The following is a 57,671-nucleotide window of genomic DNA, read 5'->3' as shown; positions in this document are numbered from 1 at the left end:
ACGCCGACAATCCTGCGGCAACCTGGGGCGGACTCCTTGGATTCATGATTGGTAAGAATGGTGTGGAAGATGCATTTGGCCGGGAGTTTAGCAACCGTTTCAACATTCACCGTACCCGCAGGAATTTCCCAAACCAGGGAATCGACACTTTTGAGAATATGGCAAGGAAAGGCGTTTTTATTATTGACCGCGTTGTTCAGGAGCTAATGGGAGGCGGAATTGACCCGGATAAAAACGCGTGGATCATACCAGTAAAAGAAAATCAGGCAGTAGTTCCTAGTCATTAGTGGGATTGCAACGCAAATACCTAAGGAAGTCATATAAATTTCAGATTTTAAGAGTGTGGTGATTCGAATTATCTGAGATAATTTTAGGCAACTCTCAACCAATATTTTTTTAAGTACTAATTTTCAATTATTTGCGAACAACAGCGCATTGATACTATAATTCAGATTATCAGGATTATATGATATGCCTTAAATCTTACATCTAAAAGTCTGAGGATCTATTATCAGGAAAACACTAAAAATAATCGATGATGAAACCCAAAATAACAGTCATTGGCAGTTCAAATACCGATATGATCTGCAGGGTTCCCTCCATCCCACTGCCGGGTGAAACCCTCATGGGAACCGGATTTTCTACCGTACAGGGAGGGAAAGGCGCCAACCAGGCAGTTGCTGCAGCCCGTGCAGGCGGCGATGTAACATTTATTGCCTGCGTGGGGAACGATGCATTTGGACAACAAGCCATTGAGGCTTATCAAAAAGAAGGTATTGACACATCCTGCATACAAAAAATTGACGACACTCCAACAGGTGTGGCATTGATCAATGTGGCCGATTCGGGCGAAAACAGCATTACAGTTGCAGCTGGTGCCAATGCATATTTGATGCCGGAAACCATTGACAAATTCAGGGATATAATTCTTGGCTCAGACATCGTGCTTATGCAACTGGAAATACCAGTTGAAACCGTTTGTCACGTTACCTTAATGGTAAGCGAGGCAAATATTCCCATCATATTGAACCCCGCACCGGCAAGAGAAATAGACAAAACAACATTGAAACTTCTAACCCTGGTAACACCAAACGAGCGCGAGGCAAGCGAGCTTTCGGGCTTATGGCCGGAAGCACGCGATGAAAAAGAAAGTGCACTGGAAATCCAAAAACAGGGAGTTAAATCGGTCGTTGTAACTCTTGGGAGCAGAGGCGCTTATTACCTGGATGACAAAAGCAGCGGGATTGTTGAGAGTGACAAAGTTAAAGCCGTTGATACCACCGCGGCAGGAGATACATTTAACGGGTATCTGGTGGTGGAGATGGCAAAAGGAAAAAGCCTTACCGAAGCTATTGATTTAGCGAATAAAGCAGCAGCAATATCAGTCACCAGAATGGGCGCACAGCCATCGATCCCCTATATAAATGAATTAACTTAAAACAATAGATCCATAAAAAAGAATCCCCATGAAACGAATTGTAATATTACTACTTATTGGATTTTTAACGTCCTCAGCTTTTGGACAAAGTCTTCCTTTATTAAAAATATCTGAAGACAAAAGGCACTTTGTAACGCAGGATAATGAGCCATTTTTCTGGCTTGGCGGTACGGCATGGGAATTAATTCATCGATTAACCAAAGATGAAATTGATTTATATCTTACCGATCGTGCAGAAAAAGGGTTTACGGTCATTCAAACCGTTGTTCTGGCTGAACTGGACGGATTAAATACTCCCAATGCCTATGGCGAAAAGCCATTAATTAATAATAATCCGGAGGAATTAAATCCGGAATATTTTGAGTTGGTGGATTATGTGATTGAAAAGTCGGAAGAACTAGGACTGTATGTAGGTCTTTTACCTACCTGGGGAGATAAGTTCAACAAAGGATGGGGAGTTGGTCCGGTTATTTTCAACGAGCAAAATGCAAAGATATACGGAGAAAAAATTGCAAAAAGGTACCTCAACAATTCCAATGTTATCTGGATATTAGGTGGAGATCGCGCTCCCGAAACCAAAGAACATTCGGACATTATTCGTGCGATGGCCAAAGGCATCCGGAATATTGATTCAAAACATTTGATCACGTACCATCCTCCGGGTGGCAACAACGCTATAGATTATTTTAACGAGGAGTGGCTCGATTTTGACATGTTTCAAAGTGGACATAGCAAAATGGCAAGCGAGTATCAATTTGTCGCAAAAACCTACGAACAGTCGCCTGACAAACCGGTTATTAATGGTGAAGCAAGATATGAAAATATTGAAGACCGGTTTTGGGAAAACAAGGAATACGGCTGGCTGGACGATGCTGACGTAAGAGTCTCTGCCTATTGGAGCATGCTTACAGGTGCCGCAGGATATACTTACGGATGTAACGACATCTGGCAAATGTATGACATTACAAGATCCCCAAACTTACAAGCGCGTACCGATTGGAAAGTATCACTTAGCCTGCCGGGGTCCGAACAAATGGGATTTATGAAGGACATACTTGAAATGTTTGACTGGCAAAGCATGGTGTATGATCCCTCACTGATTGTTAATGAAAATATCAAAGATGAATCACACATTATTGCTACCATTGGAGAAAACAAAGATTTTATTTTAGCATACACCCCTACCGGAAAAACCATTGAGCTTGATGTGTCCCGGTTAGAGGCAAATACTTTTTACAGCTATTGGTTTAATCCACGAAGCGGCACAATGAAGTTGCTGGGAGAAAACAAAATGACTTCTAAAATGGAATTTAAACCCTGGGCTGATGGCTGGGGCAGTGATTTTTTACTGATTGTAACAAAAGAAAAACTTAATATGGATAATACAAAATCCAGATGAAATTGAATACCTGACCTGCAAACACCTGCTGTCAGGATGCGAATGGGAAACTGTTAACAAAAAAAGGCCGACTAACGCCGGCCTTTAGTTCTTCTATTGTAAAGAAGGAATAAAATCAGTCTTACTTTAAAGTAACTCTATCAACATAGTAACCATGCCCCACACAAAGGAACCCATCCTGCGCCTGTATCAGGTCCAGGGCCTCCTGCGTAAGGACAACATCCACAACACCATCTTCGTTCAAAATAACAGCCTCTGTATCCGGAAGCATAGTCCACCATCCGGTTGTAGTTTGCAGTTGACGATCCACATCGGCGGGTTCAATTGAATACTGAATGCTGAGGATTGAGCCTGCAGATATACCCGCAAAGACATCTTTCCCAATCAGGTTGAAGGTTTTGTTGGGGTTGCCGTCTTCAAAAATCCAGGAAACATAATGATGCCCTTCGAACAAAACAGTTTCTGAGGAGAAAGTAACCGTTACTTCGGTTTTAATGCTTCCACTACTGAAGAATTCCAAATCGGCATCATTACTGGTCTTTCCGGTCATACTGTAAGTACCGGCTTCAAAGTCGGGACTGGTAAGTACCAATTCGGTAGCTGTTTGTTCAGTGAAGCTGGTAATCGTTTCTCCACCGATGGTCAGCGAGGCAATCTGATCCATATTGAGTCCGCTGAGTATCCATTCTGAATTAGGGTTGGTGCGACCGGTACCTTCTGTAACAAGAGCAGACTTAGTTACCGTAACGATGTCGGCTCCGTACTCGTTTCCAGCTTCATCGACCAACAGCACCCGGTATTGTCCTGCACTCAAGTCAGCGGGTACAGGGTATTCGATGTAATTGCCCTCTTCCCCTTCAACATAATTAAGGTCGCTGATGGATTTGCCATCAATTGCCATGCTATTCACCAGGCTGAGGTTATCGCCATACAATACGGCGGTCCCTCCTGGCACTATAATGCGTTCATAACCTTGTTCTGTAGCCCACGGATCTCCATCCAGAGGATTAACCCTTACGGTTCCTTCGCGATGGGTAGTTTTGCCGGCATCAGTGGTAACAAGCACCTTAAAATGGTAGGTGCCTGCCTTCAGATTGATGTCGAGTTCGGTTCCCTCATGCACCTGGTTTCCATCAATCATCCAGGAAACGGTACTGTAGGCCGAAGGAGTAACAACCAGCTCCATGGTAAGGTTGGCATCCCTGTTAAGTTCTGCAATTAGTGGTAGTTGACCGTTTTGGCCGTCCGCAAAAATAGGATCAAGTATCCTTGGGTCATCATTTTCGGTAATGGTCTCGAAAGGTTCTTCATCTTCGGTGCAGGAAGTGAAAGACAAACTCAGAGCCATAATGGCCATCAGTATATATTGTAGTTTCTTCATACTATTATTTTTTTCAAAGATTATTTTGTGATATCCCACCATACTGTGTTGTGCCAGCTGTTGGTTCCACCCATTCTACCCAGTGCTTCCTCGTAGTTCTCCTTATTGTATGAAGATTCCAAAACGGGATAACCCAGTCGAACAGGAATTTCAGAACCTCCGGTGAGGAATTGCTCAAAGCCATATTCGGCCGGAGACTGCAGTCTGGGATAACCCGAGCGACGCACGTTGGCCCATCCTTCATTGGGATTGGTGAAATGGAGCATCCAGGCCTGGGTATTGATGGCTTCCTTTTTCTTCTCCATGGTGTAACCGATTCCGTTGTCAGCTATGTAGGTATCAAATTCCTCATCGGTCACCACTTCAGTACCATAGTTGTCGGACAGGAAGTCCATGGAAGCGCGTACACCCTGACGATACAATTCTTCCACTGTACTACCTCCAATATTCCATCCCTTGAGAGCCGCTTCTGCCATTAAAAACTTCACTTCAGCAGAAGTCATTACTACGCCCGGATTGTCGCCTTTAAGGAAGTTATTGGCCAGCTTGGGTTCGGTTTCACGAGCCACAAAAGGATCAATCGACGGATTGCTTTCTGCGAGTTCACTCAGAATATCGCTTTGATATCCGGGAGGCCAGGGTTCCCATGAGTAGGCACCCGGTTCGCGCGCTTCAAAAGCAATGCCTTTGTCCAACATCTCCTGAGTAAGGTCGATGCGGTTATCAGGACTGGTGGCACTCATAAGTCCGTCGTAGTAGCAACGAGCAATTCGGAAAGTCCGGGGATCACCGGTTTCGTACATTTGATTGAAAAAAGTAGCACACAGGTAGCTGGGATTATTGGCAGGATCGTTACCAAAAAGAAGTTGTGATAGAGCGTTACCACGGAAATCGGAGTAAGCTTCTTGCCCAAAACTAAAGGCCACTGCCATGTATTGAATCAACGCATCATCGTCGGCTGATTCCATTATACCTCCATCAGCCTGAAGAGCCTTTTGAAACTCTTCCTGTGCTTTTTCGGGTTCCACATCGGAGATACGCATAGCAAAGCGCAGGCGAAGCGAGTTGGCCAACTTCTTCCATTTAGTCAAATTGCCATCAAAAATGACATCGCCGGTGATCCGGTCTTTTCCGTTTTCGAAAGCATCTACTGCCGCTGCCAGTTCAGTAAAAAAGTCATAGTAGATCTCTTCCTGAGTATCGTAACGAGGATTGAATTTACCTTCAAGATAACCCATCCCGGCTTCGCTGTAAGGAGCATCACCATATATATCTGTAATCAGTGACATCATGTAAACCTTGTAAATACGCATGGCTGAGTTGATATTCACTTTAGAGGAGTCATCGGCAGTTCGTGCCACACCATCCGTAAGATTTTTGATGGCATTGGGATAAAAGCTGGTCCACATGCGACTCATCTCATTGTTATCGACGGTATGCCGGCCACCGTAGTTGGTGGTATTCCAGGATCCCATCAGGTGCTGATTGAATCCATAGAGGTAGTTGCGGTAAATCTCTACCATGCCGAGATCTCCATAGGTCTGCAACTGCGCGGTAGTCAACTGTGCGTTGGGGTCTATGGTGGCGGCTTTGGACGGATCGGTATTGAGATTCTCCAGATATTCATCGCTGCATCCGCCGATGAATAGCGCCGAAACCACCAATAACACTGTGATATAGTATTGTTTGTAGTTCATCTTTTTTATTTTTAGCGTGTTCATTGTGTTTTAGAAATATAAACCCGAACGCGGCTTAGAATTTAACATTGACATTAAAACCATAGCTTCTTCGCGAAGGAAGGGAGCCGTACTCCAGTCCCATCCCGGTGGTATTATTGTAGTTCGAATCCGGATCAATGTTGGGAATATTCTTCCAAACGATGAAGGGATTTCGGGCAACAGCAGAGACGGTAAGCCCTTTAACGGCATTTCCCAATATGGTTTGAGGCACGTTGTAAGCCAGAGAAATCTCACGACATTTCACATAAGAGTTATCGTAGATGAACATAGAGGGAGCATTGCGGCTTACACTCATCCAGTAATCTTCGGGATTGATGTAGATATCGTTGGCCCGGTAAGTTCCGTCGCCATTGTCAATAACACCAGGAGCAATAAAGCCATCGATGGGCGTCCATTGGTCACCCTTGGGAACACCGGCTGCCTGTCTGGCCTCTTCCGACTTGTACCATTCTTCGCGTCCCTCCAGGGTGGCTTTTGCCTTACCCGACTCATGTGCAGCACGTGCGGACATTGAGTAAAGATCGCCACCTACTTTTACATCAAAGAGGGCCCAAAGCGAAAGATTTTTGTATGTAAGGGTGGTTCCCAGACCACCGGTCCAGTCCCATGAGGCATTCCCAAGTACATGGTTGCTTTTGTCGTATTGGGGCAGACCGGTATTCGGATCAATCAGCACTTCGCCATTTTCATTGCGTTCAAAGTCCGGCCCTACAATGGATCCGAAGTTTTCGCCAACCTTGGCAGCCACCTGAACATCCAGCCAGGCTGCTTTTTCCAGCTCAATCATATCCATGTCGTCAACCAGCTTTCTTACAATATTGCTGTTTTTGGCGAAGTTCAAATTCACATCCCACGAAAAGTCTTTCATTTGCACCGGGCGGGTATTGAGGGAGATTTCCACCCCTTTGTTTTCAATTTCACCTGCATTGATCAAACGGTAATTGTATCCCGAAGTCCATGAGGTAGCCATTCCCATAATCTGGTTTTCACTGATTTGAGTGTAATAGGTAAAATCCAGTCCCATACGGTTGTTCAGGAATTTCGTTTCCAATCCTGCTTCAAAAGAGTTGGTAATGGTAGGCTTCAAATCCTTATTGGGAATGGTATTGTTATCGATGTAACCGATGGTGTATCCCGGATAAGTAAGGTTCGACTTGCTGTAAACCAATCCCAACTGATACGGATCGGTATCACTACCCACCTGGGCCCATGACAGACGCAACTTTCCGTAGGGCAGTGTATTGTCCAAATCCAACAGTTCCGAAAACACAAAGCTTCCCGATAGAGAGGGATAAGTATAAACATTGTTGCCGGCAGGAAGTGTTGAGGACTGATCGGTACGCAGGGTGGCATCCAGGTACAACATGTGTCGCCAGCCCAGATTAAGAGCTCCGAAAGCAGAATTAATCTGTTTGCGGTAGCTGTATTGTCTGATACTGGTTTCATTAAAACTCATCAAAGCTACCACATCGCGAATCTGCATATCCTGCGCAGTAACCACAGTGGTTATGTTATCAACATTATAAAGGTTCCCTCCCAGGGTAGCGTTGAAGTCAAATTCGCCCCATCTGTTGTTGTACAGTGCCAAAAACTCAGCATTAAACATGCTGTTGCGATAATTGCTGTTTTGTAAACGACCTGCTTCAAAACCGGGAGTGGTAGGAGCTTTAAAATCGTCAAACTCAAACCAGTTAAGTTCACTACCCACGGTTCCCTTCAGTTTCAGGTGCTCATTCACATTCCACTGCACTTTACCATTAAGGCGGAAAAGATCCTTATGCGACTTATTGTAGTTTTTATAGATATCCCAATACGGATTCACGTTGTAAGGATCCATGCCGTTCCAGTTGGCGTAGTTACCGGCCTCATCTTCATAAGTCATCAACCAATTCTGGTCATACGTTGTAGCCAGGGTCATCAGGTTTTTCCCGATGTTTGATTTGCTGTCGCCCAGGGCCGGCCGGTTCTTCACATCCTCGAAGGTATAGTTGGCACTGAAGTCCAGATCCACCTTACCCAGTGAAGTATGGGCACGAAGATTAAACACGTCGCGGCTCATATAAGTCTCCGGCACAATGTCGTTGTTGCGCATATCAGTAATGGTGAAGCGCACACCTGTATTGCCACTTTGAGCATTGACAATGGCTGAATTGGTGGCGGTATTACCGGTACGGAAAAAATTCGAGGTGTTGTCGGGGATAATAAGGTAAGGGCGTTCAACGCCATCGAAGTAGTTAAGCATGTTACCACCGTCTGCTCTCGGCCCCCAACTTTTGTTGGTGTTGGATACAGCATCGATGCTGTAGGTTCCGGAACTTCCCATTCCGTAAGTCTGCTGAACATCGTCCCACTTAGCCAACTGAGTATCAAAAGTCAGGGTTCCGTTGTATTCAACGCTGAACTTTTCCTCACCACTTGCTTTTTTGGTAGTAATGAGGATCACTCCATGACTGGCGCGACTTCCGTAAAGAGCGGAAGCTGCCGGCCCTTTCAGTACCGACATATTTTCAATGTCGTCGGGATTGATGCTGGAGATGCCATCACCCAGATCGTAACCACCACCGGTTCCTGCACTCCCAAAATTGGTGTTATCCAGGGGCACACCGTCAATGACGTACAGGGGTTGGTTGTTACCGGTCATCTCCGTACTACCACGCAGAATAACTCTGGTTGATCCTGATGGGCCACCGGCTGTCTGACTGACGACCAGACCGGCGACACGACCTGCCATCGAATTGATAACGTTAGTCTCCGGTGCTTTGGTCAGGTCAGCGCCATCTACTTCCTCCAGACCATAACCCAAAGCTTTGCGCTCTCGTTTGATACCCAGAGCCGTAACCACTACGTCATCAAGAAGCTTGGTATCTTCTTCCAGTACGATGTCTATTGACATCTGAGCGTCGGTAATGGCTATTTCCTGAGTTTTATAGCCAACAGCGCTGACAACCAACGTAGAGCCTACGGGAATATTCAGGGTGAAACGGCCGTTGATGTCAGTGGCGGTTCCGTTGGTCGGGTTTTCTTTTTCAATAAGAGTTACGCCAGGCACCGGCCCCACGTTGTCGGTTACCGTTCCGGAAACCTTTCCGTCTTCCTGCAGAAGCAGACGACTTTCCGGCAAGGATGCGCTCAACTGCCAGGTATTCCCCAACAGCAAAAGAATCATTGTTCCAAAGAACAATACACTTTTTAGTTTACTTACTTTCATATGCCTAAATTTTGTTTTTTTATTGCCATATGGAACTCGCTGAGATACTTGTGCTCGTTTATGAGATGTTACTATCATGCTCGTTTCATAGATTTTATTAGCTAAGGATTAATAAACTTTTACCCAATCGATGTACATGTATGCTTTCTCACCATCTTTCAATGCGGTTAGGTCTTTAAGGTCGTGAATATCAGGGAAGGCGCCTCCTACTGCTAAGTTGAACAGTATGAAGGATGGATCCTGAAAGTATTCATGACGTCCGCTCTGTGGACTGATATCAAAGGTTTTGAAATTGACTCCATCAATACTGACGGTGAGGTTGTTTTCTGTCCAGTCAAGATTGTAGGTATGATACTCTCCATCCTGCAAGCTGTGAGAAAATTCGGCGCCGTAATACTCCTGACGGTGCGAATCCATATCGGGCCCATAATGAATGGCGGTATTGTAGTAGGTTTCGGTAGTGCCATTGAGAATACCATTGCGTTCTCCCATTTCCAGAATATCGATCTCACCACAGGCGGGCCACTGTTTGCCGTTGTCTCCCATCATCCAAAAGGCCGGCCATAAACCATTGCCTGTCTTGGGCAATTTGATGCTGGCTTCTATGCTGCCATACTTAAAATTGAACTTACCCTGACTGTTGACGCGTCCCGAGTAGATTTGGTCACCATTGCGCTCGGCTGTCAGAATAAGTACCGACTTTCCATTGTCGGTTCCGACTGAAACGTTCGCAGGGCGGTAAGCCTGTAATTCCTGATTAACCCAGCCGGGCTCGTGCGTCTCTTTTGTCCATACGTTTGCATCAAACGAGTCAAAATCATCCATAAATCGACAATCTTCCTGTCTGTTTTCGGCAGGGGAAACCTCCTCATCCTGCGAGCAGGCAGTTTGGATGAAACTGCTTGTGATAATCAATAATGTCAATAATCTCCTCATGTCTTAATTGTGATAAAATTTGTAATGCTACTTGTTAAAGAATATTCGTTGTGTGTGAAAGGTGTTGACATTCGTCACCTGTTCGCCTCATAATAAATGAGGACAGGACAAATATGCTAACTACTGTTAAAAAGGAGGTTTGATAGCTGACAAACAAGGTTTGACAGCTATCACTTTTGACATAAAAAAAGGAGATTGCGGGCCGAAAAATCGACTCGTTTACTGATATTTGCTGGGCTGCACCCCAAAGTGCTGCTTAAACAGCGAACTGAAATACTTGGAATTTACAAATCCACAATCCATAGCAGTTTCTGTGACATTTTTGCCATTTTTTAACAATTCAGCGGCACTTTGAAGTCGAATAAGACGGATGAATTCCTGCGGACTTTTTCCGGTAAGTGATTTAAGTCGGTTGTAGAAAAGAGTCCGACTCATAGCCATCTCGCGACAAAGAGTGTCGATGGTAAAATCGGTATTGCTGATATTATCGATAACCAGGTGAGTGGCACGATCAACAAAGTTGCGATCGTTTTCAGACAGATCCCCGGCCACATCTTCGGCAGAGTGCGACTCATTTTCAAAGATGGACTGTTCTTTTTCTGAGCGCACCTGCCGCAATGCTTCGCGCATGAAATAAGTTCTCTGTCTTTTTCTGTTTTCAATCAGGCCCTTTACTTTAAGCTTCAATATCTCTGTACTGAAAGGCTTGGGAATATAATCGTCGGCTCCTTTTTTCAGGCCCTCAACAGTAGCATCGTGCGTGGCTTTGGCCGTGAGAAGAACAAAGGGAATGCCTGAAGTGTCGGCATTATCCTTGACCATGCGACACAGTTCATCACCCTGAATCCCCGGCATCATCACATCTGAGAGAATCAAATCGGGATATTCACTATTGAGGCTGTCCAGGGCTTCCTGACCATTGGCAACATCGATCACCCGATATTCTTCGTCGAAAGTCTGACGTAAGTAATACCGAAGCGTTTCATTGTCTTCAACAATGAGCAGAGTATCTCCGGTTTGTACACTTTTTCTTTCCGAATCTACCTTGTTTTCGGCAGATTCCAGAGGCCGGGTTTCGGCGGAAAGGAAGTGATGATTGAAGGCACTACCCGGCTCTGTCATTAATTCGGGTTGCTCATAAGTTCGTGGCAGGATGATGGTAAAAGCTGTACCCCTATGCTCTTCTGACTGAACACTGATTTTCCCACCGAGTATTTTAATGATGCGCTGCACCTGTAGAAGTCCAAATCCTGTCCCCTTTTCTTTTGACATTTGTGCATTCTCGGCCCGGTAAACTTTTTTGAACAGGTATTTTTGGCTCTTTTTAGGGATACCGATACCATTATCCTGAACAGTGATAATGACTTTCCGTTTTGTTGAAGTTAAATCCAAATTGATATCACCTCCGGCGGGTGTATATTTGCATGCATTGGATAGCAGATTATCGAGCAGCATCCCAACAAATTGCCGGTCTCCCCTGATGCCTATCTGTTCATCGGGCAGGTTAAGATTCAGCTGTAATTGCTTGTTTTCACAGTAAGACTGAAAACCAACGACCTCTTCCTCAAGAATACTGTTCAAAGACAGTGGGTACAAACTTGCTTTCTGTCTGGTGATATCCACCTTTTCAAATTCGAGCAATTGGGTAATGAGGGCATGCAATTTCTGCGTGTTGTTGCGAGCCATGTCAAGGTAATACCGTGCTTTATCGCTAAGCCCCGAAACGCGGCCCATATCCTCCAGCGGCCCCATAATGAGAGTAACAGGGGTTCTGATGTCGTGGGCTGTATTGATGAAGAACTTAATTTTATCTTCATCGTGTTTCTTCTGAAGCTTATTGCTGTTGTAGCGAAAAATAAAATAGAGTACCGCCACTGTCAGAGCCAGGTAAACTGCCCAGGCCCACCAGGTGTTCCACCATGGTTCTGCCACCGTCAGCAAAAGAGTTTTTTCTTCAATAATCTCGCCGTTGCTTCGGCGGAGATTGCGAACTTTTAACCGGTAGGTGCCAGGTGCCACATTGGTGTAACGAAGAATTCCGTCGGAAGAAGAATTGCTCCAGGTTTTGTCGTAGCCTTCAAGAATGTGCTGGTAATTGATGTCGCGCTGAAAACGGTAATTGATGGATTCGAAGTGAATGGAGAAGGAGTTGTGCCGGTAGGGCAACTCCACAGCACCCTGCGTTACCATATCGTGTAGGATTGGCTGCCATTTTTCAGTCTTCTCGGAATCAAGGTAATCAATAGTCAGGCCGGTTAAGCGTAGCGGGGCCTCATAATCGGCCTGAGCAATGGCTTCGGGCATTACCAACACCACGCCATCGGTGCTTCCATAGGCGAAACGATCGTCAGAAAGCTTTGAAAAGGCTGATTTATTGTACTCTTTGTCCACATCCCCCAGATAGTTAAGGTTTGATATGTTGCTATCTTCCATCAGCGCAAGTCCCTTGGCGGTACTCATCCACAAGCGGCCCAGCGAATCTAGTTGCAGACTGTAAACATCATCAGAAGGCAAACCATCACTGGTAGTAAAGATCTTTATTTCATCGGTGTTAAGATTGTAAAGATTCAAGCCACCACCTTCAGTCCCCAGCCAAACGGTTTTATCATCATTAAACAACATGGAAATAATATAGGCACTGGCATTTTTATTCTGCAATCCGGGAGAAGAGGCATAACTCTTTATGGTCTCGGTTGCCTTATTTACCAAATAAAATCCATTTACTGTAGCCACTCCCACTTGATTTGGAGCAACGATTTCAATGGAGTGAATCCATTTGATATCAAAGGTTTGCTTGTGTCTCCCCTCATTATCGAGCAGCATCAACCAGCCGTTGTGGCCGCCCACCCATATATCGCCATCCGGATCCTGCCTGATGGAAAAAATGTAATTGGTAGTAAGTTCCTCTTTTTGCTGAGTCAGATGTTGAAGCTGTTTCCCCTGGGTATCCAGAAGGTAAACCCCATCACCATAGGTGCCTGCCCAAACATTCCCGCTTTGGGCACGACAAAGGGAAACCACCACTGCTCCTTTCAGAACATGGTTCCAGGTATTATTGCTTTCATTGAGTATGCTGATGCCATTGTCGGTGGCAAACCACAGATTTCCATTGCTGTCTTCTTCAATACCATTAACATTGTTGTTGGCCAGCGAATGCTCATTGCCCCTCTGGTGTTTCAGTATTCTGGTGGGGTAACTGGCGCGAATGGCCACAGATACCCCGCCGGAATAGCTACCTATCCAAATATTGCCCTGGCTATCGGTGGTAACCGCATAAATGCCGTTCCCACGCAGGTAGATGTCAGTGCTGTCCTCTGTACTCATCAATAAATGAGGCTCTCCTGACTGCAAATCAACGGTGTAAACGCCACCGCCGTCCACTCCCACCAACATTGTTTCATCATCGTAGGCAGTAATAGCTCTTATCGGGTTTAAAAACCCGGCACGCTGATTTTTTAATGAATGCAAAGAAGAGTTTCCCATGTTCAACACCCACAGACCGTCGTTAAAGGTACCTATCCAGAGATCCTGATTGGCACTGTGGTAATAGAGGCTTTGAACATCCTCTCCTTTTACTATCCAATTGGTTTCCTGATTTGGAGTGATCTGTACAACACCCGAAGAAGTACCCGCATAAACAGAAGAAGAATCGGCCACAATATCATTTACATACCTTTCTGCGAAAACATTAGAAACATCGCCATCCTTCTCTTTTTTAAAAAGTCCTCTGCTCAATCCCATCCATAAACACCTTTCTTCGTCTATAAATACCTTGTTTAGGATGATTTCGCCACCGATGGTTTCTCCCAGGGACAACTTCAGTTCAAAGGCGTCATCTTCAGTGGAGTATTGAAAAATTCTACCGGTATGATCATACGCCCAAAGTCCGTTCTGCTCGTCGTACCATAAACGCAACCTACGCCCTGCCATATCCCCTAAGTAAAGGTTCCCGGGCAGGGTATAGCTTTTGACCACCTGACCATTGTAACGGTCTATCCCTATTTTGGTGGCCACCCAAATGGCACTGTTCCGGTCTTCGACAATGGAAAAAACACGCTGACTACTAAGGCCTTCCGAATAACCAATATGTCTGATTTCAAACATATTTTTGGTCAGTTCGGCATTGGAGGCCAAAGCAGTCATCCAAAATGCTGTAATAAAAATGAATTTCAATATTAAGCTCATTTCTCTTGTTCAGTAAGTGAAAGCATTCCATTTCAAAAAAACTTCACAACGGTCGCGCTAGCAAAAGCCTAAAATAACAAAAAACAATCAATTGGTTCATCACAACCCCAGCTCACTAATTAGTGCCCGTCAATAAAGTCGGGAAAGCTTGTAAAAAGTCATGTGTCTGGTCAGAAAGTGCCAATTGCTAGGCTTGCGACCGCGTGCCGCCTAAAGCTTTAGCGCCGTGCCGTCGGCAAGCCTTTGGCGACCGATGGGTGGCGCAAGCCGCCAAAAACGGAGTTTACTAATCGTAAATGAGTATTTTGGCGGCAAGCGTAACGACGCAAGTGGTACTTTATGGATAGACACTAATTACAAAGGAAAAGGCCGCACCCAAACAGATGCAGCCTTTCTGAAAACCACTGAAAGATCATGCTCATTTATCTTTGAGCAAACTCCTGAAGACAAACCACAAGATTCCCGAGAGAATAAAAAGAACGAATCCGTAAAGGGGTGCGATGAATGATACCCTTAGACCAGCAGCAATCATATTTGCAGAGACATCTCCCATTTCACCAATAACATTAAGAGCCTCAAACATCCCCAAAACCTGCCCCAGAATCCCAAGCAAAAACGCAAGACTTCCGGTAAACAAAATTCCTTCGTTCAGCCTGACAAGAGTCCTTCTATCTGCTTTTTTTCTCTTTCTCCAAAAAACAATGCAGAGGGCAATTACCGCCACCCACATCAGGAAAATCAGTGTCATAAAGAGGGCGCCTCCCTCATACCAGTGTCTAAAAATCATAACTAAGCTTTTTTGGTTAATACTGAAGTCAATATTAAGACTTCATTTCAGCCCGTTGAAATTTCTTATGCCAACATATTTTTTCCCTTGCCGGATAACCAGTTTTTCCCTCCGAGCCGTTTTTATGTCGTTGGGTGGGCCAAATGTGTTGTTGGCCTAAAAACAACTCCTGAAATTTGAGGCTAAAGCCCTTTCTTATATCTTTGATGAGTGGGAAAAAGTTTGAATACCTTCACAATACCAGGAATTTACAAACATACTGAATTCAGACAACATATAAGTTTTGCTCAAAAACGGGAAGAAAAACCTTAACAGTCTTCCGAAGCGATAGAAGATGATAAAAAATGAACCAAATACAAGTGGAGACCTCCGCAAAAGAATATTAAAGCAGATACTCTTCTGGACATTTGCAGCTGCGCTTCTGTTTCTCATTTTCAGCAATCGTGAATACGACCTGTACATTCGGCTTGTTTTGGTTGCGCTTGTTTCACTGATCGGTTTCTCTTCTTCGATACTCGTAAATCAGGTGTTGATTCCCCGGTACCTGTTCCGAAAAAAGCAATTCCGGTTTTACTATTTACTGACTTCAGTATTTCTTGTCTCACTCTGGATTATTCTCGTTACTGTCGTTATCATTCTTCTCTTCAGCATGAATTATCTGCCTGAAGCTGTTATTCCCGACCGAAAAGATGTTACCATCTTGCTAACTGGTAATTATCTGATGGTGATCCTGGCCGGAGTTATTCATTTTATACAGGAATCTTACCAACAGCAACTGGAGAAAAAACAACTGGAACAGATTAAGAGGGAAATGGAGCTAAAACTCAGGGAAGCACGTCTGAAGCTAATGCAGGATCAGATTCATCCGCACTTTATATTCAATATGCTCAATAATCTGTACGGACTGGTTTCAGAAGACTCTGTCCTGTCGCGTCGTATTATCCTGAAACTATCGGGATTACTGGAATATATGCTTTATGAGTGCGACGAATCCTTGCTTCCTTTACAAAAAGAACTAACCTTTATTCAAAATTATATTGAATTGGAGCGCATCAGACATGAAGTTTTTGATGTAACGGTTAACTTTCCTGAGAAAACTGAAGATTTAGAAATCGCCCCGTTGGTATTGTTTCCATTTGTTGAAAACGCTTTCAAGCACGGACTCAGTAATACGCTCGGTTCCTTTATTCACATTTCGCTGACAATGGATGATGGGACAATACACTTCTTGGTGAAGAACAGCAACATTCGCATTCATGAGGAACCGGCCATATCCGGGAAACACGGCATCGGCCTTAAAAATATACAGGAAAGATTATTATTGATTTATGGAGATAAATACGATTTACAAATCACTGATGAAGGGGAAACATACCAAATCAGTCTGAAAATTCGAATCACATGAACCGGGAACACAAAACCTGTATCATAATAGATGACGAACCCATTGCCATCCGGATAATAAAAGAGCATCTGTCGGCATTTGAATCCATTGAATGTTCGGAAGGCTTCTCCAATCCTGTAAAAGCCATGGAGTTTCTCAGCAGAAACAAGGTTGATCTCCTTTTTCTGGACATCAATATGCCGGGAATCTCAGGCATCGAATTGCTGAAAACCCTGCATTACAAACCCACAATAATTTTTACCACGGCTTATCGCGAATATGCAGTGGATGCATTTGACCTGGATGCGCTGGACTATCTGGTGAAACCCATCTCTTTCGAAAGATTTGCCAGATCAGTAAATAAATTCCTCAATCTGGTCACTCCGATCTCCGAATCTAACGCCCCCGTGGAAGACACGAGCTACATTATTCTTAAAGCCGACAAGAAAAAATACAAAATTGCATTCAACGACATCGTTTTTATCGAAAGCATGGACAATTACATTCAGGTGCACACCTGCAGCAAGGGAAAGCTGATCTGCTACGAGACACTCTCTGCCATTGAGCAGCAATTGCCAGGAGGCAATTTTCTTCGCATCCACCGCTCTTTCATCATCAATACGCAACACATTGATGCATTTACAGCCTCCTACATCGAGATCGGGGACAGAAAGCTCACCATTGGCAGGAATTACAAGGAAGAGGTTTTGAAGACACTTTCTTAAAAAGCATTACCCTCCATTTGCCAATTGCTCCACATACCTCAAAGCACTCAGGCGATCGTGAAAAATGTTCTCTTCACCAACTCTCTGGTGCAGCTTTAATTTTCGTAGTCGTTTCTCTATAAAATGCTCACCGGTAACCAGATAAACGCTTTTCCCGAAGTCAAGAGCCTCATCTACCATATTTTCAATTGCCAGCAAAACAGTCGTATCGAGATGTGTTACATCCTGAAGATCCAGAATCAGGTGATTGCACGGAGCAATATTATTACGCTCGCGTTGAATAGCCCTGGCCACCCCAAAAATCATCGGTCCACTGAGGTAGAACAAATAAACCTTATCCCGTATTTTATCGAATATCTCTTTTTCATAATCAGACAACGGGGCGGTATCGACGCTATCCGAAATCATGCGCAGATTAAAACTTTGCAGGTGACTGAGTTTTTCGATGGTCAGCATATTGGCTACAAAAATCCCCAGGCCCACCGCAATTACCAGATCCACAAATATGGTTACCAATAAGACCCCGTACATAATAAACAAGGCTCCCTGGCTGATTTTATGGGCCCGCTTGATAAATGACCAGTCCAAAATATCAATTCCTACTTTAAACGCAATGGCAGCCAGCAATGCCAGCGGAATATACTGAATCAAGGGTGCTGCCCCGAAAATAAGGATTACCAGAAATGCCGAACGCATAATTCCGGACCAACGGCTTCGGGCACCGGTACGAATATTGACCACCGTTCCCATTGTAGCTCCGGCTCCCGGCAATGTTCCCAGAAGTCCTGCAGTCAGATTGGCCAGCCCCTGCCCCATTAGTTCACGGTTGCTATTATGCTCTTCACGGGTCAGTGAATCTGCGATAAGGGCAGTTAGAATGGTATCTATACTCCCTAACAAAGACAACAAAAAGGCATTTAGAAAAACAGAGCTCCAATTATGATCCAAAGGCATCAGTGGCAGATTAAAATTGGGCCAGCCAAGATCAAAAGCTCCAATGAGTCGTATGCCGTCACCTCCGGGTATAAGAAAAACCAAAAGGCTAAAAAATATCAGTACCGCAAGTTGGGAGGGGAACCGTCCCTGCCACGATTTGGGATAAAAAAGAAGCACCAGAAGCCCGCTTCCACCAATCATTAATTCCAAATAATTGACGGATCCCAAAAGTTCAGGAAGATTTTTCACCAACCCTACAATGCCCCCTTTCACAGTGTCGTGCCCTAAAAATGCCGGCAACTGCATCACAATAAGAATCAAGGCAATGCCCGACATAAAACCACTAATTACCGAATAGGGCATCAACCGAAAGTAACGCCCTAATTTGAAATACCCCAGTAATATCTGAAAAATCCCTGCAAAAAAAACGATGGTAAAGGAATAAACCATTCCATCCTGCAATCCATATTCAGCAATGTTGGAAGCAAAAACCGCCGTCATAAAGACGGTCATTGGCCCGGTAGGTTCAGAAATCAGTGTTTTACTTCCTCCTGCCAGAATTGCCACAAGACCAATAATCACAGCTCCGTAAAGCCCGGCTTCCGGTCCGGCACCCGAAGCCACTCCGAAAGTCAACGCAATGGGAATGCTGACAATGGCAGCCACGAGACCTCCGTAAATATCCCCCCTCTTGATTCGTCCCGGATAATTTAGCATGAAACAGATTCCTTAAAGTCAAATAATGGAAAAAAACAAAAACCTATCATTGATAACCAAAAATTAAAAAGATTGTTCCAAAAAGAATTCCATACTTTTTAGAACCCTATCAACCTTCAAGTCACATTCTTTGTTAATTTTGTAGCAACACAAGAGTATTAATCATCAATTCTTTACCCTGTGAGCAACGAAAAACAGCAGATTCTGGATCGCAGATACCTCGATATGGCCCGGATATGGGCACAAAACAGTTATTGCAAACGCCGTCAGGTTGGAGCCTTACTGGTGCGTGACAAAATGATAATCAGCGACGGATACAATGGCACCCCTTCGGGATTTGAAAACATCTGTGAGGATGAAAACAATAAAACTAAGCCTTATGTGCTGCATGCTGAAGCCAACGCCATCACAAAAGTTGCCCGGTCGGGAAACAGCAGTGACGGTGCCACTCTTTATGTAACCTCATCACCTTGCCTGGAATGCTCTAAACTTATTATTCAGGCAGGCATTAGCAGAGTTGTTTTCTCAGAAAACTACCGGGTGGAAGATGGTGTAAACCTCCTTCGCCGGGCCAATATTGAAGTGGTGCAGCTGGAATCCCGCAATCAGGAAGAGGACATCTGATTAAGGAACAATTTTTGTAACACTTCCTGAATTGCGGAATTGCCAATAATCTAAGAACAGTCAACAAATGAACGAACAACACAAGAACACAGCACGACAAATATATCTCCCCATGGTTCTGGCAGCAGTGCTGATTGCCGGAATGTTTATCGGACGCATCACCAATCCGTCAGGTAACGGATCATCAGGGCAACGCCTAATGCTGGCTCCCGAATCAGGAAAACTGCAAACCATTATCAACCTTATTGACGAACAATATGTGGACAGTGTGGATGCCTCAAAGCTGGTTGAATCGGTTATTCCGGAAATTCTGGGAGACCTGGATCCGCACAGCGTTTACATCCCCCCCAAAGACCTGAAAGCTGCCAACCAGGAGTTGGAAGGGAATTTTGGCGGCATCGGTGTAGAATTCAGCATGCCGGACGATACCGTAATGGTAGTGAGCGTCGTTTCGGGTGGTCCATCCGAAAAAGTAGGAATCCTCCCGGGTGACCGTATCATCACTGTAAACGATTCAGTTATTGCCGGCGTAGAAATGCCCACCAATGATGTGGTCGGGATGCTCAGGGGCGACATCGGCACCAAAGTTAATGTGGGCATTCAACGTCGTAACAGAAAAGATCTCATTGACTTTGAAATCACACGGGGAAACATCCCCATGTACAGCGTAGATGTAGCCTATATGGTCACCGATTCCATCGGATATGTCAAAATCAACCGCTTTGCCCGCAACACCTACCAGGAGTTACTCTCTGCCCTTGCAAAGCTGAAAGCACACAATTGCAGCGATATAATCGTTGATTTACGTGGTAATTCAGGTGGCTATCTGGATATTGCCATCAGCATGGTCAACGAATTTCTGAGTAAAGACGATATGATTGTTTATACCGAAGGAGTCAACAATCCGAGACAAGATGTATATGCCAATGGTTCAGGATCCTGCAAGGATGTCGGAGTCACCGTACTGATTGATGAATTCAGCGCTTCGGCCAGCGAGATCTTTGCAGGAGCCATGCAGGACAATGACCGCGGACTGGTTGTCGGACGCAGATCTTTTGGTAAAGGGCTGGTACAACAGCAGTTTTCGCTTCCGGCAGGTGGAGCATTACGGCTCACCGTAGCCCGTTACTACACCCCCAGTGGCAGATCTATCCAAAAACCTTACGACAACGGAGTGGAAGACTATTACCACGACATCATTGAACGTTTTGAGCATGGTGAATTTTTCGAAAAAGACAGCATCTCTGTCAATGATTCATTAAAATATAAAACCGTTGGTGGTCGCACTGTTTATGGTGGTGGTGGTATCATGCCTGATGTATTTGTTCCCAGGGATACCACAGAACATTCAGACTATTATTACCGTTTGCGGGAAACGGGAACCATCTATCAGTTTGCACTGGACTATGCCGACCGGAACAGGCAGACCCTTTCTGCTTTTGAAAATGTAAAAACACTTAAACAGCACCTGGATCAACAACCCATCAGTGAACTGCTGATTGAATTCGCCAATTCAAAGAGTGTGAAATACAATCATAGCGATTTTCAGAAATCGAAAAATCTGATTGACCTGGAAACCAAAGCATACATCGCACGGAATATTCTCGACAATGAAGGCTTTTACCCCATTATCAGCAAGGAAGATGAAGTATTACAAAAAGCAATTGAATTGATTAAAACGAACAGTCTGAAAGCTGTTTTATTCGAAAACCAGTCAGAAGAAGTTCACGTGGAGATTGCCGCGGAAAACTGATTGAATCAATCGCAACACCTGAAAAAAGAGAAGAATTATTATGGGAACACTGGCAAGAATACTTCTGATATTTATTATCATCTATTATTTATTTCGACTGATTGGCAGATACCTGTTTCCTTTCCTGCTGAAAAATCAGGTAGAGAAGATGCAGAAGAAACAGGAGCAGGCTCGCAAAGATTTTGAAAACAAACAAAGATCTGAAGAGGGAAAGGTAACCATTGATTACAATTCCCGGAAAGACAAAAATAAAAGGGACAGTGATTCACAGGGTGAATATGTAGATTATGAAGAGATAAAATAAAAAAAGCGCCGGTTTGGCGCTTTTTTTATTAACTATTCAATTACAGTAACCCATCCGTAAGGATCGGACTCGTCGCCATACTGAATGGCCCGCAATTTATTGTAAAGTTTTTTCGAAACAGGACCGGGCTCTCCATCTTTGGAGAAGCTGTAAGACTTGTTGTTATCGATATCATCGATGCGTCCCACCGGGCTGATAACCGCCGCTGTTCCACATTGGCCGACCTCCTCAAAGCTGCCCACCTCATCGAATGGAACCGGACGACGCTCTGTTTTGAGCCCCATATCCTGAGCCAGTTGAACCAGACTTTTGTTGGTGATGGATGGCAGAATGGATTTGGATTCCGGTGTAATATAGGTGTTATTCTTAATGCCAAAAAAATTGGCCGGACCACACTCATCAATGAATTTCTTTTCACGGCTGTCGAGATACAACACTGCAGAATATCCCTTGTCTTTGGCCAACATTCCGGCTTTCAGACTGGCAGCATAATTTCCACCCACTTTAATATTTCCGGTTCCCTGAGGTGCAGCACGGTCATACTCCCGCATCACGGCCACATTGGTCAGTTTAAACCCTTCTTTAAAGTATGGTCCTACCGGGGTTACAAAGACCATGAACAAAAATTCATCAGCAGGCTGTACTCCCACTTTAGGGCCTGAACCTATCAGCAAAGGACGAATGTACAACGCTGCCCCCGACTCATAAGGAGGAACAAAACGTTTGTTTAGAGACACCGCTTTCTTCACTGCTTCCACGAACAGTTCTTCCGGCACCTCAGCCATCATAATGCCCTGAGCAGATGAAATCATCCTTTTGGCATTATCGGCAGCACGAAAAATCCGGACCTTGTCATCTTTCCCGCGAAAAGCTTTCAATCCTTCAAAAGATTCCTGTCCGTAATGCAGCGCAGTAGCCGCCATATGAATGTTAATCTGATTGGAGGAGGAAACTTCCAGTTCTCCCCATTTTCCGTTCCGGTAGTAACATCGAACGTTGTAGTCGGTATCCAGATAACTAAAGGATAAGTTTGGCCAGTCTATGTTCATGACAATATTGGTTTTAAACAATCATTATAATGGGTCTAAAGTTAATGATTTTTCGCTAAAGAGAAATGAATAAAATCAGGTGGTGAATATGTTTTAAGACATCTATTTAGTGTCTGTCCAAAAAGTACCACTTGCTGCGTTACGCTTGCCGCCAAAATACTCATTTACCCAGGTAAACTCCGTTTTTGGCGGCTTGGCAAGCCCCCGAAAAAAAATCGGGGCAGGCTTTGCAACTGGCACTTTCTGATTAGACACATGACTTTTTACAAACTTTTCCGACTTTATAGACGGACACTATTTTGTGCCAGCAAGAAAACTATGGTTTTTCCGAGTGCTTGATTCGAAAAGTTCAAATTCAAGGCTTGGTCTTTCTGAAAATCAAGGCGTTTACTTTCGTAAATAACTGTTTTCAGAAAGGGCGTAACGCAGAAATTGAACTTTTCGGACAAGCACTATTTAAAGAACAACAGCACCGCAGACAGGGCAATCAACACTGTCACAAAAATACGGAATTCCCTTTCGGGAATAAAACGCACCAGATATTTCCCGGTAACAGAGCCCAGCCATACGGCCGGAAGCATCACTAAGTTCAACTGAAGGGTCTCCATCGAAATAGACTCCCAAACGAAAAAGTGCAGGGGTATTTTCAGGATATTCAGACTCAGATAAAAAACCGCACCTGTGGCGATAAAACTCTCTTTGGGCAATCGCATGGAAAGCAGGTAGAGATTAAAAATAGGGCCTGCTGCATTGCCGATCATAGTAGCAAAACCACCTGTCACTCCAAGTATTCTTGCAAACCAGTTTTTCCGGGTAAAGCCATCGGAGCCCCCGGAGTAGTCACGATAAAAAATCAAACCCAAACATAACAAAACAGAAACTCCGATCACATTGCGAAACTGGTTATCGGAAATCACTCCCCCGACCAGCAGTGCGATGCTAATTCCTGCCAATGCATAAGGATACAGTTTTTTGATGTGTTCCCACCTCAGACTTTTGTAATAATAACGAATAGCAAAGAGATCGCCAAAAACCAGAAATGTCACCAACAGGCCCGCCGAAGCCATTCCTCCGTAAAAATGTGCCAGTAATGGAATGGTTACCATCGCAATCCCCTTTAACCCGCTTTTGGAAACACCCACAAGCCATGCACTGAATAGTGTCACCAACCAAATTCCCCAACTTGTATGTAATGGATTAATAATCGATTCTATCATGGTGCAAAGAAACTAAAAAAAGAGCAAAGGGCGTGAAGGGAGAAGCATGGTGCATAGAGCATGGGGAAAAGAGCGTGGTGTGGTCGGACTGAAACGTGTCATCAAAAAGCAACCTGCAACAGATTCTTCGTCTTGCCTCCTCGGCATTATAAATTGTGGGGTGTCATTCTGAGCCTGCGAAGAATCTGTTCCGGACAGAACACATTTTATCAAACTGAACGTTGGTGAAGCATTTCAATAGCAACAATATTTAAAACGCAAAGAAGTAACTAACAGGATCCCTTTTATTTATTGGCTAGACTTTGTCAACTCCCTGATCACCTTCGATGCTGCCAGCATCCCAAAAAGAGCCGGCATATAAGAAATAGTGCCTACCGTAGTTATTTTATTACGTTCGCCTTCGGTAGCTACAATGGCTGTTTTACTGACTGGTTCGGAGCTAAATACAACATCAAAACCTTTCTTAACACCAAATTTGGTTAACCTTTTGCGCACCATACGTGCCAGTTTGCAATGATAGGATTTACTAATATCGACAATCTCAACTTTTTCAGGATTCATTTTCCCTCCTGCTCCCATGGAGGAGATCAATCGGCGCTGATGCTCCATCGCAGCCACAATCAGAAAAACTTTAGGGCTCAGCGAATCGATGGCATCCACCACATAATCAAAAGGATGCTCCATTAACTCATCGAAATCTTCACCGGTGTGAAAATAATTTCTGGAATGAAGAATTACTTCAGGGTTGATTGCTCTTAGCCGCTCCACCATCACATCGGCCTTTGGCACCCCCTGTGTAGCTTCCAGTGCGGGCAATTGTCGGTTTCGGTTTGAAGGCTGCACAACATCCCCGTCAATAATTGTGAGTTCACCAACTCCTGCACGCACCAGCATTTCGGCGCACCAGGAGCCTACACCTCCAAGTCCAGCAACCAGCACATGAGCCCTGTTTAGTTTTATTACATTTTCCTTACCGATAAGCAGTTCGGTACGTTCCAGCCACTCCATGAAAATATTTTTAAAATGTTTTCAAAGATAAGCAATCAGGAAAAAATCGAGACAAAGTAACGGATTCAACCTCTTTTAAGACCAGGAATCAGCTTTACAGCGTTTCTTCGTACATTTTCTCCAAGTTCGTCAACAGAGCCCCCCCTGATATCGGCAGCTTTATCATACAAAGCCACGATGGATTTGTTGGTATGGTCCGTTTCCAGCAGGAAACGATCTTCCGGAACCTGTTGAAATGACTCGGTCGCTTTATTTGAAGGGTAAAGAATTTTGGGTCCGAAAGAGAGATAGAAGCCGGCCTTAATCAGTTGCTCCATCTCTTGAGGATGTCCGTTAAAACCATGTATTACCCATGCCTGGGCAGGATTCATGCTTTTTCGAAGCATTAGCACCTCATTATTCGCTCTTACAGAGTGAATTATAAGGGGCTTCTTCACAGCTTCAGAGATCTCTATTTGCCAGCAAAATAACCGTCTCTGGACATCCATTGGTGGCCCCTTTAACTTATCCAGTCCGGCTTCGCCAATAGCAACCACCCAATTATAGTGAGCGGCTTCTCTGACATGCTCCAATAGTTTTTTCGGATCATTCCCCTGAATATACCAGGGATGTATTCCATACGAAAGAAAAACACCGTCCTTATATTCGCAAACCGGCTCCGGAGCAACACAACTGACAATAGCATCTGTTTCAATAGTCTCTTGGGGCCAGGTATGGGTGTGAAAATCAAGGTATCGCATAGGTCTGGCTTTCAAAGTAAACCAACACGGGCAGAGAAAAGTTTAATAAAGTATAAAACTTAACCTGCCCGTTAAATTCTTTACGGTTTAATAACCTTCACTACAGAACCGCCAACCCTGGCTCTCACATTGCGGTTGTACATGGCCTCGCAACTAACAGGTGGTAAATAATATTCTCCCGGAAAGGCGGCATGAACAACAACCACATACACTTTGGTTTTGCCGGCATTCAAATCAAAATACGACATTACCCGGTCGTCCCGGATATCGCGATAATCAGGAATGTCCTTTTCGTGCACAGCATTACCTTCAAGGCGGGTATTCCGTATTTCCCATCCTGACGGAATCAAACGGGTAAGTGCCAGATTTTCTATATCACCCCCTGTCCCGGGATTGCTGACACGAACTACATACAAGAAATCGGTACCCTGTTCTATATTTCCGGGTTTTATACGATTGCCATCCATGGTCCGAAATGAAGTTTCCATGCGAAGGTTTTCAGAAAAAGAGGTAGAATCAATTCCCTCAGGAGTGCCGGTTACAACCAATGTTACAAACAACTCGTTATCTGTGTCGTTGGTTATTTGCACAACCCCCTTTAGCGTTTCATCTACTTCAATATTTCTCAGAGAAACGGGCTTTTCAGATCCCACCGTCATTTCATTTCCCTGATTAATATTATAGGTATATTGCAGTGGATCTCCCTCCATATGCTGACCTGCAAAATTAACAATACTCATCAATGCCCAAGCTGTGGTTTGCGTACTGTACCAGCTTTCACTACTCAGTCTTTCGGCTGCTTCCTTAACAAGCGGAAAAGCGGTTTCTCTCCTGTCGAGTAATGTCAGTGTATGTATTAATATCGCTTCATCACGAAGTTGGGAACCATAAGTTCGATGCACAAGCTCTGGCGCTCCTGAATCAATACTTCCATCCATCAGTTCACCCGCTACCTCCTGCATTCCGGAAATAGAATAGGCCGATGCCAACAACCAACGGGCCTGCAAAACAAGATTATCCTTTTGTCGCAGACGATTCATGGCACCCACTACCGGTTCTCCTGCAAGCGCTAGGGTAAATAAGCGATATGCCTGAAGCATCTGTTCGGAGGCATAATAGTCCCCGGCAGACTTTGGCAACCACGCATTTGCCCGCTGCTTTTGCCATTTCAACCAGGCAGATTTCACATTTGGTTTTACCATGTATCCCTGCTTTTCTGCTTCCAGAAGAAAATGCCCTGCATAAGAAGATCCCCATTCATTGGAATAAGACTGGCCGGGCCAGTAAGCAAACCCACCTTCGGAAGTTTGATAAGAACTATAACGGGCTAAAACGCTGCCGATATTTTCGCGGGCCCTTGATTTTTGCTCCTCAGTCATCTCCACAATTTTGCTGAGATACAACTGTGGAAAAGCTCCGGAAGTTATCTGCTCAATACAACCATGAGGATACTCCAGCAAATAAGAGAGTCTTGCGGTCAGATCCATCGGAGGTATGGCGCTTACCTCCAGCTGCATGGAATTTGTACCGGACATGCCGGGTAATTCGTATTGCAATGACTCCGACGCTTTACCTTTAAGGCTGGTAAAAACAGTTCTGGTCACCGGGGGATTAGGCACGCGAATCATCAGATTTTTTGTGATTTCATCTTTGCCTCCACTGCTTTGGGCTGCGATGACAAGCTGAGACATTCCGGTTACAGAACCGGTTTTCAGTTCAAAATAAACAGTCTGTTCTCCGGGGCTGGCAAACGTCAGATTCTGAGTAGCTTTACCTGATATTTTATAGTGCTCTGAGCCCTTCAGTGAAACAGTTACATCCCGAACATTTTCATCAGTGACAAATATTGTCACCGGGAGCCAAAGCTTCTCCTGAGGCCCCATTACTCGTGGCAGAGAACTCCACACCATCACAGGTTTTTTCACCTTTACGGTTGTCTCCTCACTGCCGGTAGCTATCCCGTTTGTTCCAATGACCATCACCCTCACGGAGCCGGTATATTCAGGAACGGTAAATTTGTGTTTTTCAGATCCCCGCTTCAGATGGAACGGACCAAAAAAGCGAACCATCGGCTCAAAACGCCGCATTTGATTCTGGCTTCGGTCACCGGAAAGTTCCCCATCACCTCCCACACTGAACAGCTGCTCAATTTTACCCCCAAAAGCACCAATCACCTCATCGTATAAATCCCAGGTTTTAATACCCAATGCCTGCCTTGCATTGAACCTTTGCCAGGGATCAGGAGTCCTGAAACCTGTAAGATCCAACAACCCTTCGTCAACAACAGCAACCACATACTCAAAGGCTTCATTGTTCTTTTCACTCACCTCTATTTCAGCCTCATTGCCCGGAAGCCATGTATCTTTTGTTTTAAGTTGTGGCTCCAGCCTTGTTCCCGGATCCTCAATCATCACCGGAACAATCCCGTAGAGCCGGATAGGCCTGTTATTGCCTGTTTGTGCATGTGGCTGAATCAAAGTCACACTCACATAGATATTTGGACTCATCTCTGAAGTAGCTTTAAAAGAGAACTGAGTCTCTTTGGATTCAGGGGAAATCCACCAGCTTTTCAGGATACGTGTGCCGGTTTCCACAGAAACCAGTGCACGTCCTTCATCTCCGGACGGAAATGAAACAACCACATCCTCACCAACTTTGTAACGTTTTTTATCGGTGGAGAATATGAGCTCTGACGCACTTTCTCCCCCTCTGGATTCCCGGGCCCATCCCGGCCAGTCAACACGAACGGTGGCAGCAGCAGAGTGTCCCGAAGCAGCATTGGCAACCCTTATCAGGTAACGGCCCCACTCCGGCTTATTAATGCGTATATCAAAAGTTGCTTTCCCGTTACCGGAGGTAGTTACCATACCTTTATCAATTCTGTTATTGCTATGAAAAGAGACATACCGTCCCAGATCTTCATCGGATTTCTCCCACCACCAACGCCACTCTATTTTATAAACGCTGTAGGTCAGATTCTGTCCTCCAACCGGCTTTCCATCAGCATCTACCGAAACAACCTCAATGGTATGATCCTCATCGGTAAGCAACAATCCGCGATCATCCCCCGGAGGAGTGCGAATACCGGTATAAACTTCAAAAGGCGACAAAGAAACTCGTTGTGAGGCAATACTAAACGCACCTCCTTCTTCGAAAACACGTGAAGTTAGTTGGGCCGTCAGTTTTCCGGGCGCACGATCAAAAGATGGAAGTCTTTCCCGGAAAGAAGCATTGCCCTCATCATTGAGAATACCCTCAAATATAGTGACTTCAGAAGCATCCAGGCTGCGGGTGACATCATCAAAGTTATACCCTGCATAATCCGGAAAAGTGGTTTTCCGCTCCTTAACCGTCATGCGCACATCTGCCCTTAGATCAGAAGCCGGGGAACCATGCAACCACTCGGAATGAACATCGAAATCAGTAGATTTCCCCGATTGAAGTTCCTCTTCCGGAAAGTTCAGATGTATTTTCAGGCGGTTTGGCCTGATCGTTTCCACCCGTAACGTTTTCTCAAAAAGCACCCCTCCCATGGATATTCGTGCCAGCCACATACCCGTCGGGGCATCCTCGCGAGTGGAAGTTCTGAAAGTATAAAGCAGATTCTCCGGATGGGTACTTACCTGACGATCAATCAATCGTCCGCGCGGGTCGGTCAGCTCAAAAGTCACCGGATGATTGGAGGGCAACGTTCCGGGGCTACTCTCTACAGGCATGAAAGAGACAAAAATAGAATCTCCGGGACGCCACACTCCGCGCTCACCGAAAATGAACCCCCTCAAGCCTTCCTTAACGGTTTCTCCAGATACATCAAAACGATCCAGCGACAGTGCCTCTCCCTCATTCAGTTTAAGATATCCACGCTGTTTACCTTGTTTGGCCACCAGTAAGAATGGCGTCTCTTTAAAAGTGAGTGGCACAAACCCGTCTTTATCACTGATTCCTTCGTCTAATGAAACCATCTGCAAGTTAAACACCTCCACCTCGACACCTTTTAACGGTTGTGCATTGCGCAAATCGGTAACTGTCACCAACATTTCTTCATTGTTGCCGCGCTTGGCCATCAGTCCCAGATTCGAAGCCAGCACATTGGTGGCTACCCATCGCTGACGGGTGTAATAGGAATCAGTACACGGATCATCCCTGTCGTACCAATTGTAATTGGCACTGTAGTTATACGGATAAGTGGAATAGTAATCATTGGGCTCATCCCAGAAATCATCATCCGGATCGGGATCTTTCGTAATGACGGATTCCGATTCATCATCACCGGCACAGGCATATATGGCATCTTCCTTTTCAAAACCCAACTCCACACGGTAAATAGCTCCGGGATCTGGTTGTACAAATTTAGAGAGATCCAGAGAAAAAGTATTCCAACGGTTCAGATCCAGCGTTGGATCGTTATCAATGGCAATGCTTTGCCTGTGCACCAATCTTCCGGCCCGTTTTAGCTGAGATTCTCCTCCGAGTCGGTTAATCTGCAGAAAGTGGCCGATGTTATGCTCATAGATCTTGATAATCCTGACCTTTACTGACTTCAGGCTCACTCCCCTGAACGGCAGATACAAGCCTTCGGAAAAGGGCATTATGGTTCCCTCTCCCAGCAATTCAACCTGAGGAGCTTCAGTGGAAAAGGAGAATGTAAACTCGCCCTGTCGGTTTAACTTTGCTCCCGCAGCATTCCTGATATCAGGCAACACTTTCAATGTCTGATTCCCGGTAACAGATTCCCCGGAATAAAGTTCCACCCGATTATTTTGAATATTCCAGTCAAGATCCACTCCCTGCATCACAAAAAGTCCCGAAACATCCTGTGTCGGGTCCACAGGGTCACTGAAAGTCACCGTAATCACATTTCGTGGAGAAGACTCCATGCGTGCTGAAACAATTTTGAAATCATCCAACGCAGGAATAGCAACCTCCAGCTCCCGATCATCATCAGGTGACAAAGGGCCCTCGGCAACTTGAATCAATAAATCATTTTCTGACCGGCCCCGTGACAATCCTGACACAGACAATTCGTGAATTCTGCCATCAATGTGTGTCCATTCAGGGTGTAACTCCGCTCCTTCGTATGTTACGGTTACATTTTTCTCTACCACTTCGTCATCAGCCACATCAGCCAGGGCCACGCGGGCAGTGACTGTATAAGAATCATACTCGGTCACCGAAACCGGCTGGATATTTTCCAAACTCAACCAGGCATTTTGCTGCACTGTGCGAAAGGTGAAGAAAAAGGATTCGTTTTCTCCTGGCAACAACCTGGGAAGATTTACTTCAACCTTAAACTCCTTTCCGGAAGGCAGCACCTCTTCAGGTTTAAAAATCAGGGTTCGGTTACCGGCCCAAACCGCTGAACCTTCTACTGATGGAGAAATTTTGACAATTCCTTCCTGCACAACGCTGCCGGCCTCGGCCTTAGCCACCGGAGAGGAAAACTCCACCATCACAGGAGAGGTGGAAGAAACCTGACCTGAAGTGAATGCACTGATTTTTGCATGAAATGGGGAATGCGCGGGAGCTTCTTCTTTAACAGAAGATTCGCAACCCAAAAAAAGAACTGAGGCAATCAGTATTGACGCCAGCGAAGTAAAAATTTTCATAGGGACAGAGTTCCTTTTAGGCTGATTTATCCATGAATTAATTGTAATAAGCTGTACAAGCTCCTTCCAAATCATAAATAAGTCAGGCTGGATTAAAAAAATAAAAATAATATCTTATCGTGATAACTATTGACCTGATGAAAAGTCATCGACTACAACCGGCCAGCCCATCAGATCAGAAAGATAAGCCGTAAGTTCAGCCGCATTTTTCTGATGCTGGGCCACGGTAGGGTGCGAATCAATACCAATTCCCAGGTCCCCGGTTTGAGACGACATTTCAAAAAAAGTGACGGAGCCCCTTCCTTTGTCATTGGCCGTCTCCACAATATATTTAAGATAACCTCTCACCTCATCCAGAACATCTCCATTCATCATAGGCCCAAGCAGACAAACGATTTGAGGCTGATGGTATTGGAATTGAATGGTATCCACCAAACGCAGGTAATTATCCACATATAAGGCTGAATCTCCACCAATGGTGCTAAAATCATTGGTCCCAAGATTGATGCAAACCACTTCGGGTTGCCTGGCAAAATCAAATTTAGGAAAATCCTCATACAAAAATATGCGGTCATAACGATTGGTCATACAATCGGAGTTTCCTTCTGCTGGTCCGTCATAATTGCGATATACTCCGATACCTGACTTTGAAACAGCTATATGGCGGGCATTAAAATTCCTGGCAGTTATGGCCGCATAAGTCAGATAGTGATTTTCTGTCTCCGGCCCAAAAGTCTCCCCATTCAGTCCTTCGTTTCCATAACCACAGGTGATGGAATTTCCAATAAACTCAATAAGGCGGTCCCGTTTGGCAAGCAGAGGCTTCAAAGTTGCACCGGATTCCAGTTCAAAACCTCTGAAGGTTGATTTGCCAAAGCTGACTTCCGTGCGTTTAAAGAGTTCAATCTCGTGATTTGTCGCGGTCAGTCCTTCAGCCAATACATAAGCATGTTTCCCTTTAGCAGTGTGAATTGTTCGTAACACTTCACCGTCCAAAATAACATTGTAGAAGTTTTCCCCTTTCTCATCGTCCAGTATGCCAATGATACGGCTTCCATCAAAACAGGCTCTGATACTCACTCCGGAATAGGCAAAAGAAGGAGCCTCAGGGTTTGAAAAATCAATACGCCCTGTATATTCAATCAGAGCGTCACGTGCAGAAACAGAGCTTTGAGCATAAAGCAAAAAACCGATCATTGAAAACATAAAAATCAGAAATATTTTTTTCATCAAGGTCACTTTTTCATTTGACCAACTAAAGTACAACAAATCGATGAAAATTTGATGTTTAGCTTGAAGAGATCATCAACCCGCCATGACTTTTGTCCAATTTTATTAATTTTACAGTTTACAATCAAAAGGCAAACATTGAAAGCAATGAGACAAACCATTTTCCTGTTTTTTCTTTTACTGACTCCAACAAGCAGCGCCCTCGCCAGCATAAGTGCAGAGGCTATCCTCGACAGTCTGGATCAGGCCATTGCTTCAAAGCAGGAATTTGAACAACAAAAAGAAAACGAGCTTTCCCTCCTTAAACAGTGGCTTCAGGAAGGCTCAACAAAACGGGAAACTTATGATCTCAGCACACGGCTTTATGAAGCCTACCGGAAATACCAGATCGACTCGGCCATTGTTTACGCCGAAAGAGCGCTAAAGAATGCTGCGACCCAGGAAAACATTAAGTACACTCGTCTTCAGCTCGTAATTCTGTACTCTTCCACAGGCATGTTTCGCGAAGCGGAAACCATCCTCCGGAGTATTAATAAAAATGTACTCCCCGATTCTCTGTTGCCTGACTACTATAATGCCTGGAGATTGTTCTTCAATTATTATGCGGCCAATGTGCAGCTTCCCGAATATGATCAAAAAACCAGAACCTACCGCGACTCTTTGATGCAGGTATTGAATCCCGGGTCGATGTTTTTCCGCATCAATCAGGCCGAAAGCCTTATAGAAAAAGGGGAAACTCAGACAGCCAGCCATCTGTTGACCAATATGCTTGGGGAGATCAATCCTGAAAATGAAAACTATGCCATGGTCACCTTTTTAAAAGGATTGCTGCACGAAATCAGAGGAGAAACACAAAAAAGTCAACAATTCTTTGCTTTATCTGCCATCAATGACATTCGAAAGTCAACCAAAGACAACTCTTCCATCCAACATCTGGCTGCGCTGGCTTATGAACAGGGAAATATTGAACGGGCTTTTCATTATTCACAAGTGGCTCTCAACGATGCACTGTTTTGCAACGTACAATTCAGAACTTATTACCTTACGCAGTTTTTTACATTTATCAATGCCAATTACAAAGAGAAAATAGAGCATCAGAAAAACCAGTTATGGCTGTTTCTGTCCCTGATTAGTTTACTCTCCCTCTTTCTGATTGTGGCGGTCATTTATGTTTACAAACAAATGGACAAAGTGTCACGAATCCGCCGGGAGCTTGACGAAATGAATAAAGAATTGATTCGTCTGAACAGTAACATTAGCCAAAAAAACGAACAATTAAACGATCGAAATGCCCTGCTCATAGATTCCAACCAGATTAAAGAAGAATACATTGCTCATTTTTTTGACCTCTGCTCTACTTACATCAACAAATTGGAGAATTATCGGAAAACATTGAACAAAAAGGCTGTGAGCGGAGAGCATAAGGAGCTGTTCAAAATGTTGAAATCAAACTCTGTGATTGAATCCGAAGTGGAAGAGCTCTATCACCATTTCGACACCATCTTTCTTAACCTCTATCCCTCCTTTGTGGAAGAATTCAATGCCCTGCTCACTGATGAAGAAAAATCTGAACCAAAGAACAGTGATCGGTTGAACACGGAGTTGCGCATCTTTGCACTGGTGCGGCTGGGTATTACCGACAGCGTAAAAATAGCTTCATTTTTGCGTTACTCTCTAAGCACCATTTACAACTATCGCACCAGGGCCCGCAACCGGGCAGCAGTTCCCCGCGAGAAGTTTGAAGAAATGGTCATAAAAATTGGAACACTACGCAAAAATGCGTCAGCCGACTCTTAATGTACAAAGCCTTTATATTCGGTGAGGAAAAGAGCTTTGTTTCACTCTATCTGCAAAAAGAACCTCACAGTATGATCGATGATAATTAGTAACTGTCCATAAAACCCCACTTGCTGCGTTACCATTGCCTCCAAAACACTCATTTACGTAAGCAAACTGCTCTTTTGGCGGCTTGCGCCACCCATCATCGGTCGCCAAAGGCTTGCCGACGGCACGGCGCTAATGCTTTAGGCGTCACGCGGTCGCAAGCCCCCGATGATATCGGGGCAGGCATTGCAATTGGCACTTTCTGATCAGACACATGACTAAAAACAAACTTTACTTAGTCTATTGACGGGCACTAATAAGTTTCTAAGTTCCATCAGCGCTACTTTTTCAGGCATTCATACATATACAACAAACTCGAATTCAATGAATAAACTTTTACACTCACTACTTTTAACACCTAATCTCACTGTCGGATTTCATTTTAGCTAACTTTGATTTCCGGAATTAACATAAACGATAAATCAAATTCATGGCTGCAGAAAGTAAAAGGTTTTATGTAGTGGATGCATTGCGTGGTTTTGCCATCATTTCAATCATGTTATTGCACAACATCGAGCATTTCGACTTCTATTATGTGCCGGAAAACATTCCCGCGTGGATGGCTGGTATGGACCGGGTTATTTGGGATACTATGTTTTTTCTTTTTGGTGGAAAATCATATGCCATGTTTGCCCTTCTGTTTGGGTTAACCTTTTACATCCAGATGCACAATCAGGAGAAACACGGAGAAGATTTCCGCCCCCGTTTTGCCTGGCGCATGTTTTTACTGCTGATATTTGGAATTATAAATTCTGCATTCTTTCAGGGAGACATTTTATCATTTTATGCAATACTCGGCATCCTGCTGATACCGGTAGCCAGGCTCAGTGACAAAGCACTGTTTTATTATCGCCCTCATTTTATTTCTGCAACCCTACGAAATGGTCAGGCTTTTTACCGCGATTCAAAATCCTGAAATGCCAATATCCGATCCTGCCTCTTGGACATATTTCGGAAGAATGAGTGAATACGCTACAGGAGATTCCTTACTTGCCACCATCAAAGGAAACCTGACCAACGGCAAAGTGGCCGTATTTCTCTGGAACTGGGAAAACGGACGATATTTTCATATTCTGGCCCTTTTTATCTTTGGATTACTTGCCGGCCGACAGAAGTTATTTGCCTGGAATGCCGGGAACAAACAGTTCTGGATCAAGGCACTCATCATATCAGCAGTAGCCTTCATTCCTTTGGTTGCGATCAAAACAAGCACAGATAATCTTATAGAAAGTGACGCCATTCGCCGTTCTTTCAGTATCATTGAAACCTCATGGACCAACATAAGTTTCATGATTGTATTGCTTTCGGGGTTTGTTTTGCTTTTTCATTCAAAGTTAATGCACAAAGTGCTCAATGTTTTCACCCCTATTGGAAAGATGAGCTTATCAAATTATGTGTTTCAGTCAGTCATAGGGGCTTCCATCTACTATGGATTCGGACTCGGTTTATACAAACATGCCAACACCACCCCTGCATTTCTCATCGGACTGGTACTTGCGGTCATCACCTGGTTTCTTTGCCGCTGGTGGGCCGCACACCACAAAAGGGGACCTCTGGAAGCCATCTGGCACAAAGCAACCTGGTTCAATTCAGAGAAAAAACATCATTAAGACGAGGCTTTCTGTCTGTAACAACACACTCCTTTCACACACAACAAATGACAACCTGTTACAGAGACTGCCAATTTAAAACCACCCGGAGACTGGATTCTGCGGGTGGTTTTTGTTGTTAGCTATTTATTATTTTTGATGGTGGCATAAAAATCTTAACATAACCGATCTGGAAACAGCTCATTTGGTTACACTTACCAGCTATCCGCGACATATTCTGAAAAGACGGAGGTACTTCCTTAACAAGTATTTGTGATAAATTTTTAACTTCGATAAATTTTAATCTTCCCGGTTTTTCTATATGCAATTGATAACAAAACAATTTTGGGTATCAGGTCTGGTGATGATGCTTTTCGGAATTACCATGGTGGTAGTGGGTACCATCAACAATTTCCTGGTCGTGGAGTTTGGCGTGGATAAACTTTTCATCGGCCTTTGTGCATCCATCCTGGCAGCCGGGGTGTTTTCAGGTCTTTTCTCATTTGGCCCAATGGTTGAGCAATGGGGCTACAAACCGGTAATGCTGGGGGGATTACTGCTGGCGATTGCAGGTATAACAGGAATTGTTTACTCCCCGATGGTAATTTATGTGCCGGTATTCTTCTTTTTTATTGGAGCTGGCGGAGGAACGGTCAACGGAGCAACCAATATGTTGGTGGCTAAAATATTTCCAGAGAATAACAGCGCATATTTAAGTCTGCTGGGCGTATTCTATGGTGTTGGAGCATTGGGATTGCCTTTGCTTACCTCACTCATGCTTGAGAATGATTTTCCGTATCAGACGATCCTGAAAATGGCAGCGGGATTTCTGTTTATTCCCACTCTACTGGTCTTGTTTCTTAAATTTCCCGGTGCCGGTAAGTCAGAGCCTATCCCACTTAAGAAGTTCTTTCTCATGTTTACCCATCCGGCAATCCTGTTTTTTGGGTTTTACATGTTCTTTCAGGGATCAATAGAAGGCATCATTCCGGTTTGGGCACCTTCCTACCTCTCCGAAATAACCGGGGTGACATACGAAAAAGGGCTTTATGCAATTACAATAAGCGCTTCGGGACTTACGTTCGCCCGCCTCTTGCTGGGCCGTTTTCTCAAGATATATCCTTCTTTCAGAGTATTGCTTGTCAGCATGGTCATTTTTACTTCCGGAACAATCATTTTCGGATGGGGTAGTTCGTTCCTGATCAGTCTCTCCGGAATTGCCATAATGGGGATTGGAATGGCGGCTTTCTTCCCGGTAATGATGGGCTATACTGTAAGTCATTTCCCTAAAAATGCGGGAACTGCCCTTAGCCTGGTAATGGCAATGGGGCTGGTTGGCAATTTACTGATCAACTATATCACCGGCCTTATTCTGGATTATTTTGGCGTGGATAAATTCATTTATGTAATTGCAGCATTGCTCCTGGGCCTCTTTACTTTGCTTTATTTAATTCGAACAAGACTTTTGAAAAAGAAATAACCCGACTGTATCAGAAGCTGATTATCCTTTAGAACCATGCTACCGGCTCCACGCATTTGTTCATGGTAAAATCACAAAGCAGCCACGGTACGAATCTCCCCTTAAAAACCATTTTTTTACAAAAAAATAAATGCTACTTTCGCGCCCGGTTTTTTCATAAAAACATTAATAGTAAAGAGCATGGAAAACTTAGGAGACTCAGTCTGGTCAGCAGCAGTATTGTTATTTTTCTTGATGGATCCACTGGGAAATATTCCCGTAATGCTGTCTATTCTGAAGGGAATAGACACCAAGCGCCAACGGGTTATTATCGCACGAGAATTATTTATTGCACTTGGGATTTTGCTCATTTTTCTTTTTGCCGGAAAACCACTTCTCAACTTCCTTCATCTGGAACAGGAAGCAGTCACCATTTCCGGAGGACTTATACTTCTGATCATCGGGTTACGCCTCATTTTTCCTCAAAAACACGGTCCAATGGGACAAACCCCGGGAGGAGAACCGTTCCTGGTTCCCATTGCCATCCCTATGATTGCAGGCCCCTCGGTACTGGCCATGCTTATCCTGATGACTCAGAGTCAACCCGGTAATATGACCAACTGGTTCTTTGCTTTATTGATTGCCTGGGCACTCTCTGCCATAATTCTCCAGACAGCCCCGGCTCTTCTACGCGTGCTGAAAGAAAGAGGACTGATTGCCCTGGAGCGTCTCATGGGGATGATCCTGGTCATGATGGCTGTACAAATGCTCATCAATGGTTTCAAGGTACTTTTTGCCGGCTAAGGCAAAATGTAATGTTTACCCTGCTGTCTTTTGGCAATTCCTTATTTCTATTATTATATTAGAGATTAATAAATTAGTTAGTAGTTTTTAGTCAGTAGCAGGCTTTCAGCTACAAGCATGCAGGAATAACAAACAAGACCATATAGACACCACTTTTTCACAGGCTTATAATTTGAGCCGGACAAAAGTTATTTCGTATATATGTCACGAAACCAGTTTTTGCTACCACTCCTATTCATTCTCCTTTGGAATTCAGGATTCATCGGAGCCGAATACGGACTGCCTTACACCGGGCCTTTCACGCTCATGTTCTGGCGCTACGGAGCGCTTACACTTATTCTCTTTATCTATCTTCTGATAACCAAACGGCTCTGTTTTCCCGGGTGGCCTATAACAATTCCAAATATGCTTGTTGGACTGCTAGCTCATGGTGTGTGGCTAACCGGAGTGTTATTTTCGTTAAACCTGGGTGTTCCGGCAGGCATTGTAGCCCTGATCACAGCCCTTCAACCCATGGCCACCGGGGCTTTTTCCCGCTCCATCACCGGAGAGCGAACTTCCAGGCAACAATGGGCTGGTCTGGTTATTGCTTTTGTGGGTGTTGCCCTGACGGTTTTTGCACGAATCGACTTCTCCGACCTGCAATCTGCCGGAGCTTACCTGATTCCTTTTATTTCGGTTGTTGCCATGACCTCTGCTAACCTGATAGAACGGGAAATGGAAATTGCAGAACACTGGCGCATTCTCCCTATGGATCAAACTCTTTTCTATCAGAGCTTTGCTACTTTTCTGGCTTTTATTATTCCGGCCTTCTTGTTCGAGAACTTCCGGACTCAATGGGAATCCCCCTTTATTCTTACCATGATGTGGCTTATTGTCCCCGTTTCTATCGGTGCCTACGCCAGTATGTGGAAGCTGCTCGAACGCATGGAAGCGAATCGCTTTGCATCCCTGTTCTATTTTAGTCCGCCTGTAACTATGCTGATGGCCTGGATGGCTTTTGGCGACACCCTTTTGCTTACCGATGTGGGAGGACTGATTATTGTATTTTCAGGGGTGTTATTCACTCAAAAACACTCAACACCAAACCGTCAGTGACATTCCGGGCGGTTCCCTTCAGTAATCGAGCTTTTAAAAACAAAAAGAAATCCCGGGTTGTTTTGTAATAAAACATCACTTAAAAATCCACAAATGGGAACCTATCGTTTGCATGTCCGCCAGAAAATAAAAGCCTCCAAAGACAAAGTGTGGGATTTCATCTCTTCTCCCCGTAACCTTAAAATCATCACCCCGGAGCACATGGGGTTTGATATCATAACTCCCGGTCTTCCCGAAAAAATGTATGCCGGGATGATGATTGAGTACCAGGTTCAGGCCCTGCCCGGATACAAAACACGATGGCTCACTGAAATTACGCAAGTGCAGCCCGGGGATTTTTTTATTGACGAGCAACGCTCCGGACCTTACAAACTGTGGCATCATCAGCATCACCTTGCGCCCGATGAAAACGGTACAATCATGACCGATATTGTGCACTATATCCCACCCTTTGGCTTGCTTGGAGATCTCGCCAACCAACTAATAATAAAAAGACAGCTCAATGCAATTTTTGAATACCGGAGGATCGCACTGGAAAGAAAGTTTCCCTAATAAACAAAGGATGCCCCCCGTCTTAAAAAAACAATTTTCTCTGGAAGTTCAGAAATAAAATGGCTATCTTAATCGATGTGAAAAGGACAGCCAACTTAGACTGTTACAATGAGCATTAAATTAAGTCAGCTATGTCTCCTGCATTTATCCTAAAAAACGGACGAATCTTTGACGGCCGGTCTTTTTTGTCACCGGGATTCTCCATTGTTATCAGGCCTCCATACATTCTGGCCATCACACCTCATCCCCCGTCGCATTTGCCCTCTATAGACCTTCAGGGAAAAGTGGTTGCCCCTGGTTTCATCGACCTACAGGTAAATGGTGGTGGAGGGAAATATACTTCCCTTGAACCATCAGAAAAATCTTTCCACCAAATTGCCAACGCCCATCTGCAAAAAGGCACAACATCAATGTTGCTGACAATCATTACATCAGCAGAAGACACCCGTCAAAAGGCCTTAAGTATTATGCACTCCATAATGGAAAAGGAACAGTCACTACTGGCCGGAGCTCATCTGGAAGGTCCTTTTTTGAACCCCTCCAAAAAAGGAGCTCACCATGAACCCTGGCTGCAACCACCAACTCCGGCACTCCTCAAACAAATTTCCGATGAAGGCGGCAATGTGGTAAAAGCAATAACGGTATCTCCCGAACTGTTCACTTCGGCCAATCTGGACATCCTTTTAGAAACAGGCTGGATATTATCGGCCGGACACACCACTGCCTCCTTTGAAAGTGCAATGTCTTTCTTCGATCACGGAGGACACATGGCCACTCATCTGTTTAACACCATGCCTGCCATCACCGGTCGTGAACCTGGTATTGTTACGGCCATATTTGAACACCAGGGTGCCAGGGCAGGAATCATTGCCGATGGGCACCATGTTCATCCTGCAGCCATTCGACTGGCCCAAAAAGTTATGGGCGATCGTCTGTTTCTGGTCTCTGATGCCACCTTTCTCGGACAAAAAGATGGTGAGGTCCATTTCGGTCCAACAACTTTTCGCATGAAAGATGGCATCTGTTATAACCAGGAAGGCAAACTGGCAGGCTCTTCAATCTCTATTGGACAGGCAGTTCAATACTGCATTACAAAGGCAGGCATTTCCGATGTGGATGCTTTGCGAATGGCCACTTTTACCCCGGCCTCGATCCTTAAGGCCACCGACCGAATAGGACGCTTACGCAAAGGCATGCTGGCCAATATGGTAATTCTAAGAGAAAACCGGGAAGTTGAAAAGGTCTATTATGAAGGAGAATTGGTGGAATAGGAGTCCGCCACACCTGTTCTTTACCTCTGTTTTATGAAATCGTGAGCCTTAGAACCAACGGGCTTTGTTTGAGAGGAATCCGTCACGCAAGATCCCATCTGATTGTATGACCCTAAGAGCTGTGAGCCATGATCTAACAGCCACATCCAACTCTTATATGCCCTTTATGGTTAAACCCTATTCAATTTTCTTATGTGCTCCAAAAATTCCATTTATCAAAACAACCCATTGATCTTGCTATCCACTTTATCAATGACAGCGCTCAGATTACTCCTGTCTTTGATGAAATCGTTGTTATCAACATCTACAATCAATAAATTGCTCTCTCTGTAGTTTTTGATCCACCCTTCGTAACGCTCATTTAACCGTCGCAAATAATCCAGACGGATTGATGACTCATACTCACGGCCGCGCATTTCAATCTGACGTACCAGAGTGGGGACCGAAGCCCTGAGATAAATAAGTAAATCGGGAGGTGCTATCAGACTACTCATCAGATTAAACAAACCGGTATAATTTTCATAATCTCTGGGACTCATCAAACCCATATCAAAAAGATTGGCCGCAAAAATCACAGAATCCTCATAAATGGTCCGATCCTGAATAACACTGGCGTTGCCTTCTCTGATTTTCACAATCTGAGAAAAACGACTTTTAAGAAAATACACCTGAAGATTAAATGACCAGCGTCTCATATCATTGTAAAAATCGGCCAGGTATGGATTATCTTCCACATCTTCATAATGAATGTCCCATCCGTAGTGACGGCCAAGTAAACCGGCCAGTGTTGTTTTTCCGGAACCTATATTCCCGGCAATGGCTATATGCATCAGCGTTTTTTTTATTAAGTCTATTCCAAAAAGGAAGAATTTTGTCAAATTAAAATCGAACGGTTTCCTTTTAACACGGAGTTATCATTAGATAATGAGGATTCAAATAAAACGGCTCAACGAATAAGTTGGTAAAAACGGACTTTTCGGAGTGACCTCATTTATTCAACTTCAACAGATCATCAAGATAATCCCGGTTATTGGAAAGTCGTGGCACCTTATTCTGCCCCCCCAGTTTGTTGCGTGATTTCATCCAGTCAAAAAACAAACCTTCCCGTGCCACCACCAAATCCGGAGGATCCAACGTGATGCCTTTGTAACGTTTGGCCTCATAATCGCTGTTAACATCCTGCAATCCCTGATCAAGTGCATCCCGGAATTTCTCCGTCGAATCCGGAGCTTTTTCAAATTCAATAATCCACTGGTGGGCTCCTTTACTTCCGGTGCTCATATACAACGGTCCGGCAGTATACTCCTTAATAACTGCCCCTGTAGCCGCGCATGCTGCATCCAATGCCTTGGTGGCATTGTCAATGATCACCTCCTCACCAAAAGCATTTATGAAATGCTTTGTGCGTCCCGAAATAATAAACTTGAAAGGATAACGATGGGTAAACCGAACCGTGTCTCCAATCATATACCGCCACAATCCTCCGTTGGTACTGATAATAATAGCATAATCCTTATTCAGCTCCACCTCATCGAGGGTTAGTGCTTTCGGATGGGCTTTTCCCACTTCTCCCATAGGGACAAACTCAAAAAACACCCCATAATCGAGCATGAGCAACATAGACGAAGATTTCGGATCGTCCTGAATACCGAAAAAACCCTCCGATGCATTGTAAGTCTCCATGTAATGCATCTTATCGGTAGGAATCAGCTCTTTGTATTGTTGCCTGTAGGGAGTAAAATTAATGCCTCCATGAATAAACAGCTCCAGATTGGGCCAGATATCAAGAAGATTTGTTTTACCGGTGGTCTTAAGAATATGCTTAATCAACACCAAAAACCACGAAGGAACTCCGGCCAGGGAAGTCACATTCTCTTTGGTGGTAATTTCAGTCATCTTCTCCAGCTTCTCTTCCCACTCTTCCATCAGGGCCACATCGGGACCGGGAGTTTTCAGGAACTGTGTCCAGAAAGGCAAATTCTCTATCAGAATGGCAGATAAATCGCCGTAGTAAGAGTCATTGCTAAAGTTATTGATCTGATGACTACCGCCAAGCGTGAGTGTTTTCCCTGTAAAAACCTCATTGTTCGGGTAATTATCGTTGTACAGCACCAAAACATCGCGGCCACCGCGGAAGTGACACGATTCCAAAGCAGATTTTGTCACCGGAATAAACTTGCTTTTAGAGGAAGTTGTCCCGGAAGATTTGGCGAACCAGCGAGTTACACCGGGCCACAAAACATCCTTCTCCCCTTTCTTCAAACGTTCCACATAAGGTTCAAACCCTTCGTAACCCTGAACGGGGACACGCTCCTGGAACTGATGAATACTCCGGATATCTGTAAAACCATGTTCCTTTCCCCATTCGGTATCCCTGGCCTGTTCGATGAGCGAAAAAAAGACCGATTCCTGCACTTCCATGGGCGCTTTTCGAAAAAGATCGATTTGCGACAACCGTCTGGCATTGAACAGTCCTACAATGCTGGGTATAATTGGCATAAAAATGTCTGTTTTTTGTTTAGATTGTAAATATAAATAATTTTGTTCCAATCAATCAACCACATCCACCAACACAAACTGTAAACTATGAGTTATTTCGATATTATTGTGGGGATCCTGCTTATCCTGGCGGGGCTCAAAGGACTCAAAAACGGCCTGGTAAAAGAACTGGCCGGTCTCACTGCCTTAATTCTGGGAATCATTCTTGCCGTACAGTTTTCAGACCTGACAGCCCGTTTGCTTTCTGGTTTTTTCCAGTCAGACCACATGCCCATTATCGCATTTCTGGTCACATTCATTGTTGTTGTCGTTGGAGTACACCTTATCGCACAATTACTCCATACACTCATCAACGCTGTGGCTCTGGGTGTATTTAACCGCATTCTGGGACTGGCTTTCGGCATACTCAAGGCCGGTTTTATCATTAGCATACTGCTACTTGGATTGCAGGTGTTTGGCCTCGAAAAATCGGTGGTGACCCCAAAAGAACAGGAACGCTCCAAACTCTATCCTCCGGTTAAAAAAGCAGCTCCCATGATTTTTGATCTTTTTGAAAAAGATCTGGACGACTTTTTCCGTCCTGACAAAGACAGTGGCCAAAGTCCGGTAACAGTTTAACCGGAATGATTGAGATTGCTTCAATACGTTTGCAATGACGTACTTGTTATTTAATATGGCAGAGGTTAACAGAATGCAGGGTGACGTTGCTCCGGGAAAATTGTAATAAATAGCCCCCTCTCATTATTGGTCGCGATGCGACCAATAATGAGAGGGTTCAGCCTGTTTACACCTTCCCTGTCTAATGTATAAGGTAGGTTAAAGAACTGTATCAATATTTATTTGTATTTTTGCCGATTCTAAAGCAAAATCTGATAATTCCAGATACTGAAAATTTTACAAATATGAATTTCGTAGAAGAACTGAAATGGCGCGGTATGATTCACGACATCATGCCCGGGACAGAGGAACAACTGGAAAAGGAAATGACCGCAGCCTATGTGGGCATTGATCCCACAGCCGATTCGTTGCACATTGGTCACCTGGTAGGGGTGATGATGTTGCGCCACTTTCAGATGGGCGGACATAAACCCATCGCTTTGGTTGGTGGTGCTACCGGAATGATTGGAGATCCTTCCGGAAAATCCCAGGAACGTAACCTGTTGGATGAAAAAACCCTGCGCCACAATGAAAACAGCCTGAAAAAGCAGCTGGCGAAGTTTCTGGACTTTTATTCCGACAAGCCCAATGCGGCCGAACTGGTCAACAACTACGACTGGATGAAGGAGTTTTCTTTCCTTGAATTTATCCGTGACGTAGGCAAGCACATCACGGTCAATTATATGATGTCAAAAGACTCGGTAAAAAAACGTCTGGGCAGTGAATCCCGCGAAGGACTCTCATTCACCGAATTCACTTACCAGTTGGTTCAGGGATACGATTTCCTGCACTTATTCAACCAAAAAGGCTGTAAACTCCAGATGGGGGGCTCCGACCAGTGGGGAAACATCACCACAGGCACAGAACTTATCCGCCGAAAAACCGGAGGAGAGGCGTTTGCCCTGACCTGTCCGCTGATCACCAAAGCCGACGGAGGGAAGTTCGGTAAAACGGAATCAGGCAATGTATGGCTCGATCCGGAGCGAACCAGTCCTTACGCATTCTATCAGTTCTGGCTGAACACCTCAGACTCAGATGCTGAAAAATACATCAAAATTTTCACCCTTCTATCGAAAAAAGAAGTGGAAGCCTTGGTCGCAGAGCATCAGGAAGCACCTCATATGCGCAAATTACAGAAGCGCCTTGCCGAAATCGTCACCGAACTGGTACACGGCAAAGAAGCGCTGGAAACGGCCATTGAGGCTTCACAAATCCTTTTCGGCAAAGGGGTTACCAATACTCTTCGCAAACTGGACGAAAAAACGCTTTTGGCTGTTTTTGACGGAGTTCCTACCTTCAACATCAGTAAAGAGGAGTTGGCTTCAGGCATCGGAATCATGGATTTGGTCGCTGAGAAAACAGAAGCTTTACCCAGTAAAGGCGAGGCTCGCCGAACCATTAAAGGTGGCGGACTGGGGCTTAATAAAGAAAAAGTTACTTCAGACGATCTGATCGTCACCACCAACGATTTGCTCAACGACAAATACCTGCTGATACAAAAGGGCAAGAAAAACTATTTTCTCATCATTGCTGAATAATTCAACATGAAGGAAATGTGGAGTCACCTGGGGGGATTTGGAAAGCTGCTGGTTACCGTACTGTTGGTTTTCACCAGCTTCATGGTCTTTTCATTGATTGCAGTGCTGGCAGCCCTTCCCTTTTCGGATGGACTATCTCTGCTTGATGGGCCTCAAGCCTCCTTGACAACAGGAATGCTTCGCTATTTCCAGATTGTACAAAGCATATCGGTTTTTATTATCCCGTCATTGTTGGCGGGATTGCTTTTTTGGGGACATCTGACTCGCGGAATTGGTTTCTCAAAACCTCAGGGAGGCTCCGTCATCCTGAGCTTACTGATTATCCTGGTTTCACAACCACTGGTAAGCTACCTGGGCATATGGAACAGCTCCATGGAATTACCGGATGCGCTCCGGGGACTGGAACAATGGATGGCCCGGTCGGAAGAAAATGCTGCAGATTTTATCTTTCAGATTCTGGATACTGACGCCCCTGCAATTCTTCTGCTGAATATCCTGATGATTGCCATTCTTCCGGCACTTGGCGAAGAGATGCTTTTCAGAGGTGTATTGCAACCTGTTTTTGGAGAGTGGTTCCGCAGCAAACATTTAGCAGTGTTGGTAACGGCATTTCTTTTCAGCGCCATACACCTGCAATTTTTTACCTTTATGCCTCGGTTTTTCCTTGGTCTTGCGCTGGGGTATTTAATGGTGTGGAGCAAGAACCTCTGGTATCCCGTTGCAGGGCATTTTGCTAACAACTTTCTTTCTTTGGCAATCTTCTATTTCTACCGGCACACAAATCCTGATATAAACCCGTTGGAGCCTGAAGCTGAAATGCTTTCACCCGTGTGGCTTCTACCATCAGTAGTCCTGTTGTTTTGGCTTTCCTGGGCGTTTTTCAGAAAAGAGAATTCACTTAAATCCTGATATAAAAGCACAAAAAAACGTCCACCGAAATTCAGTGGACGTTTTTTTATTGATTGAATAATTTTTCTATCCTGCTTTATTCATGAATTATCATTATGAGATGTTCTAACATCAAGAAATACAGGCAGACACAAGCAAATTTGATGCAGCAAATAGTGAACTATTTTTAAATCAAATTTGGCGAGGACGCTTGTATTTTGCTGATAGTTGGACATCAGAATAGATTATTTGTGAATAATGCAGGCTATACTGTCATAATATCCTTTTCCTTTTTCTCCAGAAGTTCATCCACTCTCTTGGTGAAATTATCTGTGAGTTTTTGTACCTGTTCTTCGGCATCTTTTTCCATATCCTCAGGCAGGCCATCTTTCTTTAGTTTTTTCAGATCGTTCATAACATCACGGCGGCCATTGCGGATACTAATACGGGCTTCTTCTCCCTCTTTTTTCACCTGCTTTACAAGCCCCTGACGACGTTCTTCGGTGAGAGGTGGAATATTTATACGAACCAACTCACCATTGTTGTCCGGATTAAGCCCCAGATTGGCATTCATTATAGCCTTTTCAATAGGTCCGATCATTCCACGCTCCCAGGGCTGAACAGCGATGGTCCGCGGATCCGGAGTGTTGATACTGGCCACCTGCTGCAGCGGTGTCATGGAACCGTAATAATCTACCATTATTCCATCCAGCATCTTGGGGTTTGCTTTACCGGCACGGACTTTACCCAACTCCCGGTCGAGATGGTCGATGGCTTTTTGCATATTTTCTTCTGCGCTTTCCAGCAAAATTTGAACATCATCTTCCATGATTGTAAATGTATTGGTTGGTAAAAAATTAATTTCATATTCATTTAACCTGCTTTCTTCACAAATAATTTATTCCGATGCACAAGTATCCATTACAATAATTCATGAAGAAAGCAGGTTAATTGTCAACAAAAATATAAAACTTTGGAATATTACGAAACAAGAGACACTTTATCAATCAGCCAAATCTATCGTCAGTAACTTCGAAAAGCAACTTTTTTCTCCAGCCGCACCCCAATAATTCAAAGCATATTACTTCTCCAAAAACCTCTTTACCACCTGCAACGAGACCTCAGGGTATTCGAGGAATGAAGCGTGACCACAACCTGTGAAATGACAATGAGCCATTTGGGGATATTGCAACAAAAGGGTTTTGTAATAATCTGCGGGCATAAAAGGATCTTCGCTTCCGGTTATCAGCAAAACATCCTTCATTTTTTGATTCATCAACTTCCGGTAATCAGAGCGGTTCATAATTGCCCTGAGTGTTTTTATCATTCCTTCCGCAGAACATCTGTCAGCTTCGGATTTCAGTTTATGCCCACGGATTGCAAGACGTTCTCTGTTTTCAGGTGCCAGCATCGACGGTCCAACATTTTTTATCAACAAAGACTTTCTACCTTTTCGGATCAAATCAATTTGCCTTTTGCGCCTTTCTATCTGGACAGGAGTGTCGGGCATTGGCGTGGAATGCAATAGAACAATCTTCCCAATTCTGCGGGGATAAAGAAGCGCCATCTCCAGAGCAAGATACCCCCCCATGGAATGCCCGATGACATGCACCGGTCCGTCTGTTGATTGATGCTGATCTATGACGCCCATCAAATGTGCGGCCCAGTCAGGAAACATTTCCCCATCCTCCCGGGCTTTTGATTTTCCATGTCCCGGCAAATCGGGAATATACAATGATCCGTTGAGCGCCATTTTCTCAGCCCAGGGAAGCCATACGTCACCACTTTCCAGAAATCCATGCAGGAACAAAAAAGCAGGACCTGTCATTTCTTCCCTGCGGTATAAATGCATTTTATAATCCATCACGGCAAAAATAACGAAATAAACTTTCTGTAATGGATGGTTCAAAATCCCCAATCATCTGCATTCAACAACTCTGATAATTTAAATAGACTGAAAGCCTGCAATGACAATACAAAGGCTCACAGAGTGCAAAGAAGAACCTGGTTTCCCGGGATCTTTGCACTCCAATGAGCCTCTGAAAATGATTCCTGAAACATCCAATCCTTAACGCGCAATTATCAGTTCAGGTTTCTTTGACGGTGCTTTCACAATCCCGAATTCGGAACTGAATTTTTCAATGTACTCCATGAACAATGGGATTCTTCTCACCGTATAACCACAGTCATTTTCGAATGGAACGCACCGGATTTCTGTAAATACAGACCCTTTCTCAGTAACAACAATCACTTTTAGGGGAACTTCCATCTCTTTTCCCGAATTGGATGATAAAATCAGATAATTACCGAATGTTTTATATTCAAAGATTTCGCCTTGCACACGGACTTCACCTTCTGTTTCCGGCTTAAGTCCATACCCGTCAACAGACCAGTTGACTGAAGAAACAACCGCATCTCCATCCACCGAAGCCCGAAAACGACCAGTTTTACTTTTTCTTACCGGAAGCCGTCTTTCCTTCCAGTCACCAACAGCTTTATGGTAATCAAAAATTTGCTTATCCAGCGTTAATGTTTCACCATAAACAGGTTCGAAATTAGAATCAACGACTGGTATCGCGTTTTTTAAAGCAACCTGCAGGCTCGTTTTTTCATCAACACAATCACTCCTGACAGCCTCAACTTCATCAATTAAATCCAGTGACTTCTCATCAAATTCCAGCTGTACCATTTCCCTAAAGTGACTGTTTAGTTCAACAGCTGGGGTATAGTTTATTTCGGCCACCTCAAAATTCACCCATGCAGGCCGGCATCTGAAGGCTCCGACAATACGCACCGTTGACGACTCCATTTGATACGTACGATAACGAATGTAATAGTGCGAATCATCCACATGATATACCTGAAAAAGACTCAGGCATCCATCCGATGTTTTTGCACCAAATACTCTTCGGGAACAAACATACTTATCTTCAATCCAAGGCAGCGGAAAATCTACATATACCGCAACCTGGTCAAAAGGTACCTCATTAACCTCCCCATATGTCAGCCGATACAGATGAAATCTTCTGGCCTTCGGAAAATCAGGCATCCTGCCAATACCCAGTGATGTTCCACACAGGGTTTTCAACTTTCGCCCCATGTGGATACCTTCTAATTGAAATTCAGCTCCGCTAAAGTTGCTGCTCTTCACAATTCCGTTATCCAAATCCAGAAAATAACCATTTCGAAGGGTCAGGTTGCCTTCCGATTTAACTTCTGCATACTCTTCCGGAAACAAGTCATAAGTAATCGTCAGGTCATCAATAAAGGCGCGGTCAAGTACATTGTCCACACCCACCAGAGGAACTGTTACTCCTGCCCCTCCGATTGCATCCGTTACCTGACCGGCAATATTACTTACGGTGGATTCTATCACAGATTGAGCAATCCACAATATCAATGGAATCAAGATAGCACCCACGATGGAGGAGATGACTCCAATCAGGATACCGCCAAGAGCTCCCAGAATTCCACCTGCAAGATAACAATACCAGGGAATATCCACATCAATATCGGGATCATCTGTTTCAAAACGAACTCTCAATTCACCGGCCTGAATGGATACGAAAATACGGGCTCCTATTTCTCCTGAAGCCTCGTAACAAGTGCCTGATTTCTTAACCTTACCGGATACTTGTATGTTATCATCACCGGGTGCAATATCAAGTTCGGTAAGTTTTACTCCGTCTTTTATTGTGTGATTTCCGCGGAAACGACAATTACTAAACGCCCCTTCGGAAAGCCCGATAGATTCTTCTATTCTGGGCCCTATATTCCGGCACAGCCAGTCAAAATTAATCGCTACTGCGGCACCCGCTCCTTCTCTGGCGAAGGCGCTGTTAAAGGCTCCGAGGTTACCGGCCGTCCCTCCCCCAAAGGTAAGCATCACGCCTAACGCATCTCCATCCTCATCGGTGGAATCATCAATAATCTTCAAATCAGCTCTGGTTATATCAAGCGTATCTGAAGAAGATCGATCCACCGGAATAGGAATAAGCGGAATGGAATGCTCCTTAAGCCTATTCGCCACAAAAGTATTGACCAGCCCTATCGATGTGCCGTCAATTGATAATTCACAAACAAACAGATGATCCTTGAAATCTATTTGAACCAGATCCTTGTCTTCATCAGAGCGATCAACCACCATCCCCGCAACAATTCTAAGCAGTCCTGTATTTTCTTCTCCAAACTCGAGCGATGCTATTAATTCCACGGGGTTTTCCGCAGAAGCCGGAACATCCGGCGGTCGGTTAAAATTGGTTTCGAGATCAAACCTCTCAAGAATATAAGAGTCGGGGAATAAACTACCAAGAAAACCTTCATTATCGAAGATGCCGGAGACAAGATTATTGATGGTCGCTGTACTAACCTCAATAACCATATCAAATCCATGTGTTTGACTTCCTGCCATAGCACTATTATTTTATGTTTATTCTAATTTTGGGAACAAGTCTCTGCCCGTTGGGCATCATAAAATCCTCCACAGGCAACATTTCCTGCAGCCTGAATTCTTTCATTTTTCTTTCCAGAAACGGAGAAACCTTGATTTTATACTTTTTCAAAAAAGCCCCCGGGTCATGCACAAAGAGCTCTTTGTCTTTTGGATTCCGAAGCCTGGCAGTAATTATCTTTTCATGCTCCATCAACTCATTCAGTTGCTCCTGAAATCCTGGGGAGAACCTCTCAAACTCGGCGGTATCGATCAGATCCGGTCTTTTGGGAGTTATCTTCCGGGCTTTCAACTCAGGGATTGCAGGATTTTTAGATTCTTTTGAAGCTTTAGTGCGATTAACCACACTCTTTGCGGTCTTTGTTTCCTGTTTTTTCATAGACACATAATTTTAATTCAACGCAATCACTAACCCGTCGCCAAACACTTACAACGGTTTAGTCTCGATCTGCTCACAAGGACAATGAATTAATTATCAACTATTTCAAATTAAAAATTAAGCATCACTGGGGCTCTGTAACTAGTTTTGTTTTAACAAACAATTGATTATGATATCGTTTAAAACCTTCAACCGTCAAGGTTCTTATTCTTCAGCTGAATAGCTGCAATATCAGAATACCTGACACTCTTACTTTTCCAGACAAGACTGAATCCGGGCGTTATAAAATCATCGGGAATCAAAATTTCTTTCCTAAAGAAAAACACCTGGCGGGATTTAATACTCACCCCATAATCTTTCAGGACTTTTTGAAAACATGCATACACCAGCTCGGTGCAGGAAACAGCATTGTAATTGGAAAAATTAAATCCAAAATCATAAGGTCTGTCGAGAAAACGAATAGCGGAACCAATAACTTCATCGTTGCTAAGGTTGTCACCTGCACCGGATTCAATGGATGGATTACGTCTGAGGACAACCATATAATCGCACCGACAGAAGTTTAGAAAATCTTCCATAAACACCCCTTTCGCCATAGCATGAATAACCATCTGCTCTCCGGCGACGATTGCATCCTGCCTTACATCAGGAACGTATCTCCGGGCTTTGTCTAAAGATGTCTCGCCAATGAAAATACCGGCATGTGTGAAAAATCCGGGAATAAAATAACCATCCAGATAGGACCGATATCCCCTTATCAATATATCTCCGGGCCTGACACTTTTCATTGCCTCCCTCATCTCATCTCCTTTAATAAGGTAGCTCCCCGGATCGTAAAGCAAGAACATTGGATAGACATAAACCTTAATGTCTCCAAAAAAGGTTAAGCCTTTGTTGCGCAGGGTTTCAAGCAGCTTCATAGTTCTTTATTTATCCACAACGACCAACCATTCCGGTTAAAGAATGAAACCCGGAATGCACAAAAGCCGCTCAATTATGCAAATTGAGTGGCACATGAAGATAATCTTTGGTAAATGAAACGAGTCCCGATTGTTCGGGACGAGTTCCATCCGACCTTAATTAACAAATTTTATACGGATGAAAGAAGTGGCCCTAATCAGCCCCAATGTATGGCCAAAAAAAGATTATGTCAATATCCGCTTATAATTCTTCAGGAGAAGTTCATTATAGATTTCTTTCGGAATCAGCTCTGCGTTAATCATCAGATCACGTTCGTGTAATACCCTGTCAAAAGCATTTTTAACCGGAAGCTTATGTAAAACCTTACTTAATATAACTTCTCGGCAATCCTTTAAGTCTATGTGAAATTGCGCTTCAACCTGCCTGATCAATTCCGGATCATATATCAAAACATTACTCTCTGAATGGTGATAAGAAGATCCCCTTGCGATATTGTAGGATCCAATGGAACAAACAGTGTTATCAATCAGTAGATTTTTAGAATGAAAAGCACCTTTGGGCTGCCATTCATAAATATGAATGCCATTTTCAAGCAAATACCTGAAATGCTTTGTACACTCCCAGTACATCCAACCAAAGAGGCCATTCAACATTAAACTTTTAGAGGACTGTTTGCTACAGGTGATCAGATGAACCTCCACGCCCCTTTTCACAGCTTCGGCCAGATAATAACCATAAATTCTTGGCGGACGAATGCCATGACACCCCCAAAAAATATGCTTCCTGGCAGAAGCAATTAGTTCAAGAAATTTATTGGTAAGAGGCAATTCTTCATCGTCGTATGGCTTGTGAGCCATATATGCCACAGATGCGGTTCCGCAAGGTTTATTTTTTTTGAGATAATCCGAAAACTGATGCTCGATAAAGCCCGGATTAATCCACTTGATGGTTTTTACAAACTCATAATATCTGGAATGGGGCTTCTCACGAACTGTTCTCTCCCACAATTTGTATCGATAGAAGTCCTTCAAAAACTGAATTTGAATATCCCTCACCACAGGGCCTTTCAGATAAACATCACTATCACGCCAGGCTTCTTCTTTTATGCCCCCGTAAGCATATTTATCGCCCCAGTTAATTCCTCCCAAAATCGCCTCCTCCCCATCAACGACCATATATTTTTCATGAAAGTGCTGCTTAAGTTTAAGCTTTGCATTTCGCATCAGCTGCTTAAATGGATGGCCTTCATCCCAATGAATTCTCCACCCCTGACCAAGCGGGTTGTATTGATGCAATTCAGCCCCGTGTTTTTCAAGCCGTTTCAATAGTTTCCCGACAAAGGTCGTTTTATTAACAATTTGGTCTAAAATGATTTTTACTTCAACCCCTCGTCCCAGCTTTTCCACAAGCTTATTCACCAGGCGATGCGTAGTTTCATCATTCATAAACGAAAAGGTGACAAGATGAATGGTTTCATGGGCATTCTCAATCAGGCTCCACCGTTTTTCAAAAGACAACTTCCCTGAAGGTAAAAACTCCACATAATTCCCTTCTCTGATTTTAGAATTTGACATCATGCACAATCATTTTTTATGATTCTTCTCAGACAATATTCCGTTAAACATTTCAAAAACGACTGATAAGGACCTATCTACACACCAGCAGTTATCAAGACTTAATTTCATAATCGCATGTGTGCTATTTAACGAACCATTGGGTCAAATAAACTCTTTTATTATCCAATCTTCGAAAATTTTGTTTACTCAGAAAGGTACATAAATAGGAAAGGGAATTCAACCCACTAAGAGATACTCAATAAAGATACGTCCACAAAAAGAAGTTAAAACCACCGGAAATAAACCAACATGAAGTTTTCAAAAAACACATTTTTTATCCTATCTTTACACTAAGATTCCTTCAAGAACTTCCAAAGTGTAAACAATTACCTTAAAGATGTAAAATAGTGTTTCACCCGGAGGAGTTATTCTGCGCTGCAAATTAGATTAGTTATAAATAAAGAACAATTTCTTTAATTTTCTTAGCGAATAAAAATCGTAGCATCTACCTTTGCGGTTCTAAAATCCCAAAGGGGTAGAATAAATATCGAGATACAACTTAAAAATAATGATTTTATGAGCAGTACACTTGGTTCTTCGATTGGGAAGAAGTTGCTGATGAGCCTTTCAGGACTTTTTCTGATTATGTTCCTGCTGGTTCACCTAACCGTGAACTCGTTTCTTTTAATCCCTGACGGGGGTGAATTTTTCAATGCCGGCGCACATTTTATGGCGACAACACCTGCCATCAGAGTCATTGAGCCATTGCTGGCCATCGGCTTTCTGGTTCACATTTTGTATGGTGTTAAACTCACCCTGGAAAACCGCAAAGCACGCGGATCGGCACGCTATGCATCCGGCAAAAAGACCACCGGAGTTACCTGGGCATCTCAAAACATGCTTGTTTTAGGGATTACCGTAGGTGCATTTCTGGTATTGCACATCGCTCACTTTTGGGTAAAAATGAAACTTACCGGCGATCCTTTACTGGAGCACACCGCCATTTCCATTGGCGGAGTTGAAACCGAAGTCGAAAATGCTTATGCTTTGGTAAATCATACATTCAGCTACCTCTGGATTGTAATTGTTTATGTAGTTGCTGCTGTAGGCCTGGCCATCCACCTGTCACATGGTTTCTGGTCAGCATTTCAGACCATTGGTTTCAGCAACCAGATCTGGAGAAAACGACTGACCGTATTAGGTAATCTTTTCGCGATTCTTATCGGTTTTGGATTCTCCATCATTCCGATACTACAGTATTTGTTCTATCAAGGCTAAAATGTTTAAACCAGAGAGATTATGGTAAAATTAGATGCAAAGATTCCCGAAGGGCCAATAGCTCAGAAATGGGAAAACTATAAAGCTAACCAGAAACTGGTTAACCCCGCAAACAAAAGAAAACTGGACATCATTGTTGTTGGTACCGGTCTTGCAGGTGCTTCTGCAGCTGCTTCATTCGGTGAAATGGGCTTCAATGTAAAAGTCTTCACCATTCAGGATTCACCACGCCGAGCACACTCTATCGCTGCACAGGGTGGTATCAATGCTGCAAAAAACTATCCCAATGACGGTGACTCCATCTACCGTTTGTTTTATGATACAGTAAAAGGGGGTGACTACCGTGCCCGTGAAGCCAACGTACACCGTCTGGCCGAAGTAAGCAACAGCATCATCGACCAGTGTGTGGCACAAGGTGTTCCTTTTGCCCGCGAATACGGTGGATTGCTCGACAACCGATCTTTCGGTGGCGCTCAGGTAAGCCGTACTTTCTATGCAAAAGGACAAACCGGTCAGCAGCTGTTGCTCGGCGCCTACCAGGCACTTATGCGTCAGGTAAATGCCGGAAGTGTAAAATTACACACCCGCAACGAAATGGTGGAAATTGTAATGGTGGACGGCAAGGCCCGCGGTATTATTTCTCGTAACCTGGTTACCGGTAAGCTGGAGCGTCACTTCGGACATGCCGTTGTACTGGCCACCGGAGGATACGGAAACACCTTCTTCCTTTCTACCAACGCCATGGGATCCAACGGCTCGGCAGCCTGGAAAGCTTACAAGAAAGGCGCTATGTTTGCCAACCCCTGTTTCGCACAGATTCACCCAACCTGTATCCCCGTTCACGGAGAGTTCCAGAGTAAGCTTACGCTGATGTCCGAATCACTTCGTAACGACGGACGTATCTGGGTGCCCAAGAAGAAAGAAGATGCTGAAGCCATCCGTGCAGGAAAACTCAAGCCTACCGAAATAGCTGAGGAAGATCGTGACTACTATCTGGAGCGTCGTTATCCGGCTTTCGGAAACCTCGTTCCCCGCGACGTTGCCTCACGTGCTGCCAAAGAGCGCTGCGATGCAGGTTACGGAGTAGGAACCACCGGTCTGGCTGTTTATCTCGACTTTAAATCGTCCATCGAACGTCTGGGACGCGATGCCATTGAGGCCCGTTACGGAAACCTTTTCCAGATGTACGAAAAGATTGTGGACGACAATCCATACGAAACACCTATGATGATTTATCCGGCAATCCACTACACCATGGGCGGTATCTGGGTAGATTATGAACTGCAAACCACTGTTCCCGGATTGTTTTCGGCTGGTGAAGCCAACTTCTCCGACCACGGTGCAAACCGGTTGGGAGCATCAGCATTGATGCAGGGACTGGCCGACGGATATTTTGTTTTGCCTTATACGGTTCAGAATTATCTGGCAGACGATATTGCCACGCCCCGCATGACCACCGAAGAGAAAGAGTTTGAAGAAGCTGAAAAAGCAGCGAAAAGCCATTTCGAAAAACTGATGGACATCAAGGGTAACCGCTCAGTGGACAGCATCCACAAAGAGCTGGGCCTTGTGATGTGGGACTTCGTGGGTATGGCACGTAACAAAGAAGGCCTGGAACAGGCCATCGAAAAGATTCAGGGTATCAAAAAAGAGTTCTGGAGCAATGTTCGCATCCCCGGCTCAGAAGAAGACATGAACGTAGAGCTTGAAAAAGCTGCCCGTCTGGCCGACTTCATCGAAATTGGTGACCTGATGGCACGTGATGCACTGCACCGTGAAGAGTCCTGCGGAGGTCACTTCCGTGAAGAGTATCAGACCGAAGAGGGTGAAGCACTGCGTCAGGACGACAAATTTACATACACCGGCTGCTGGCTCTTCAAAGGGGAGGATCAGAAGCCCGAACTTCACAAAGAAGAGTTGAAGTTTGAAGTAGTGAAACTGGTTCAGCGTAACTACAAGTAAACAGGGTGTTAATTAAAAAAGAAGTATCAATCATGGAAAATTCAATAAATATCAAACTCAAAGTTTGGCGTCAAGCCGGCCCCAAAGCCAAAGGCCGGTTCGAAACTTATGAGCTCAGCAATATTTCTACAGACAGCTCCTTTCTTGAGATGCTTGACATCCTAAACGAGCAACTGATTAACAAAGGAGAAGAACCTGTGGCTTTTGACCACGACTGCCGTGAAGGAATCTGCGGTATGTGCTCACTTTACATCAACGGACGTCCGCACGGGCCCGATGATGATGTCACCACTTGTCAGCTGCACATGCGTAAATTCAAGGATGGACAGACCATTACTATTGAGCCCTGGCGCTCCGCTGGTTTCCCGGTAATTAAAGATCTCATCGTGGACCGTACCGCATTCGACCAGATTATTGCAGCCGGTGGATATGTTTCAGTAAATACAGGAGGTATTCCGGATGCGAATGCCATTCCAATTCCAAAACCCGAGGCTGACGAAGCTATGGATGCTGCCTCATG

General features: G+C 44.3%; 43 protein-coding genes (2 of these 43 running past the window's edge). 22 read left to right on the top strand and 21 right to left on the bottom strand.

All coding sequences use genetic code 11. The annotated features are described in order from the left end of the window. From W7W_RS0102915 to W7W_RS0102905, 3 genes are all read left to right on the top strand, one after another. A protein-coding gene (locus tag W7W_RS0102915) for an ADP-ribosylglycohydrolase family protein (RefSeq protein ID WP_010662357.1) crosses the window boundary here: on the top strand, window positions 1-287 show its final stretch. Its footprint begins 1,147 nt before the window's first position; the window shows 287 of its 1,434 coding nt (coding positions 1,148-1,434); its start codon lies beyond the left edge, outside the window; the stop codon is at window positions 285-287. Between the two features lie 251 nt (window positions 288-538). After that, window positions 539-1,438 carry a ribokinase gene (gene rbsK, locus W7W_RS0102910; protein WP_025006652.1) on the top strand — a complete coding sequence of 300 codons (900 nt, stop codon included), beginning with the start codon at window positions 539-541 and terminating at the stop codon, window positions 1,436-1,438. A 28-nt stretch (window positions 1,439-1,466) separates the two neighbouring features. Then, window positions 1,467-2,837, top strand: a complete 1,371-nt coding sequence (locus W7W_RS0102905; RefSeq protein ID WP_010662355.1) for a glycoside hydrolase family 140 protein — start codon at window positions 1,467-1,469, stop codon at window positions 2,835-2,837. 121 nt (window positions 2,838-2,958) lie between these two features. Here the strand turns inward: W7W_RS0102905 and W7W_RS0102900 are convergent, their stop codons facing one another. From W7W_RS0102900 to W7W_RS21565, 6 genes are all read right to left on the bottom strand, one after another. Then, a complete protein-coding gene (locus W7W_RS0102900; RefSeq protein ID WP_025006653.1) occupies window positions 2,959-4,218 on the bottom strand; it encodes a hypothetical protein in 1,260 nt (419 codons plus the stop codon). Between the two features lie 20 nt (window positions 4,219-4,238). Further along, on the bottom strand, window positions 4,239-5,915 hold the full coding sequence (locus W7W_RS0102895) for a SusD/RagB family nutrient-binding outer membrane lipoprotein (protein ID WP_036162528.1): 1,677 nt from the start codon (window positions 5,913-5,915) through the stop codon (window positions 4,239-4,241). Between the two features lie 55 nt (window positions 5,916-5,970). Next, window positions 5,971-9,165, bottom strand: a complete 3,195-nt coding sequence (locus W7W_RS0102890; protein WP_010662352.1) for a SusC/RagA family TonB-linked outer membrane protein — start codon at window positions 9,163-9,165, stop codon at window positions 5,971-5,973. Between the two features lie 108 nt (window positions 9,166-9,273). Continuing rightward, the gene (locus tag W7W_RS0102885; RefSeq protein WP_029510263.1) at window positions 9,274-10,101 is read right to left on the bottom strand and encodes a glycoside hydrolase family 16 protein; all 828 of its coding nucleotides are present in this window, start codon (window positions 10,099-10,101) and stop codon (window positions 9,274-9,276) included. A gap of 219 nt (window positions 10,102-10,320) precedes the next feature. Next, complete coding sequence (locus W7W_RS0102880; protein WP_202947194.1) at window positions 10,321-14,286, bottom strand: hybrid sensor histidine kinase/response regulator transcription factor; 3,966 nt, start codon at window positions 14,284-14,286, stop codon at window positions 10,321-10,323. A 418-nt stretch (window positions 14,287-14,704) separates the two neighbouring features. Next, on the bottom strand, window positions 14,705-15,073 hold the full coding sequence (locus tag W7W_RS21565) for a MotA/TolQ/ExbB proton channel family protein (RefSeq protein WP_010662349.1): 369 nt from the start codon (window positions 15,071-15,073) through the stop codon (window positions 14,705-14,707). 334 nt (window positions 15,074-15,407) lie between these two features. On the opposite strand from W7W_RS21565, the gene W7W_RS0102865 reads away from it, so the two are divergent. Both W7W_RS0102865 and W7W_RS0102860 read left to right on the top strand, forming a co-directional pair. Beyond that, entirely contained in the window at window positions 15,408-16,478 is a 1,071-nt protein-coding gene (locus tag W7W_RS0102865) for a sensor histidine kinase (protein WP_010662348.1), read from the top strand. Continuing rightward, complete coding sequence (locus tag W7W_RS0102860) at window positions 16,475-17,182, top strand: LytR/AlgR family response regulator transcription factor (protein ID WP_010662347.1); 708 nt, start codon at window positions 16,475-16,477, stop codon at window positions 17,180-17,182. The genes W7W_RS0102865 and W7W_RS0102860 overlap by 4 nt, the downstream gene beginning before the upstream one ends. Window positions 17,183-17,188: 6 nt before the next feature. Here the strand turns inward: W7W_RS0102860 and W7W_RS0102855 are convergent, their stop codons facing one another. Next, window positions 17,189-18,835: a SulP family inorganic anion transporter gene (locus W7W_RS0102855; protein WP_010662346.1), complete on the bottom strand. Its 1,647-nt coding sequence runs from the start codon at window positions 18,833-18,835 to the stop codon at window positions 17,189-17,191. A 180-nt stretch (window positions 18,836-19,015) separates the two neighbouring features. Here W7W_RS0102855 and W7W_RS0102850 point away from each other — a divergent pair, with 180 nt between their 5' ends. From W7W_RS0102850 to W7W_RS0102840, 3 genes are all read left to right on the top strand, one after another. After that, a complete protein-coding gene (locus tag W7W_RS0102850; protein ID WP_010662345.1) occupies window positions 19,016-19,459 on the top strand; it encodes a deoxycytidylate deaminase in 444 nt (147 codons plus the stop codon). Between the two features lie 67 nt (window positions 19,460-19,526). After that, window positions 19,527-21,212 carry a S41 family peptidase gene (locus W7W_RS21560; RefSeq protein WP_044084358.1) on the top strand — a complete coding sequence of 562 codons (1,686 nt, stop codon included), beginning with the start codon at window positions 19,527-19,529 and terminating at the stop codon, window positions 21,210-21,212. A gap of 40 nt (window positions 21,213-21,252) precedes the next feature. Further along, window positions 21,253-21,516, top strand: coding sequence for a DUF4834 family protein (locus W7W_RS0102840; protein ID WP_010662343.1), 264 nt, complete (start codon window positions 21,253-21,255; stop codon window positions 21,514-21,516). Between the two features lie 32 nt (window positions 21,517-21,548). On the opposite strand, the gene W7W_RS0102835 is transcribed toward W7W_RS0102840, so the two are convergent. The 6 genes from W7W_RS0102835 to W7W_RS21555 form a co-directional block, all read right to left on the bottom strand. After that, entirely contained in the window at window positions 21,549-22,565 is a 1,017-nt protein-coding gene (locus W7W_RS0102835; protein WP_010662342.1) for a branched-chain amino acid aminotransferase, read from the bottom strand. Window positions 22,566-23,017: 452 nt separating this feature from the next. Further along, a complete protein-coding gene (locus W7W_RS0102825; RefSeq protein ID WP_081485149.1) occupies window positions 23,018-23,782 on the bottom strand; it encodes a sulfite exporter TauE/SafE family protein in 765 nt (254 codons plus the stop codon). 288 nt (window positions 23,783-24,070) lie between these two features. After that, window positions 24,071-24,790, bottom strand: a complete 720-nt coding sequence (locus tag W7W_RS0102820; RefSeq protein ID WP_010662340.1) for a tRNA threonylcarbamoyladenosine dehydratase — start codon at window positions 24,788-24,790, stop codon at window positions 24,071-24,073. Between the two features lie 65 nt (window positions 24,791-24,855). Then, a complete protein-coding gene (locus tag W7W_RS0102815) occupies window positions 24,856-25,530 on the bottom strand; it encodes a TatD family hydrolase (RefSeq protein WP_010662339.1) in 675 nt (224 codons plus the stop codon). 80 nt (window positions 25,531-25,610) lie between these two features. Then, window positions 25,611-31,136, bottom strand: a complete 5,526-nt coding sequence (locus W7W_RS0102810; protein WP_010662338.1) for an alpha-2-macroglobulin — start codon at window positions 31,134-31,136, stop codon at window positions 25,611-25,613. A 126-nt stretch (window positions 31,137-31,262) separates the two neighbouring features. Continuing rightward, window positions 31,263-32,366 carry an SGNH/GDSL hydrolase family protein gene (locus W7W_RS21555; RefSeq protein ID WP_010662337.1) on the bottom strand — a complete coding sequence of 368 codons (1,104 nt, stop codon included), beginning with the start codon at window positions 32,364-32,366 and terminating at the stop codon, window positions 31,263-31,265. Window positions 32,367-32,513: 147 nt separating this feature from the next. Here W7W_RS21555 and W7W_RS0102795 point away from each other — a divergent pair, with 147 nt between their 5' ends. From W7W_RS0102795 to nagA, 8 genes are all read left to right on the top strand, one after another. Beyond that, window positions 32,514-34,163: a DUF6377 domain-containing protein gene (locus tag W7W_RS0102795; protein ID WP_010662336.1), complete on the top strand. Its 1,650-nt coding sequence runs from the start codon at window positions 32,514-32,516 to the stop codon at window positions 34,161-34,163. Between the two features lie 517 nt (window positions 34,164-34,680). Next, window positions 34,681-35,166: a DUF418 domain-containing protein gene (locus W7W_RS23760; protein ID WP_199898010.1), complete on the top strand. Its 486-nt coding sequence runs from the start codon at window positions 34,681-34,683 to the stop codon at window positions 35,164-35,166. A 43-nt stretch (window positions 35,167-35,209) separates the two neighbouring features. Beyond that, complete coding sequence (locus tag W7W_RS23755) at window positions 35,210-35,860, top strand: DUF418 domain-containing protein (RefSeq protein WP_202947193.1); 651 nt, start codon at window positions 35,210-35,212, stop codon at window positions 35,858-35,860. A gap of 301 nt (window positions 35,861-36,161) precedes the next feature. Beyond that, a complete protein-coding gene (locus tag W7W_RS0102780; protein ID WP_010662335.1) occupies window positions 36,162-37,319 on the top strand; it encodes an MFS transporter in 1,158 nt (385 codons plus the stop codon). Window positions 37,320-37,499: 180 nt separating this feature from the next. After that, window positions 37,500-38,102: a MarC family protein gene (locus tag W7W_RS0102775; protein ID WP_010662334.1), complete on the top strand. Its 603-nt coding sequence runs from the start codon at window positions 37,500-37,502 to the stop codon at window positions 38,100-38,102. Window positions 38,103-38,303: 201 nt separating this feature from the next. Beyond that, window positions 38,304-39,200, top strand: coding sequence for a DMT family transporter (locus tag W7W_RS0102770; RefSeq protein WP_010662333.1), 897 nt, complete (start codon window positions 38,304-38,306; stop codon window positions 39,198-39,200). Between the two features lie 93 nt (window positions 39,201-39,293). Beyond that, window positions 39,294-39,752, top strand: coding sequence for an SRPBCC family protein (locus tag W7W_RS0102765; protein ID WP_010662332.1), 459 nt, complete (start codon window positions 39,294-39,296; stop codon window positions 39,750-39,752). A gap of 131 nt (window positions 39,753-39,883) precedes the next feature. Continuing rightward, entirely contained in the window at window positions 39,884-41,023 is a 1,140-nt protein-coding gene (nagA, locus tag W7W_RS0102760) for an N-acetylglucosamine-6-phosphate deacetylase (protein WP_010662331.1), read from the top strand. A 215-nt stretch (window positions 41,024-41,238) separates the two neighbouring features. Here the strand turns inward: nagA and W7W_RS0102755 are convergent, their stop codons facing one another. After that, complete coding sequence (locus W7W_RS0102755; RefSeq protein WP_010662330.1) at window positions 41,239-41,853, bottom strand: deoxynucleoside kinase; 615 nt, start codon at window positions 41,851-41,853, stop codon at window positions 41,239-41,241. Between the two features lie 157 nt (window positions 41,854-42,010). Beyond that, window positions 42,011-43,522, bottom strand: a complete 1,512-nt coding sequence (locus W7W_RS0102750; RefSeq protein WP_010662329.1) for a GH3 auxin-responsive promoter family protein — start codon at window positions 43,520-43,522, stop codon at window positions 42,011-42,013. A gap of 87 nt (window positions 43,523-43,609) precedes the next feature. On the opposite strand from W7W_RS0102750, the gene W7W_RS0102745 reads away from it, so the two are divergent. The 3 genes from W7W_RS0102745 (at window position 43,610) to W7W_RS0102735 (ending at window position 46,626) form a co-directional block, all read left to right on the top strand. Next, window positions 43,610-44,140, top strand: coding sequence for a CvpA family protein (locus W7W_RS0102745; protein WP_010662328.1), 531 nt, complete (start codon window positions 43,610-43,612; stop codon window positions 44,138-44,140). Between the two features lie 284 nt (window positions 44,141-44,424). Then, window positions 44,425-45,717: a tyrosine--tRNA ligase gene (gene tyrS, locus W7W_RS0102740; protein ID WP_010662327.1), complete on the top strand. Its 1,293-nt coding sequence runs from the start codon at window positions 44,425-44,427 to the stop codon at window positions 45,715-45,717. 6 nt (window positions 45,718-45,723) lie between these two features. After that, on the top strand, window positions 45,724-46,626 hold the full coding sequence (locus W7W_RS0102735; RefSeq protein WP_010662326.1) for a CPBP family intramembrane glutamic endopeptidase: 903 nt from the start codon (window positions 45,724-45,726) through the stop codon (window positions 46,624-46,626). A gap of 244 nt (window positions 46,627-46,870) precedes the next feature. Here the strand turns inward: W7W_RS0102735 and frr are convergent, their stop codons facing one another. The 6 genes from frr to W7W_RS0102695 all read right to left on the bottom strand — a co-directional run bounded on the left by frr (window position 46,871) and on the right by W7W_RS0102695 (window position 53,932). Continuing rightward, on the bottom strand, window positions 46,871-47,434 hold the full coding sequence (gene frr, locus W7W_RS0102730; RefSeq protein ID WP_010662325.1) for a ribosome recycling factor: 564 nt from the start codon (window positions 47,432-47,434) through the stop codon (window positions 46,871-46,873). Window positions 47,435-47,686: 252 nt separating this feature from the next. Further along, window positions 47,687-48,457, bottom strand: a complete 771-nt coding sequence (locus W7W_RS0102720; RefSeq protein ID WP_162097976.1) for an alpha/beta fold hydrolase — start codon at window positions 48,455-48,457, stop codon at window positions 47,687-47,689. A gap of 216 nt (window positions 48,458-48,673) precedes the next feature. After that, window positions 48,674-51,016: a hypothetical protein gene (locus W7W_RS0102710; RefSeq protein ID WP_010662322.1), complete on the bottom strand. Its 2,343-nt coding sequence runs from the start codon at window positions 51,014-51,016 to the stop codon at window positions 48,674-48,676. A gap of 7 nt (window positions 51,017-51,023) precedes the next feature. Beyond that, the gene (locus W7W_RS0102705; protein ID WP_010662321.1) at window positions 51,024-51,434 is read right to left on the bottom strand and encodes a hypothetical protein; all 411 of its coding nucleotides are present in this window, start codon (window positions 51,432-51,434) and stop codon (window positions 51,024-51,026) included. Window positions 51,435-51,622: 188 nt separating this feature from the next. Continuing rightward, entirely contained in the window at window positions 51,623-52,354 is a 732-nt protein-coding gene (locus W7W_RS0102700; RefSeq protein WP_010662320.1) for a YiiX/YebB-like N1pC/P60 family cysteine hydrolase, read from the bottom strand. A 225-nt stretch (window positions 52,355-52,579) separates the two neighbouring features. Further along, window positions 52,580-53,932, bottom strand: a complete 1,353-nt coding sequence (locus W7W_RS0102695; RefSeq protein ID WP_025006659.1) for a phospholipase D-like domain-containing protein — start codon at window positions 53,930-53,932, stop codon at window positions 52,580-52,582. Between the two features lie 555 nt (window positions 53,933-54,487). Between W7W_RS0102695 and W7W_RS0102690 the strand changes: the two genes are divergently transcribed. The 3 genes in view from W7W_RS0102690 to W7W_RS0102680 are tightly spaced (at most 32 nt apart) and all read left to right on the top strand, a layout consistent with a single transcriptional unit that may run on beyond the window. Beyond that, window positions 54,488-55,189: a succinate dehydrogenase cytochrome b subunit gene (locus W7W_RS0102690; protein WP_010662318.1), complete on the top strand. Its 702-nt coding sequence runs from the start codon at window positions 54,488-54,490 to the stop codon at window positions 55,187-55,189. Window positions 55,190-55,210: 21 nt separating this feature from the next. Continuing rightward, window positions 55,211-57,151 carry a fumarate reductase/succinate dehydrogenase flavoprotein subunit gene (locus W7W_RS0102685; protein ID WP_010662317.1) on the top strand — a complete coding sequence of 647 codons (1,941 nt, stop codon included), beginning with the start codon at window positions 55,211-55,213 and terminating at the stop codon, window positions 57,149-57,151. Window positions 57,152-57,183: 32 nt separating this feature from the next. After that, window positions 57,184-57,671: the 5' portion of a succinate dehydrogenase/fumarate reductase iron-sulfur subunit gene (locus tag W7W_RS0102680; RefSeq protein WP_010662316.1), read on the top strand. The gene runs 268 nt beyond the window's last position; 488 of the gene's 756 nt are visible here — the first part of the coding sequence; its start codon is at window positions 57,184-57,186; its stop codon lies beyond the right edge, outside the window.

The sequence above is a fragment of the Marinilabilia salmonicolor JCM 21150 genome (genome assembly GCF_000259075.1).
Classification (GTDB): domain Bacteria; phylum Bacteroidota; class Bacteroidia; order Bacteroidales; family Marinilabiliaceae; genus Marinilabilia; species Marinilabilia salmonicolor.
This window is presented reverse-complemented; position numbering and strand designations above follow the sequence as displayed.

Excerpts from the sequence above, each read along its gene's own strand:
- rbsK (WP_025006652.1), top strand. The coding sequence starts at position 539 with ATGAAACCCAAAATAACAGTCATTGGCAGTTCAAATACCGATATGATC.
- W7W_RS0102905 (WP_010662355.1), top strand. The coding sequence starts at position 1,467 with ATGAAACGAATTGTAATATTACTACTTATTGGATTTTTAACGTCCTCA.
- W7W_RS0102900 (WP_025006653.1), bottom strand. The coding sequence starts at position 4,218 with ATGAAGAAACTACAATATATACTGATGGCCATTATGGCTCTGAGTTTG.
- W7W_RS0102895 (WP_036162528.1), bottom strand. The coding sequence starts at position 5,915 with ATGAACTACAAACAATACTATATCACAGTGTTATTGGTGGTTTCGGCG.
- W7W_RS0102890 (WP_010662352.1), bottom strand. The coding sequence starts at position 9,165 with ATGAAAGTAAGTAAACTAAAAAGTGTATTGTTCTTTGGAACAATGATT.
- W7W_RS0102885 (WP_029510263.1), bottom strand. The coding sequence starts at position 10,101 with ATGAGGAGATTATTGACATTATTGATTATCACAAGCAGTTTCATCCAA.
- W7W_RS0102880 (WP_202947194.1), bottom strand. The coding sequence starts at position 14,286 with ATGAGCTTAATATTGAAATTCATTTTTATTACAGCATTTTGGATGACT.
- W7W_RS21565 (WP_010662349.1), bottom strand. The coding sequence starts at position 15,073 with ATGATTTTTAGACACTGGTATGAGGGAGGCGCCCTCTTTATGACACTG.
- W7W_RS0102865 (WP_010662348.1), top strand. The coding sequence starts at position 15,408 with ATGATAAAAAATGAACCAAATACAAGTGGAGACCTCCGCAAAAGAATA.
- W7W_RS0102860 (WP_010662347.1), top strand. The coding sequence starts at position 16,475 with ATGAACCGGGAACACAAAACCTGTATCATAATAGATGACGAACCCATT.
- W7W_RS0102855 (WP_010662346.1), bottom strand. The coding sequence starts at position 18,835 with ATGCTAAATTATCCGGGACGAATCAAGAGGGGGGATATTTACGGAGGT.
- W7W_RS21560 (WP_044084358.1), top strand. The coding sequence starts at position 19,527 with ATGAACGAACAACACAAGAACACAGCACGACAAATATATCTCCCCATG.
- W7W_RS0102840 (WP_010662343.1), top strand. The coding sequence starts at position 21,253 with ATGGGAACACTGGCAAGAATACTTCTGATATTTATTATCATCTATTAT.
- W7W_RS0102835 (WP_010662342.1), bottom strand. The coding sequence starts at position 22,565 with ATGAACATAGACTGGCCAAACTTATCCTTTAGTTATCTGGATACCGAC.
- W7W_RS0102825 (WP_081485149.1), bottom strand. The coding sequence starts at position 23,782 with ATGATAGAATCGATTATTAATCCATTACATACAAGTTGGGGAATTTGG.
- W7W_RS0102820 (WP_010662340.1), bottom strand. The coding sequence starts at position 24,790 with ATGGAGTGGCTGGAACGTACCGAACTGCTTATCGGTAAGGAAAATGTA.
- W7W_RS0102815 (WP_010662339.1), bottom strand. The coding sequence starts at position 25,530 with ATGCGATACCTTGATTTTCACACCCATACCTGGCCCCAAGAGACTATT.
- W7W_RS0102810 (WP_010662338.1), bottom strand. The coding sequence starts at position 31,136 with ATGAAAATTTTTACTTCGCTGGCGTCAATACTGATTGCCTCAGTTCTT.
- W7W_RS21555 (WP_010662337.1), bottom strand. The coding sequence starts at position 32,366 with ATGAAAAAAATATTTCTGATTTTTATGTTTTCAATGATCGGTTTTTTG.
- W7W_RS0102795 (WP_010662336.1), top strand. The coding sequence starts at position 32,514 with ATGAGACAAACCATTTTCCTGTTTTTTCTTTTACTGACTCCAACAAGC.
- W7W_RS23760 (WP_199898010.1), top strand. The coding sequence starts at position 34,681 with ATGGCTGCAGAAAGTAAAAGGTTTTATGTAGTGGATGCATTGCGTGGT.
- W7W_RS23755 (WP_202947193.1), top strand. The coding sequence starts at position 35,210 with ATGAGTGAATACGCTACAGGAGATTCCTTACTTGCCACCATCAAAGGA.
- W7W_RS0102780 (WP_010662335.1), top strand. The coding sequence starts at position 36,162 with ATGCAATTGATAACAAAACAATTTTGGGTATCAGGTCTGGTGATGATG.
- W7W_RS0102775 (WP_010662334.1), top strand. The coding sequence starts at position 37,500 with ATGGAAAACTTAGGAGACTCAGTCTGGTCAGCAGCAGTATTGTTATTT.
- W7W_RS0102770 (WP_010662333.1), top strand. The coding sequence starts at position 38,304 with ATGTCACGAAACCAGTTTTTGCTACCACTCCTATTCATTCTCCTTTGG.
- W7W_RS0102765 (WP_010662332.1), top strand. The coding sequence starts at position 39,294 with ATGGGAACCTATCGTTTGCATGTCCGCCAGAAAATAAAAGCCTCCAAA.
- nagA (WP_010662331.1), top strand. The coding sequence starts at position 39,884 with ATGTCTCCTGCATTTATCCTAAAAAACGGACGAATCTTTGACGGCCGG.
- W7W_RS0102755 (WP_010662330.1), bottom strand. The coding sequence starts at position 41,853 with ATGCATATAGCCATTGCCGGGAATATAGGTTCCGGAAAAACAACACTG.
- W7W_RS0102750 (WP_010662329.1), bottom strand. The coding sequence starts at position 43,522 with ATGCCAATTATACCCAGCATTGTAGGACTGTTCAATGCCAGACGGTTG.
- W7W_RS0102745 (WP_010662328.1), top strand. The coding sequence starts at position 43,610 with ATGAGTTATTTCGATATTATTGTGGGGATCCTGCTTATCCTGGCGGGG.
- tyrS (WP_010662327.1), top strand. The coding sequence starts at position 44,425 with ATGAATTTCGTAGAAGAACTGAAATGGCGCGGTATGATTCACGACATC.
- W7W_RS0102735 (WP_010662326.1), top strand. The coding sequence starts at position 45,724 with ATGAAGGAAATGTGGAGTCACCTGGGGGGATTTGGAAAGCTGCTGGTT.
- frr (WP_010662325.1), bottom strand. The coding sequence starts at position 47,434 with ATGGAAGATGATGTTCAAATTTTGCTGGAAAGCGCAGAAGAAAATATG.
- W7W_RS0102720 (WP_162097976.1), bottom strand. The coding sequence starts at position 48,457 with ATGCATTTATACCGCAGGGAAGAAATGACAGGTCCTGCTTTTTTGTTC.
- W7W_RS0102710 (WP_010662322.1), bottom strand. The coding sequence starts at position 51,016 with ATGGCAGGAAGTCAAACACATGGATTTGATATGGTTATTGAGGTTAGT.
- W7W_RS0102705 (WP_010662321.1), bottom strand. The coding sequence starts at position 51,434 with ATGAAAAAACAGGAAACAAAGACCGCAAAGAGTGTGGTTAATCGCACT.
- W7W_RS0102700 (WP_010662320.1), bottom strand. The coding sequence starts at position 52,354 with ATGAAGCTGCTTGAAACCCTGCGCAACAAAGGCTTAACCTTTTTTGGA.
- W7W_RS0102695 (WP_025006659.1), bottom strand. The coding sequence starts at position 53,932 with ATGATGTCAAATTCTAAAATCAGAGAAGGGAATTATGTGGAGTTTTTA.
- W7W_RS0102690 (WP_010662318.1), top strand. The coding sequence starts at position 54,488 with ATGAGCAGTACACTTGGTTCTTCGATTGGGAAGAAGTTGCTGATGAGC.
- W7W_RS0102685 (WP_010662317.1), top strand. The coding sequence starts at position 55,211 with ATGGTAAAATTAGATGCAAAGATTCCCGAAGGGCCAATAGCTCAGAAA.